Origin of the sequence: Geobacillus sp. FJAT-46040, from assembly GCF_002335725.1 — a bacterium.
Classification (GTDB): Bacteria; Bacillota; Bacilli; order Bacillales; family Anoxybacillaceae; genus Geobacillus; species Geobacillus thermoleovorans.
Window position 1 is genome coordinate 463162 of the sequence record NZ_NISS01000001.1, and the last position, 43063, is coordinate 506224.

General features: G+C 53.8%; 41 protein-coding genes, 1 other RNA gene, 1 pseudogene and 2 other annotated features (1 of these 45 cut by a window edge). Of the genes and pseudogenes, 41 read left to right on the top strand and 2 right to left on the bottom strand.

The window, feature by feature from the left end; genetic code table 11:
* The 10 genes from CD000_RS02415 to CD000_RS02455 form a co-directional block, all read left to right on the top strand.
* Positions 1 to 391 carry the 3' portion of an adenine phosphoribosyltransferase gene (locus CD000_RS02415; RefSeq protein WP_013144641.1) on the top strand. The gene continues 122 nt to the left of window position 1, outside the view, so 391 of the gene's 513 nt are visible here — the last part of the coding sequence; its start codon lies off the left edge, out of view; its stop codon occupies positions 389 to 391.
* A gap of 148 nt (positions 392 to 539) precedes the next feature.
* Entirely contained in the window at positions 540 to 2738 is a 2199-nt protein-coding gene (locus CD000_RS02420) for a RelA/SpoT family protein (RefSeq protein WP_096224800.1), read from the top strand.
* A 23-nt stretch (positions 2739 to 2761) separates the two neighbouring features.
* Complete coding sequence (dtd, locus tag CD000_RS02425) at positions 2762 to 3220, top strand: D-aminoacyl-tRNA deacylase (protein WP_031205947.1); 459 nt, start codon at positions 2762 to 2764, stop codon at positions 3218 to 3220.
* 80 nt (positions 3221 to 3300) lie between these two features.
* Entirely contained in the window at positions 3301 to 3474 is a 174-nt protein-coding gene (locus tag CD000_RS18635) for a hypothetical protein (protein ID WP_020756192.1), read from the top strand.
* A 234-nt stretch (positions 3475 to 3708) separates the two neighbouring features.
* Positions 3709 to 4272, top strand: coding sequence for an alkyl hydroperoxide reductase subunit C (gene ahpC, locus CD000_RS02430; protein WP_011232052.1), 564 nt, complete (start codon positions 3709 to 3711; stop codon positions 4270 to 4272).
* A gap of 14 nt (positions 4273 to 4286) precedes the next feature.
* Positions 4287 to 5816 (top strand): alkyl hydroperoxide reductase subunit F, encoded by a 1530-nt coding sequence (gene ahpF, locus CD000_RS02435; protein ID WP_096224801.1) that lies wholly within the window; start codon positions 4287 to 4289, stop codon positions 5814 to 5816.
* Positions 5817 to 6016: 200 nt separating this feature from the next.
* Positions 6017 to 6248: a binding site (T-box leader), on the top strand.
* Between the two features lie 46 nt (positions 6249 to 6294).
* Positions 6295 to 7575, top strand: coding sequence for a histidine--tRNA ligase (gene hisS / locus CD000_RS02440; protein WP_033006345.1), 1281 nt, complete (start codon positions 6295 to 6297; stop codon positions 7573 to 7575).
* Positions 7576 to 7579: 4 nt separating this feature from the next.
* Entirely contained in the window at positions 7580 to 9352 is a 1773-nt protein-coding gene (gene aspS, locus CD000_RS02445) for an aspartate--tRNA ligase (protein WP_014196407.1), read from the top strand.
* A 75-nt stretch (positions 9353 to 9427) separates the two neighbouring features.
* Positions 9428 to 9614: non-coding RNA, 6S RNA (gene ssrS / locus CD000_RS02450), on the top strand.
* A gap of 152 nt (positions 9615 to 9766) precedes the next feature.
* Positions 9767 to 10531, top strand: a complete 765-nt coding sequence (locus tag CD000_RS02455) for a tRNA threonylcarbamoyladenosine dehydratase (protein WP_014196406.1) — start codon at positions 9767 to 9769, stop codon at positions 10529 to 10531.
* A gap of 546 nt (positions 10532 to 11077) precedes the next feature.
* Here CD000_RS02455 and CD000_RS02465 read toward each other — a convergent pair.
* A complete protein-coding gene (locus CD000_RS02465) occupies positions 11078 to 11728 on the bottom strand; it encodes an RsfA family transcriptional regulator (protein WP_014196405.1) in 651 nt (216 codons plus the stop codon).
* A 181-nt stretch (positions 11729 to 11909) separates the two neighbouring features.
* Between CD000_RS02465 and CD000_RS02470 the strand changes: the two are divergent.
* The 25 genes and pseudogenes from CD000_RS02470 to CD000_RS02605 all read left to right on the top strand — a co-directional run.
* A pseudogene (locus CD000_RS02470) lies at positions 11910 to 12257 on the top strand (efflux RND transporter permease subunit); the annotation flags it as partial.
* Positions 12258 to 13128: 871 nt separating this feature from the next.
* Positions 13129 to 14424, top strand: a complete 1296-nt coding sequence (locus tag CD000_RS02490) for a replication-associated recombination protein A (protein ID WP_011232044.1) — start codon at positions 13129 to 13131, stop codon at positions 14422 to 14424.
* A 40-nt stretch (positions 14425 to 14464) separates the two neighbouring features.
* Positions 14465 to 14689: a hypothetical protein gene (locus CD000_RS02495; protein ID WP_011232043.1), complete on the top strand. Its 225-nt coding sequence runs from the start codon at positions 14465 to 14467 to the stop codon at positions 14687 to 14689.
* Positions 14690 to 14708: 19 nt separating this feature from the next.
* Positions 14709 to 15125, top strand: a complete 417-nt coding sequence (cymR, locus tag CD000_RS02500) for a cysteine metabolism transcriptional regulator CymR (protein WP_011232042.1) — start codon at positions 14709 to 14711, stop codon at positions 15123 to 15125.
* 27 nt (positions 15126 to 15152) lie between these two features.
* Entirely contained in the window at positions 15153 to 16295 is a 1143-nt protein-coding gene (locus tag CD000_RS02505; RefSeq protein ID WP_096224802.1) for a cysteine desulfurase family protein, read from the top strand.
* Between the two features lie 14 nt (positions 16296 to 16309).
* Positions 16310 to 17425: a tRNA 2-thiouridine(34) synthase MnmA gene (gene mnmA / locus CD000_RS02510; protein ID WP_096224803.1), complete on the top strand. Its 1116-nt coding sequence runs from the start codon at positions 16310 to 16312 to the stop codon at positions 17423 to 17425.
* Positions 17426 to 17515: 90 nt separating this feature from the next.
* Positions 17516 to 18178 carry a tetratricopeptide repeat protein gene (locus tag CD000_RS02515; RefSeq protein ID WP_011232039.1) on the top strand — a complete coding sequence of 221 codons (663 nt, stop codon included), beginning with the start codon at positions 17516 to 17518 and terminating at the stop codon, positions 18176 to 18178.
* A 19-nt stretch (positions 18179 to 18197) separates the two neighbouring features.
* Positions 18198 to 20558, top strand: coding sequence for an SF1B family DNA helicase RecD2 (gene recD2, locus CD000_RS02520; RefSeq protein WP_096224804.1), 2361 nt, complete (start codon positions 18198 to 18200; stop codon positions 20556 to 20558).
* Between the two features lie 25 nt (positions 20559 to 20583).
* Complete coding sequence (locus tag CD000_RS02525; RefSeq protein WP_096224805.1) at positions 20584 to 21057, top strand: PRC-barrel domain-containing protein; 474 nt, start codon at positions 20584 to 20586, stop codon at positions 21055 to 21057.
* Positions 21058 to 21072: 15 nt separating this feature from the next.
* Positions 21073 to 21264, top strand: coding sequence for a hypothetical protein (locus CD000_RS02530; RefSeq protein WP_008881018.1), 192 nt, complete (start codon positions 21073 to 21075; stop codon positions 21262 to 21264).
* An 11-nt stretch (positions 21265 to 21275) separates the two neighbouring features.
* Positions 21276 to 21410 carry a YrzQ family protein gene (locus tag CD000_RS02535; RefSeq protein WP_013144658.1) on the top strand — a complete coding sequence of 45 codons (135 nt, stop codon included), beginning with the start codon at positions 21276 to 21278 and terminating at the stop codon, positions 21408 to 21410.
* Positions 21411 to 21528: 118 nt separating this feature from the next.
* Complete coding sequence (locus CD000_RS02540; protein WP_096224806.1) at positions 21529 to 22590, top strand: AI-2E family transporter; 1062 nt, start codon at positions 21529 to 21531, stop codon at positions 22588 to 22590.
* 47 nt (positions 22591 to 22637) lie between these two features.
* Positions 22638 to 22862: a binding site (T-box leader), on the top strand.
* A 46-nt stretch (positions 22863 to 22908) separates the two neighbouring features.
* A complete protein-coding gene (gene alaS, locus CD000_RS02545; protein WP_014196399.1) occupies positions 22909 to 25545 on the top strand; it encodes an alanine--tRNA ligase in 2637 nt (878 codons plus the stop codon).
* 67 nt (positions 25546 to 25612) lie between these two features.
* On the top strand, positions 25613 to 25879 hold the full coding sequence (locus CD000_RS02550; RefSeq protein WP_011232033.1) for an IreB family regulatory phosphoprotein: 267 nt from the start codon (positions 25613 to 25615) through the stop codon (positions 25877 to 25879).
* Between the two features lie 4 nt (positions 25880 to 25883).
* Positions 25884 to 26300, top strand: a complete 417-nt coding sequence (ruvX, locus tag CD000_RS02555; protein ID WP_011232032.1) for a Holliday junction resolvase RuvX — start codon at positions 25884 to 25886, stop codon at positions 26298 to 26300.
* A 15-nt stretch (positions 26301 to 26315) separates the two neighbouring features.
* The gene (locus CD000_RS02560) at positions 26316 to 26615 is read left to right on the top strand and encodes a DUF1292 domain-containing protein (protein ID WP_096224807.1); all 300 of its coding nucleotides are present in this window, start codon (positions 26316 to 26318) and stop codon (positions 26613 to 26615) included.
* Positions 26616 to 26857: 242 nt separating this feature from the next.
* Entirely contained in the window at positions 26858 to 27949 is a 1092-nt protein-coding gene (gene mltG / locus CD000_RS02565) for an endolytic transglycosylase MltG (RefSeq protein ID WP_096224808.1), read from the top strand.
* Positions 27950 to 28474: 525 nt separating this feature from the next.
* A complete protein-coding gene (locus CD000_RS02570; RefSeq protein ID WP_011232029.1) occupies positions 28475 to 29128 on the top strand; it encodes an O-methyltransferase in 654 nt (217 codons plus the stop codon).
* Positions 29125 to 30054 (top strand): peptidase U32 family protein, encoded by a 930-nt coding sequence (locus tag CD000_RS02575; protein ID WP_011232028.1) that lies wholly within the window; start codon positions 29125 to 29127, stop codon positions 30052 to 30054. Before CD000_RS02570 ends, CD000_RS02575 begins: the two co-directional genes overlap by 4 nt.
* 18 nt (positions 30055 to 30072) lie before the next feature.
* On the top strand, positions 30073 to 31341 hold the full coding sequence (locus tag CD000_RS02580; RefSeq protein ID WP_011232027.1) for a peptidase U32 family protein: 1269 nt from the start codon (positions 30073 to 30075) through the stop codon (positions 31339 to 31341).
* Between the two features lies 1 nt (position 31342).
* A complete protein-coding gene (udk, locus tag CD000_RS02585) occupies positions 31343 to 31978 on the top strand; it encodes a uridine kinase (RefSeq protein WP_096224809.1) in 636 nt (211 codons plus the stop codon).
* A 198-nt stretch (positions 31979 to 32176) separates the two neighbouring features.
* Entirely contained in the window at positions 32177 to 33232 is a 1056-nt protein-coding gene (locus CD000_RS02590) for an RNA-guided endonuclease TnpB family protein (RefSeq protein ID WP_096224810.1), read from the top strand.
* A gap of 186 nt (positions 33233 to 33418) precedes the next feature.
* Positions 33419 to 33895 carry a transcription elongation factor GreA gene (gene greA, locus CD000_RS02595; RefSeq protein ID WP_096224811.1) on the top strand — a complete coding sequence of 159 codons (477 nt, stop codon included), beginning with the start codon at positions 33419 to 33421 and terminating at the stop codon, positions 33893 to 33895.
* A gap of 121 nt (positions 33896 to 34016) precedes the next feature.
* Positions 34017 to 35789, top strand: a complete 1773-nt coding sequence (locus tag CD000_RS02600; RefSeq protein ID WP_096224812.1) for a peptidoglycan D,D-transpeptidase FtsI family protein — start codon at positions 34017 to 34019, stop codon at positions 35787 to 35789.
* Positions 35790 to 35855: 66 nt separating this feature from the next.
* Complete coding sequence (locus CD000_RS02605; protein ID WP_020278376.1) at positions 35856 to 36479, top strand: YrrS family protein; 624 nt, start codon at positions 35856 to 35858, stop codon at positions 36477 to 36479.
* 113 nt (positions 36480 to 36592) lie between these two features.
* On the opposite strand, the gene CD000_RS02610 is transcribed toward CD000_RS02605, so the two are convergent.
* Entirely contained in the window at positions 36593 to 36802 is a 210-nt protein-coding gene (locus tag CD000_RS02610) for a YrzA family protein (protein ID WP_096224813.1), read from the bottom strand.
* Between the two features lie 182 nt (positions 36803 to 36984).
* Here CD000_RS02610 and CD000_RS02615 point away from each other — a divergent pair, with 182 nt between their 5' ends.
* The 6 genes from CD000_RS02615 to sigK all read left to right on the top strand — a co-directional run bounded on the left by CD000_RS02615 (position 36985) and on the right by sigK (position 42740).
* Positions 36985 to 37632: a class I SAM-dependent methyltransferase gene (locus CD000_RS02615; protein ID WP_096224814.1), complete on the top strand. Its 648-nt coding sequence runs from the start codon at positions 36985 to 36987 to the stop codon at positions 37630 to 37632.
* 14 nt (positions 37633 to 37646) lie between these two features.
* Complete coding sequence (gene mtnN, locus CD000_RS02620) at positions 37647 to 38354, top strand: 5'-methylthioadenosine/S-adenosylhomocysteine nucleosidase (RefSeq protein WP_096224815.1); 708 nt, start codon at positions 37647 to 37649, stop codon at positions 38352 to 38354.
* A gap of 379 nt (positions 38355 to 38733) precedes the next feature.
* On the top strand, positions 38734 to 39657 hold the full coding sequence (locus CD000_RS02630) for a PLP-dependent cysteine synthase family protein (RefSeq protein WP_096224816.1): 924 nt from the start codon (positions 38734 to 38736) through the stop codon (positions 39655 to 39657).
* Between the two features lie 2 nt (positions 39658 to 39659).
* Complete coding sequence (locus CD000_RS02635; RefSeq protein WP_096224817.1) at positions 39660 to 40793, top strand: bifunctional cystathionine gamma-lyase/homocysteine desulfhydrase; 1134 nt, start codon at positions 39660 to 39662, stop codon at positions 40791 to 40793.
* 62 nt (positions 40794 to 40855) lie between these two features.
* Positions 40856 to 41104, top strand: coding sequence for a YrhC family protein (locus tag CD000_RS02640; protein WP_011232017.1), 249 nt, complete (start codon positions 40856 to 40858; stop codon positions 41102 to 41104).
* 922 nt (positions 41105 to 42026) lie between these two features.
* Positions 42027 to 42740 (top strand): RNA polymerase sporulation sigma factor SigK, encoded by a 714-nt coding sequence (gene sigK / locus CD000_RS02650; RefSeq protein WP_020278372.1) that lies wholly within the window; start codon positions 42027 to 42029, stop codon positions 42738 to 42740.
* The last annotated feature ends 323 nt before the right edge of the window (positions 42741 to 43063 follow it).

Sequence of the window (43063 nt, forward strand, 5' to 3'; positions counted from 1 at the left end):
TCAATATGCGCGCGAAAAACAAATCGATATCGTCGTTGGTCCGGAAGCGCGCGGCTTTATCATCGGATGCCCAGTCGCCTATGCGCTTGGCGTCGGATTTGCGCCGGTGCGCAAGGAAGGGAAGCTGCCGCGCGAAGTCGTCCGTGTGGAGTATGGCCTGGAATATGGAACAGATGTCTTGACGATGCATAAAGATGCCATTAAGCCAGGGCAGCGCGTGTTGATCACCGACGATTTGCTGGCGACGGGCGGGACGATGCGGGCGACGATCGATTTGGTGGAACAGCTCGGCGGAGTGGTGGCCGGATTGGCGTTTTTGATTGAGCTTACCGAGCTTGGCGGCCGCAAAAAATTGGAAGGCTACGATATTTTGACGTTGATGCAGTTTTAAACAGTCGACATTGTTCGCATCTTCGGATACAATAAAGAAAAAAGGGGCACTCACACATGAGTGCTCTTTCTTATTAACCGTATGAACGCAACGGACCTCTGTGCTTTGCAGCTTCAATTTTAATCGATTAAAAAGGTGATTCAACCCTATGGCCAATGAACAAGTGCTGACAGCGGAGCAAGTGTTTGAACGAGCGAGCTGCTATTTGTCGGAACAAGACGTCGCCTTTTTGAAAAAGGCGTATGAGTTTGCCAAGCACGCCCATCGCGACCAATTTCGGAAATCGGGCGAACCATACATCATCCACCCGATTCAAGTCGCGGGCATTTTGGTGGACTTAAAGATGGACGCGACAACGATCGCCGCCGGGTTTTTGCATGATGTCATCGAAGACACTGAGGCGACAAAAGAAGACCTCGAGCGCGAGTTCGGCGCGGAAGTGGCGATGCTTGTCGACGGGGTGACGAAGCTTGGGAAAATTAAATATAAATCGCAGGAAGAACAGCAGGCGGAAAACCACCGGAAAATGTTTTTGGCCATGGCGCAAGATATCCGGGTCATTTTGATCAAGCTCGCCGACCGGCTGCACAATATGCGGACATTGAAACATTTGCCGGCCGAAAAACAGCGGCGCATTGCCAATGAGACGCTCGAAATTTTCGCTCCGCTCGCGCATCGACTCGGCATTTCGAAAATCAAATGGGAGCTTGAGGATACGGCGCTTCGCTATTTAAACCCGCAGCAATATTACCGCATCGTCAATTTAATGAAGAAAAAGCGGGCCGAGCGCGAGCAATATTTGGAAGAAGTCATTCAAGAAGTGCGCGAACGGCTCAACGAAGTGCATATTCCTTGCGAAATTTCCGGGCGTCCGAAACATATTTACAGCATTTATCGAAAAATGGTGATGCAAAATAAGCAGTTCAACGAAATTTACGATTTGCTCGCTGTCCGCATCATCGTCAACAGCATCAAAGACTGCTATGCTGTGCTCGGCATTATTCATACATGTTGGAAACCGATGCCCGGGCGCTTTAAAGACTACATCGCCATGCCGAAGCCGAACATGTACCAATCGCTCCATACGACGGTGATCGGCCCAAAAGGCGAACCGCTTGAGGTGCAAATCCGCACGTTTGAAATGCATCAAATCGCCGAGTTCGGGATTGCCGCCCATTGGGCGTACAAAGAAGGAAAGACGATCAAACCCAACTCATTTGAAGAAAAGCTGTCTTGGTTTCGGGAAATTTTGGAATGGCAAAACGACGCGAGCAATGCCGAAGAGTTCATGGAATCGCTCAAGATGGATTTGTTTTCCGACATGGTGTTCGTCTTCACGCCAAAGGGCGATGTCATCGAGCTGCCGGCCGGATCGGTGCCAATCGATTTCGCTTACCGCATCCATTCGGAAATCGGCAACAAGACGATCGGGGCGAAAGTCAACGGCAAAATGGTGCCGCTTGACTACAAGCTGCAAACGGGCGACATCGTCGAAATTTTAACTTCCAATCATTCGTACGGTCCGAGCCAAGACTGGCTGAAGCTCGCCAAGACGTCGCAGGCGCGCAACAAAATCCGCCAGTTTTTCAAAAAACAGCGGCGTGAAGAAAACATCGAAAAAGGCAAAGAGATGGTCGAAAAAGAGGTGCGCAGCCTCGGCTTTGAGCCGAAAGAAGTGATGACGGCGGACAACGTAAAGCGCGTCGCCGAAAAGTTCAACTTCTCGAACGAAGACGATATGTATGCGGCAGTCGGCTATCATGGCATCACAGCGGCGCAAATCGCCCATCGGTTGACGGAAAAATGGCGGAAGCAGCGCGATCTCGAGGAACAGCAGCGCAAACTGGCCGAAGCGGTCTTCGAAGCCAAGCTGCCAGCTGGCAAAAAGCGCGACTGCGGCATTCGCGTCCAAGGAATGGACAACTTGCTCATCCGTTTGTCGCGCTGCTGCAACCCGGTGCCGGGCGATGAAATTATCGGCTTCATTACCCGCGGCCGCGGCATTTCCGTCCACCGCACCGATTGCCCGAACGTCAAGACCGAAGAAGCGGCCGATCGATTGATTGCCGTTGAATGGGAGAGCGGAGCAAACGGCGAGCGTGAGTACAATGTCGATATTGAAATCACTGGCTTTGACCGTCGCGGCCTGTTGAATGAGGTGCTGCAGGCGGTGAATGAAACGCGCACCGATATTTCCGCCGTCTCGGGACGCTCAGACCACCGACATAAAATTGCGACGATCCATATGACAATCGCCATTCATAATTTGAGCCACTTGCAAAAAGTCGTCGAACGAATCAAACAAATTCCCGACATTTATTCCGTCCAGCGCTTGATGAACAACTAAGGGCGGCGAAAGGAGGGATGCAAGTGAGAGCGGTCATCCAGCGGGCGAAAGAGGCCAAAGTCACCGTCGGCGGCGAAGTCGTTGGTGCCATTGATGCGGGTTTTGTCGTCCTTCTTGGCATCACGCATGAAGATACAGAAGACGATGCTGCCTATTTGGCTGAGAAAATCGCTCATTTGCGCGTTTTTGAAGATGAAGACGGAAAAATGAACCGCTCCTTGCTTGACGTCGGCGGGGCGGTGCTGTCGGTGTCGCAGTTCACCCTTTACGGCGACTGCCGAAAAGGCCGGCGCCCGAACTTTATGGCGGCGGCCAAGCCCGACCATGCCTTGCCGCTGTATGAGGCGTTCAACGCCGCTTTGCGCGAAAGAGGCGTTCATGTAGAAACCGGCGTATTCGGTGCGATGATGGACGTATCGCTCACAAACGACGGGCCAGTCACCTTGATCATCGACAGCAGCGAGAAACCGGGAAACAGATGAAGTTTCCCGGTTTCTTTTTTATTTTCGGCGAAAAATGGGAAAGATGAAAACAAGTGCGGCAATAAGAAAGGAGGAGCGCGATGCGGCAAACCAAAAGAGGCGAGCAGGCGCACCGGACAAACGATGTGCTGTCCGTCGACTTTCACGAATGGGTGCGGCTCGAGGCCCAATATAGAGCGTTTGAGTTGGCATCCGAATTCGGTGTGGCGCCGAAAGACGTACAAATGTTGAAAAAACAGCAGCCCCGTCCGTAAACATGGCGAGTTGGAAGGAGCGCACGGGGCGTGTGGATGTTTCGTGGGCCGAGGCGGTGTGGCTGTTCAGACGAAACAGCTGCGAATGAGCGCTGCGCATCCGCTCAACACTGATCCGGCTCGGTAGAGGAAAAAATCCATTGCATATGTATTGACAAACATATGCCCCTATATGATAATAAGTATTGGTTTAAAATTATTATAAACTAACAGTCACAGGAGGTAGATGAAGCAATGTCTTTGGTTGGGAAAAAAGTACAACCATTCCGTGCCCAAGCGTATCACAACGGCGAATTCATCGAAGTGACAGAGCAAGACTTCATGGGGAAATGGAGCATCGTTTGCTTCTATCCAGCGGACTTTACGTTCGTCTGCCCGACGGAGCTCGAAGATTTGCAAGATCACTACGCGACGTTTAAAGAACTTGGTGTGGAAGTGTACTCGGTTTCGACCGACACTCACTTTACGCATAAAGCATGGCACGATACATCGCCAGCCATCAGCAAAATCGAATACGTGATGATTGGCGATCCTTCGCATCAACTGTCGCGCATGTTTGATGTGCTCGATGAAGAACAAGGATTGGCGCAGCGCGGCACGTTCATCATCGATCCAGACGGCGTCATTCAAGCGGTGGAAATCAATGCGGACGGCATCGGTCGCAACGCCAGCACGCTGATTGATAAAATTAAAGCGGCCCAATATGTGCGCAACCATCCGGGTGAAGTCTGCCCGGCGAAATGGAAAGAAGGAGCGGAAACGCTGAAGCCAAGCCTAGACCTCGTCGGCAAAATTTAAGGGGGGCTTAGGCGATGCTGCTGGATGCTGACATCAAGGCGCAACTAGCCCAGTATTTGCAATTGCTTGAAAATGATATTGTCTTGACGGTAAGCGCGGGAGACGACAACGTTTCCCGCGATATGCTTGCTTTAATCGATGAATTAACGGCGATGTCGCCGAAAATCAAAGTGGAAAAAGCGAAGCTGGAACGAACGCCGAGCTTCAGCGTCAATCGGGTCGGCGAAAACACCGGCATCACCTTCGCCGGCGTGCCGCTCGGCCATGAATTTACGTCCCTCGTTTTGGCGCTGCTTCAAGTGAGCGGGCGGCCGCCGAAAGTCAGCCAAGACGTCGTGGACCGCATTCAACAAATCAGAGGCAAACATCATTTTGAAACGTACGTCAGCCTGACCTGCCACAACTGCCCGGACGTCGTGCAAGCGCTCAACATTATGAGCGTGTTGAACCCAGATATTTCGCATACGATGATCGACGGGGCGGCGTTTAAAGAAGAAGCGGAGCAAAAAGGGATTATGGCCGTACCGACGGTGTTTTTAAACGGCAAACTGTTCGCGAGCGGCCGCATGTCGCTTGAAGATATCCTCGCTAAATTAGGGAGTGCTCCGGACGCTTCTTCCTTCGCCAACAAAGAGCCGTTTGATGTGCTGGTGATCGGCGGCGGCCCTGCAGGTGCGACAGCAGCCATTTACGCAGCGCGCAAAGGCATTCGCACTGGCATTGTCGCGGAGCGCTTCGGCGGACAAATTTTAGATACGCTCGGCATTGAAAACTTTATCAGCGTCAAATATACGGAAGGACCGAAGCTTGCGGCCAGCATTGAAGAACATGTAAAGCAATACAACGTCGACATCATGAGCTCGCAGCGGGCAAAACGGCTCGAGAAAAAAGACTTGATTGAAGTCGAGCTGGAAAACGGCGCTGTGTTGAAAAGCAAAACCGTTGTCATCGCAACGGGCGCCCGTTGGCGCAACCTTGGCGTGCCGGGCGAGGAAGAGTTCAAAAACAAAGGGGTCGCCTATTGCCCGCACTGCGACGGCCCGCTGTTCGAAGGGAAGCACGTGGCGGTCATCGGCGGCGGGAACTCTGGAGTCGAAGCGGCGATTGACCTCGCTGGCATCGCCAGCCATGTGACGCTGCTGGAGTTCGCCCCTGAACTCAAGGCGGATGCTGTTTTGCAAGATCGTTTGTACAGCTTGCCGAACGTAACGGTGATTAAAAACGCGCAAACGACGGAAATCACCGGCACGGACAAAGTCAACGGCTTGACGTACATTGACCGGGAAACAGGAGAAGAACATCATATCGAATTGCAAGGCGTGTTCGTGCAAATCGGCCTTGTTCCGAACACCGAATGGTTGGGAGGAACGGTGGAACGGAATCGCTTCGGTGAAATCATTGTTGATAAACGCGGCGCGACGAACATTGAAGGCGTCTTTGCCGCGGGCGACTGCACGGACAGCGCCTATAAGCAAATCATTATCTCGATGGGCTCGGGTGCAACCGCGGCGTTAAGCGCGTTTGATTACTTGATTCGCCATTAAAGAGAGCCGAAGGTGGACCGCCTCTTCGATCCCATGGAGGGGCGGTTCAACGAATTGGCTCTCTTTTTTTAAACAAGGTGAAAAATGTGATGAGACATCAAAGTTTTTCTCTTTGCGAAAAACCATGGATCACAGCTGCTAGGACAACTTGACAAACGGGCGAGATTGTCCGTAATATAAAATTACATCTTTCTCATACGGAACAACCGATGATGGAGAAAAGTAGTTAAGGTCCACATGGCCAGAGAGGAAGCGCCCAAGGCTGCGAGCGCTTCTCCATGATGGCTTAACGAAAGACACTCCGTAGGTTTCCTTTTGAACGCGCTTTGCGCCAGTAAAGGGGAACGTGTGCCATGCGTTAATGGCGACAAGCGGAAGCCGGATCGGCTTCAATTAGGGTGGCACCGCGGGAATGACGCTCTCGTCCCTATCGATCACAGGGACAAGGGCGTTTTATTTTGGGCAAAGGAGGATGAGCATGGCTTTTCAAATTCCAAGAGGGACACAAGATGTGCTGCCGGGTGACTCGGAAAAATGGCAATATGTCGAGCACATTGCCCGCAGCCTCTGCAGCCGGTATGGGTATCAGGAAATCCGGACGCCGATTTTTGAACATACGGAGCTTTTTTTGCGCGGCGTGGGGGATACAACGGACATTGTGCAAAAAGAAATGTACACGTTCGAAGACAAAGGGGGGCGCGCGCTGACGCTCCGCCCGGAAGGAACGGCGCCGGTTGTCAGAGCGTTTGTCGAGCATAAGCTGTACGGCAGTCCAAACCAGCCGCTGAAATTGTATTACAGCGGGCCGATGTTTCGCTACGAGCGGCCGGAAGCGGGACGGTTCCGCCAGTTCGTCCAGTTCGGCGTCGAGGCGCTCGGCAGCAGCGATCCGGCGATTGACGCCGAGGTGATGGCGCTAGCGATGCATATTTACGAAGCGCTCGGATTAAAACGGATCCGGCTTGTCATTAACAGCTTGGGCGACCTTGACAGCCGCCGGGCGCACCGAGAGGCGCTTGTTCGCCATTTTTCAAACCGCATCCACGAGCTGTGCCCGGACTGCCAGACGAGGCTTCATACGAATCCGCTCCGCATTCTCGACTGCAAAAAAGACCGCGATCATGAGCTGATGGCGACGGCGCCGTCGATTTTAGACTATTTAAATGACGAATCGCGCGCCTATTTTGAGAAAGTGAAACAATACTTGACAGCGCTCGGCATCCCGTTTGTCATCGATGCGCGGCTCGTGCGCGGGCTTGACTATTACAACCACACGACGTTTGAAATTATGAGCGAAGCGGAAGGATTTGGCGCGGCGGCGACGCTGTGCGGCGGCGGGCGTTACAACGGGCTTGTCCAAGAAATCGGCGGTCCGGAGACGCCGGGCATCGGCTTTGCCTTGAGCATCGAGCGGCTGTTGGCCGCCCTTGACGCCGAAGGAGTGGAATTGCCGGTGGAGAGTGGGCTTGACTGCTATGTCGTCGCTGTCGGTGAGCGGGCGAAAGACGAGGCGGTCCGCCTCGTTTATGCATTGCGCCGCTTTGGATTGAGGGTCGATCAAGATTATTTGGGCCGAAAATTGAAGGCGCAGCTGAAGGCCGCCGACCGGCTTGGGGCATCGTTTGTCGCCATTATCGGCGATGAAGAACTCGAGAGACAGGAAGCGGCGGTAAAGCATATGGCGAGCGGCGAGCAAACGAATGTACCGCTCGGCGAGTTGGCGCACTTTTTGCATGAACGGATCGGGAAGGAGGAGTGAGCGAATGGAACGCACATATTATTGCGGAGAAGTGCCGGAAACGGCCGTCGGCGAGCGCGTCGTGCTCAAAGGCTGGGTGCAAAAGCGCCGCGACTTAGGCGGCCTCATTTTCATTGACTTGCGCGACCGAACGGGCATCGTCCAAGTTGTCGCCAGCCCGGACGTGTCGGCTGAAGCGCTGGCGGCAGCGGAGCGCGTGCGGAGCGAATACGTTTTAAGCGTCGAAGGAACGGTCGTCGCCCGCGCGCCCGAGACGGTCAATCCGAACATCGCGACCGGCCGCATTGAAATTCAAGCGGAACGAATCGAGATCATCAACGAGGCAAAAACGCCGCCGTTTTCGATTTCCGATGACACGGATGCGGCGGAAGACGTGCGCTTAAAATATCGGTATTTGGATTTGCGCCGCCCAGTCATGTTTCAAACACTGGCGCTTCGCCACAAAATCACAAAGACGGTGCGCGACTTTTTGGATAGCGAACGCTTTTTGGAAATTGAAACGCCGATGTTGACGAAAAGCACGCCGGAAGGGGCGCGTGACTATTTGGTGCCAAGCCGCGTCCATCCGGGCGAATTTTACGCCTTGCCGCAGTCGCCGCAAATTTTTAAGCAGCTGCTCATGGTCGGCGGCGTGGAACGGTACTACCAAATCGCCCGTTGCTTCCGTGACGAGGATTTGCGCGCTGACCGCCAGCCGGAATTTACGCAAATCGACATCGAAATGTCGTTTATCGAACAAAAGGATATTATGGATTTAACCGAACGGATGATGGCTGCCGTCGTGAAAGCGGCAAAAGGGATCGACATCCCGCGCCCGTTTCCGCGCATCACGTATGACGAGGCGATGAGCCGCTACGGCTCGGACAAGCCGGATATACGCTTTGGCCTCGAGCTCGTCGACGTATCGGAAATCGTCCGTAATTCAGCATTTCAAGTGTTCGCCCGCGCCGTCAAAGAAGGAGGCCAAGTGAAGGCGATCAACGCGAAAGGTGCTGCCCCTCGCTATTCGCGTAAAGATATTGACGCCTTAGGAGAATTTGCCGGCCGCTACGGGGCGAAAGGGCTCGCCTGGCTGAAAGCGGAAGGCGAAGAGCTGAAAGGACCGATCGCCAAGTTTTTCACCGATGAGGAACAGGCGGCGCTGCGTCGAGCGCTTGCTGTCGAAGACGGAGATTTGCTTTTGTTTGTCGCCGACGAAAAAGCGATCGTCGCAGCGGCGCTCGGCGCGTTGCGGCTGAAGCTTGGCAAGGAGCTCGGCTTGATCGACGAAGCGAAGCTCGCGTTTTTGTGGGTGACGGATTGGCCGCTTTTGGAGTATGACGAAGAAGAAGGGCGCTATTACGCCGCCCACCATCCGTTTACGATGCCGGTGCGCGACGACATTCCGCTGTTGGAGACAAACCCAAGCGCCGTCCGCGCGCAGGCGTACGATCTCGTCTTAAATGGCTATGAGCTTGGCGGCGGCTCGCTTCGCATTTTCGAGCGGGACGTGCAAGAAAAAATGTTCCGCGCCTTAGGGTTCAGCGAAGAAGAAGCGCGCCGCCAGTTCGGATTCTTGCTTGAGGCGTTTGAATACGGCACTCCGCCGCACGGCGGCATTGCGCTTGGCCTTGACCGGCTGGTGATGTTGCTCGCTGGGCGCACGAACTTGCGCGATACGATCGCGTTTCCGAAAACAGCGAGCGCGAGCTGCTTGCTTACCGAAGCGCCGGGGCCGGTCAGCGACAAGCAGCTCGAGGAGCTGCACTTGGCGGTTGTGCTTCCGGAAAACGAGTAACAGCGGCATCTGAAAAAGAAACGTTGGCAATAGATGTTCACAAAGGCTGAAAAATGTGTTACAATAAAACTAACAACCGTCCTAATGTGTTCGTCGGATCACTGATCGTTTTGACCGAACAGTTTATGATCCGGGAGCTCGGGGTTTCCAAGCGGCGTGCACGCCCCTTCGTCACAGGGGAAGCATAAACCTTGGAACAGGGCACCCACCTATGGGAGAGCGGGTTCAAAACGAAGGCATCGACGGCACGATTGGGACTGGCAACATTAAGGAATCAACAACATTTCCCCTATGCGGATGGCCGCGTAGGGGTTTTTGTTTTGCCAGCAAAATGCCGTTGCCTCTTTGGCTGTCTTGATGGTAGGATAAAAAGCGGCATAAACATCAATTTTGAAGCAAACGGAGAGGAGAACGATGCTGCACCAATTTTCCCGCAATGAACTCGCGATTGGCCCTGAAGGGTTGGAACGCTTAAAAAACGCCACCGTCGCCGTTCTTGGCGTCGGCGGCGTGGGGTCGTTCGCCGTCGAGGCGCTCGCCCGTTCCGGCATTGGCCGCTTGGTGCTTGTGGATCGTGATAACGTCGATATCACCAACATCAACCGGCAAATCCATGCGCTGCTCTCGACCATCGGGCGTCCGAAAGTGGAGCTCATGAAAGAGCGCATCGCCGACATCAACCCGGCGTGCGAGGTGATCGCTTTGCAAATGTTTTATACGGAAGAGACGTATGAGCAATTTTTCGCCTATGATCTGGATTTTGTCATCGATGCGTCCGACACGATTGTGTACAAAGTGCATTTGATGAAACAATGCCTCAAGCGCGGCATTCCGATCATCTCCAGCATGGGTGCGGCGAACAAAATGGATCCGACCCGGTTCCGCATTGCCGATATTTCGAAAACACACACCGATCCGATCGCGAAAGTCATCCGCGCCAAGTTGCGCAAAGAAGGGATCCGCCGCGGCATTCCGGTCGTCTTTTCCGACGAGAAGCCGGTGAAAATCCGCGAAGATGTCCGCCAGGTCGTCGGCAATGACGCTTCGCCGATCCGCAAGGCGAAAATGCCGCCGTCTTCGAATGCTTTCGTTCCATCAGTTGCCGGGCTTATTATGGCTTCCTACGTGATTCATCGTCTATTAGAGGGAATTCCCATAAGGCGCGTTGGCGACGATTGAACGACTCCACCTTCATCCTATTTCGCGCAGGAGACTCCCACTTCAACGACCAAAGGGAGTAAGTGGGAGAGGAATGCGCGTTCCCCCTTTCTTTTGTGTATGATAGAATAAAGGCATGGAGAAAACCGTTCAATAAAGGCACTCCAATCACGGCTGCTCGATGGATGGAGTTGGTTGCAGGAAACGTTGCAACCGTAAAACATCGAGCGTAGGTCCGTCTGTTGTGTGTGGAAGCCAAGTACTGCCAACAGACACACCGAGAGAATCGGTAACGATGCAGGCATGACCTGCGTCGTTGGGTAGTCGTCAACCTGCCCCCTGATGCAACCCCAAGTCAAGGAAGGAGGACGAAGTCCGTTTGCACTTCTGGGGAGTTGCAAGCCCCCACTTCAAGCGTTCGCGAAGTGGGGGTAGTTGACTTCGAACAAAATGGGAAGGTGGAGATTCCTGTGAACATCGGTGCATTCACCGGTTTGTTAGCGGGCGCTGTCCGTCGTTCCAGCGGTGAAAACGTGCCCCGATGCTTGTTGGGGCACCTTCTTTTTTTTATGAATGGGCGAGCGATTCGTTCGATCCGTTCGCCTCGGCGGCAAACAGCTGGGCAAGAGAGAAGCGGTCGCCTTCTTCGGAAGCGAGCTGGCGGGCGCGGGCCATGATTTTCACGAGCGCTTCATAATCTTCTTGCACGGTGGTCTGCCTCGTTTCAAGGCGTTCGAGTTTTTGAGCAAGCTGTTCGTTCCGCGTCTGCCATTCCGCCCGCTCGCGTTTCAGGCGCTCGTTGTCCTGGCGGATCGCTTCCATCTCCTCGATGCCGCGCCGCAATGTTTGCAAAAATGAAATGCACTGCTCCAGTGTCAATGGGGCCGCCGGGAGAAAAGGCGATGACCCTTCGGCGCCATCCCGTTCTCCAGAAGGACTCCAAGCAGCAACCGTACTGTCTTTTTGCCACTTTTTCATCATTTCGAGCGCCCGTTTCCGTTCTTTCCGCTGCTTTTTTGCCTGTTCGATCGCCTCAAGGTATCGTTTGCGCACCTCGGCGTTCCAACGGAATCCGCATGCTGCCGCTGTGCGGTGCAGTTGTCTCCCAACGACTTCAAAAGCGGCAAGTTGCGTTTTTCCTTCGCGTATATATTGCAGCACCGTTTCAGCCAACAGTACATCTTCTTCATGTGACCAAGCATCCTGTCTTGTTTTCATGTTGTCCACCCCATCAAATGGTAATGTTGATATGGTCATAGTTTTTCCGTTTGATTTCCACTTTAAACTTCGCCCTTTTCATTTTTCCCATTCTCATGTATCATAGAAATAGTTTTGTATGACCGGTCAGTTCAAAACAATTAGACTGATTGGTCAAAATCGTGGGATGAGAGGTGGCATGATGACGTTTTTGATCAGGTTCAGTTTGAAAAATGCGGCAGCTGTGTTTGTATGTTCGTTTTTGCTCATGTTTCTAGGACTGTATTCCTTCTCCTCCTTGAAGGTCGATTTGCTGCCGAACATTGAATTTCCCCAGTTGTCGATTGAAGTGGTCTATCCTGGGGCTTCTCCGCAAGACGTGAATGAGGAGGTCACGGCCAAGCTCGAGGAAAAACTGAAGTCCCTTGACGGGCTTAAGCAAATGCAGAGTTCTTCCTATGAAGGAATGGCCGTTATGAATCTTGAATTTCCGTTTCGGACGGATATAATGACAGCCTTTGCGACTGTGACAGCGCTCATTCCGCTTGCGCTGACGAATGAGGCCGGCACGTTGATTTCGAAAGGGCTGGCCATCACGGTCATCGGCGGCCTGACGTCGTCGACGTTATTGACGCTTGTGTTCATCCTATTTCGCGCAGGAGACTCCCACTTCAACGACCAAAGGGAGTAAGTGGGAGAGGAATGCGCGTTCCCTCTTTCTTTTGTATATGATAGAATAAAGGCGTGGAGAAAACCGTTCAATAAAGGCACTCCAATAGCTGCTACTCGATGTATGGAGTTGGTTGCAGGAAACGTTGCAACGTAAAACATCGAGCGTAGGTCCGTCTGTTGTGTGTGGAAGCCAAGTACTGCCAACAGACACACCGAGAGAATCGGTAACGATGCAGGCATGACCTGCGTCGTTGGGTAGTCGTCAACCTGCCCCCTGATGCAACCCCAAGTCAAGGAAGGAGGACGAAGTCCGTTTGCACTTCTGGGGAGTGGCAAGCCCCCACTTCAAGCGTTAGCTAAGTGGGGGTAGTTGACTCCTGCGATGTATGAGGCGTTTTTCTTCCGGACGGCAAAACGCGAACCGATGGCAAAATGACAGGGCTGGATGGCCGGATAACGGGCCGTCCGGCATTTTTTTTCATGGCAAGATCGACTATAATGGACATGAAGAAGGAGTAAGGAAGGAGAAAACATTGGGACGGAAAGCGGTTTATGGTGGAGGCGCTTCTGCTCTATTTGTCGAAATACTCGCTTCCGCTGTACAATGAGTTGAAGGAGGCCATTGAACGCTATTTTTATTAAAACCACCGATCTTCCCACGGGGAGACGCCCCATTCGCCGAAAATGAATAGGCGGCATCGGAGGATGTCTGTGAACATAGCGTCATCAATCTCAAGGAGGGGGTCGGCATGCCCAAAACGACGGAGCCGCTTGCTTGGCGGATGCGGCCGCGGACGATCGATGAGATCGTTGGGCAACAGCACATCATTGGCCCTAGTACGCCGCTTTATAAAATGGTCAAAAAAGGTCATGTTCCATCGCTTTTGCTTTACGGAGAGCCGGGGACAGGGAAGACGTCGCTCGCTTACGCCATTGCCCGCACCGCCGGGCGCGAATGGGTCGCTATCAATGCGACGGCCGCCGGCAAAAAGGAAATCGAAGAGGCAGTCGAAGCGGCGCGCTGGTCAGGGAATGTCGTGTTGTTTATCGACGAAATCCATCGGCTGAATAAAGCGCAGCAAGACGTTTTGTTGCCGCATCTCGAATCCGGGCTCGTGACCTTGATTGGCGCCACAACGGAAAACCCGTTTCACGAGGTCAATCCCGCCATTCGCAGCCGCTGCGGGCAAATCCAACAACTGAAACCGCTCAAGCCGGATGACCTCATGATCATTCTGAAGCGGGCGCTCGCTGATCCGGAACGAGGGGTCGGCGAGCCGCCGGTTGTCATTGACGAGTCGTTGTTATGGCGCATCGCCGAGGCAGCCGGTGGGGATGCGCGCGTCGCGCTTTCGCTTCTGGAGGCGGCGGTTGCGGCTGCCGATGAGCGCCACGGCCGCTTGTATATTGATGAGGATATCGTGGCTTCATGCACCGCAAACCGTGGTTTTACCCATGACAAATATGGCGATCATTATTATTCGTTGTTGTCCGCGTTTCAAAAAAGCGTGCGCGGCAGCGATGCCGATGCCGCGCTTCATTATTTGGCCCGTCTGCTTGAAGGCGGAGACTTGGCGTCCGTTTGCCGGAGATTGCTTGTGATGGCTTATGAGGACATCGGACTTGCCAATCCGATGATGGGAGTGAAAGTACAGGCAGCGGTCGAAGCGGCGGAACGCCTCGGACTGCCGGAAGCGCGCATTCCGCTCGCGGTTGTGACGATTGAACTCTGTTTAAGCCCGAAATCCAACAGTGCTTACAAGGCGCTGGACGCTGCCATTGCCGATGTCCGTTCCGGCAAGCTTGGCGATATTCCGGATCATTTAAAAGACGCTCATTACAAAGGGGCGGCTGCACTCGGGCGTGGACAAGGCTACTTGTATCCGCACGATTATCCGAACGGCTGGGTGGCGCAAGCGTATTTGCCCTCCGCTCTGGAAGGCGTCCGCTATTATGAACCGAAAGAGCATGGTGAGGAAAAACATTACGCCAAGGTGTACCGGCGGCTTGAGCAGTTGAAACAAGAGGTCAAGGTTCAGCCGTGAAGGGAAAGGGATTTTTATGATATAATAACACAGGCGTTTCATGCTCGCTTTGACCGAGCTGACCGGATGGAACGTGGCGTACATTCGCATCGGGATCGAAGCGTTCGTGCTGTTGGCCGGCTGGTTGCTCGGCGGCCCGGTGTCGTTTGGCACGTTCCTTTTTTGTGTGACGATCGGTTCGATGCCGGCTTGGCGCTGCCGCAATGCCAAAAGGTCGCAAGCCGCCTGCTTGGACCGGCCGCCGGCACTCGGACGCAAGGGTTAAGCGGCTAGGAGGGATATGAATGAAGATTTCGACGAAAGGCCGATATGGCTTGACGATTATGATTGAATTGGCCAAAAAATATGGCGATCGTCCGATCTCGCTTCGTTCGATCGCCAAGGCGAACAATTTATCTGAACATTATTTAGAGCAGCTCGTCACGCCGTTGCGCAACGCCGGGCTCGTCAAAAGCATTCGTGGAGCGTACGGCGGCTATGTGCTCGCTGAGCATCCGGCGAAAATCACCGCCGGCGACATTTTGCGCGTGTTGGAGGGGCCGCTGACCCCGGTCGAGGAGCTCGAGGAGGAAGAGCCGGCGAAGCGCGAGCTATGGATTCGCATCCGCGATGCGGTCGAGGAAGTGCTCGACAGCACAACGCTCGAAGATTTGGCGAAGTATAGCGACGGGGATGAAGGGGCATATATGTTTTATATTTAAGCAACAGAAAGGAAAGGAGAATGACCGTTGGAACGGATTTATTTGGACCATGCGGCAACTTCCCCGGTCCATCCAGACGTAGCTGCCGGTATGGTCCAGTGGATGACGGAACAGTTCGGCAACCCGTCAAGCATCCATCATTTTGGACGGCAGAGCCGCCGCGCGGTCGATGAAGCGAGGGCTGTTGTCGCCCGCTCGATTGGGGCGAAAGAGACGGAGATTGTGTTTACAAGCGGCGGCACGGAAGCGGATAACTTTGCGGTCATCGGAACGGCCATAGCGAACCGCGGCCGCGGCAATCATATCATTACAACCGCCATCGAGCATCATGCGGTGCTGCGCGCTTGTGAATATTTAGAGACGCAAGGGTTTGAGGTCACGTATTTGCCCGTTGACGAACAAGGGACGGTATCGGTCGAGGATGTCAAGGCCGCGCTGCGCGATGAGACCGTTTTGGTGTCGGTCATGTTTGCCAACAACGAAGTCGGCACGATCCAGCCGATTCGCGAAATCGGGGCGCTGCTTCGCGATCATCCGGCTTATTTCCATACGGACGCCGTCCAGGCGTACGGGCTTCTTCCGATCGATGTGAATGAATACGGGATCGATTTGCTGTCGATTTCCGCTCATAAAATCAACGGCCCGAAAGGAAGCGGGGCTTTGTATGTCCGGGAAACGGTCCGCATCACTCCGCTCCTTTTCGGCGGCGAACAGGAACGGAAGCGGCGCGCCGGCACGGAAAACGTCCCCGGCATCATCGGCTTGGCGCAGGCGGCGGAAATCGCTGAGCGAACAAGGGAAGAGAAACGTCGGCAATATGCGGCGTGGCGCGAGGCGATGCTTGCGATTTTCCGCTCCTCAGGGATCGGCTATGCGGTCAACGGCCGCCCGGATGGCCTGCCGCATATTTTGAATGTCGCCTTCCCGGGAACGAATGTCGAATCGCTGCTCGTGAACTTGGATTTAGCCGGCATTGCCGCCTCGAGCGGGTCAGCATGCACCGCCGGGTCAATCGACCCGTCGCACGTGCTTGTCGCGATGTGCGGAAAAGAGTCGGAGCGCATCCGTTCGTCTGTGCGCTTCAGCTTCGGGCTCGGCAATACGATGGAACAAATTGAGCGGGCGGCCGAGGAAACAGTGAAGATCATAAAGCGGCTCACAAACCGCTAAAGGGGGGAAACAGCATGAACAAAGCGCCGCACGAAACGCGCGTCGTCGTCGGCATGTCCGGCGGGGTCGACTCGTCGGTCGCTGCGCTGCTATTGAAAGAACAAGGATATGATGTGATCGGCATTTTTATAAAAAACTGGGATGACACCGATGAAAACGGCGTTTGCACGGCGACTGAGGACTACGAAGACGTCGTGCGCGTTTGCAATCAAATCGGCATCCCGTATTATGCGGTCAATTTTGAAAAACAGTATTGGGACAAAGTGTTTACGTACTTTTTGAATGAATACAAAGCCGGGCGCACGCCGAACCCGGACGTGATGTGCAATAAGGAAATTAAGTTCAAGGCGTTTTTAGAGCACGCCATGTCGATCGGCGCCGATTACATCGCAACCGGCCATTACGCCCGCGTCGAGTTTCGCGATGGCGAATATAAAATGCTGCGTGGAGCCGACCCGAACAAAGACCAAACGTACTTTTTAAACCAGCTCGGCCAAGCTCAGCTGTCGAAAGTGATGTTTCCGATCGGCCATTTGCAGAAAGCGGACGTGCGCCGGATCGCCAAAGAGGCTGGGCTCGCCACCGCTGGAAAAAAAGACAGCACGGGCATTTGCTTTATCGGCGAACGCGATTTCAAAGAATTTTTGAGCCATTATTTGCCGGCTCAGCCGGGAGTGATGAAAACGCTCGATGGCGAAGTGAAAGGGCGGCATGACGGCGTCATGTATTACACGATCGGCCAGCGCCACGGCCTTGGCATCGGCGGCAGCGGCGAACCGTGGTTTGTCGTCGGCAAAGATGTGCGCGAAAATGTGCTGTATGTCGCCCAAGGGTTTGAAAACGAATATTTGTATTCCACCTCGCTAAAGGCGGTCGATGTCAACTGGGTGTCTGACCGCAAGCCGGAAGCGCCGTTCCGTTGCACGGCGAAATTTCGCTATCGTCAGCCTGATGTCGGCGTGACGGTCCACCCGCTTGCGGACGGCGGGGCGGAAGTCGTGTTTGATGCGCCGGCGCGGGCGGTGACGCCGGGGCAGGCGGTTGTTTTTTACAACGGCGAGGAATGCCTCGGCGGCGGTACGATCGATGAGGTGTTCCGCAACGGCGAAAAGCTTTGGTATGTTGGTTGACGGATGTGCCGGTGCGCACGATCTTCAATCAGGCTATTAGGCTGGAGGCCGTTGCTTGAAAATCACGTTGAATCAGGGAGGGGATGGGCGGTGGCCAATTTCAACGAACAAGGCTTGGCGTATATGCGCGAGGGGAAGTATGAGGAAGCCATCCGCTGTTTTTCCGCTGCGGTCGAACAGCATCCGGACGATCCAGCCGGGTACATTAACATTGGCACGGTTCTCGTTGCTGCCGGTGAAGAAGAGAAGGCGCTTGACTGTTTCCGGCAGGCGTTGAAAATTGACAAGAAGGCGGCGGCCGCGTATTACGGCATGGGTACAGTGCATTATAAGCGTGAGCAGTTCGCGAAAGCGAAAGATATGTTTGAGCGCGCGCTAGGGCTTGGTCTTGACGATGCCGATACGCATTTTATGCTCGGCATGTCCTTATGGCGGCTCGAGATGCCGCGGCTGGCGCTGCCGTATTTGCAGCGCGCGGCTGAGCTGAACGAGACGGATGCCGAAGCGCTGTTTCAGCTTGGCCTTTGCCTCGCCACGCTCGATTATGTCGATGAGGCGAAGCGTTATTTCGAAAAAACGTTGGAACTCGATCCGCGCCACGCTGATGCGTACTACAATTTAGGCGTCATTTATGCGTACAAAGATGAGCTCGATGCCGCCCGCAATATGTTTGCCGCTGCCTTGGAAGCCAAGCCCGATCACGTGCTTGCCGGATACGGAAAGAAACTGATGGAAAAGCGGCTTGCGCCGTAAAAAGGCAGGGGGATGGCTGTTGCAAGAGCAACAAATCCTCGCCCTTGACGGACGCACGTTCATTAAAGGAGTGTGCTTGGCGGTCATTTTTCATAATGAGGAAACATTGTACACGGTCGTCCGCGTGCGCGTTGAGGAAACGAACGAAGCGCCCGTTGAGGAGGAAGTCGTCGTCACCGGCTATTTTCCGCGTTTAAACGAAGGGGACGTCTACATCTTTTACGGACAATTCCGCCAACATCCGCGTTTTGGCCGCCAATATGCGGCTAGTCAGTTCCGCAAACAGCTTCCGAACACGAAAGAAGGAGTCATTCATTATTTATCGAGCGGTTTGTTTAAAGGAATCGGCAAAAAAACGGCTGCGGCGATTGTCGAGACGCTCGGCGAAAACGCGATCGCCGCGATTTTGCGCGACCCCAGGGCGCTAGAGCGTGTGCCGAAGCTGACGAAAAAAAAGGCGAAGCAGCTGTACGATGCGCTTCGCGCCCACGAAGGGCTTGAGCAAACGATGATCGCCCTCGCCCAGCTCGGTTTTGGCCCGCAGCTGGCCATGAAAATTTACCAAGCGTATGGCGAAGAAGCGGTTGACATCATCCACGAGAACCCGTACCAGCTCGTTGAGGATATCGAAGGGATCGGCTTTGGCCGCGCTGATGAAATCGGGCGCCAGCTCGGCATTTCCGGCAGCCATCCGGCCCGGCTGCGCGCCGCCTCGTTGTTTGTTCTTGAACAGGCGTGCTTGCAGGAAGGGCACGTTTATTTGCGCGAGGAAGAGCTGATGGAGCGCATCGGGGAGCTGCTTGACGGAAGGCTGAGCGGTGCGGTGGATGGACGAGCGATCAGCCAAACGCTTCTGATGTTAAGCGAAGAAGGGAAGCTGATCGTCGAGCAAGGGCGTTATTATCTCCCTTCCCTTTACTTCGCCGAGAAAGGGATCGTCTCCAACATTAAGCGGCTGCTCGGGCAGACGCCGCCGTCGGCGTTTGCCGAGTCGGAGTTTTTGCTGGCGCTTGGGGCGCTTGAAGAACGGCTTGGCATGCAATATGCCCCCCAGCAAAGGGAAGCGATCCAACAAGCGCTTTCTTCGCCGCTGTTTATTTTGACCGGCGGTCCGGGAACGGGGAAAACGACGGTCATCAAAGGCATCGTCGAGCTGTTTGCCGCCCTAAACGGCCTGTCTCTTGACCCGGCTGACTACAAACAAGGCGAGCCGTTTCCGGTGTTGCTGGCCGCACCGACCGGCCGAGCGGCGAAGCGGATGAGCGAGGCGACCGGGCTGCCGGCGGCGACGATCCACCGCTTGCTTGGCTGGAATGGGGCGGAAGGGTTCAGCCGCGACGAGAACGAACCGATTTCCGGCAAGCTGCTTGTCATCGATGAGATGTCGATGGTCGACACGTGGCTCGCCAACCAGCTGTTAAAAGCCGTGCCAAACGGCATGCAAGTCATTTTTGTCGGCGATGAGGATCAATTGCCATCCGTCGGGCCAGGGCAAGTGCTGAAAGACTTGCTCTCTTCAGGCGTCATTCCGTTCGCTCGGTTGACCGAGGTGTATCGCCAGGCGGAAGGATCATCGATCATCGAGCTTGCTCATGAGATGAAGCGCGGCGTCGTGCCGGACGATTTGACCGCTCCGAAGGCAGACCGTTCATTCATCCGCTGCCGTGCGGGCCAGGTCGTCGATGTCGTGCGGCAAATCGCGGACAACGCGCGCAAAAAAGGGTTTTCCGTCAAAGATATTCAAGTGCTCGCCCCGATGTACCGTGGTCCAGCGGGCATTGACCAATTGAACAAAGCGCTTCAAGAGCTGTTCAACCCGCCGGCTGAGGGGAAGCGGGAGCTGTCGGTCGGTGAGGTCGTCTACCGCGTCGGCGATAAGGTGCTGCAGCTCGTCAATCAACCGGAAGACAATGTGTTTAACGGCGACATCGGCGAAATCGTTGCCATTTTTTACGCCAAAGAAAATATCGAAAAGCAAGACTTGCTCGTCGTCTCGTTTGATGGCATTGAAGTGACGTACACACGGCAAGATTTAGGACAAATCACCCATGCGTACTGCTGTTCGGTTCATAAGGCGCAAGGAAGCGAGTTTCCAATCGTCATTTTGCCCGTCGTCAAAAGCTATTACCGGATGTTGAAACGGAATTTGTTGTATACTGCGGTGACAAGAAGCAAGCAGTTTCTCGTTTTATGCGGGGAAGAGGAAGCGTTTCGATTCGGCGTCGCAAAACAAAGCGACGGAGCGCGCCAGACGGCGCTCGCTGAGAAGCTGGCGGGGGCGGCGGCGCCGTTTGTCGAGGTCGAACTGCCGTTTGAAGAGGCGAACATGGGGATGGAAAACGTTACGCCGTATGACTTTATGGGCGATGAGCCAAGCTAAAGGTGGCTGGAAAGGTGGGAGAACGATGCGGACGTTTTCCGACATCAAGGGCCTTCCCATTTATGAACAAACGACGGGAAAAATGGTCGGAACGATCGTTGACATTTGGTTTACCAGCCACGGCGCGGTCAAAGGACTTGTCGCGGAACAGGGCGGTTTGTTCGGCCGCCGCCGCTATTTGCCGCTTTCAGCCGTGCAGTCGTTCGAAAACGACCGAGTCATCATCTGTGATGCCGATAGCTTCCAGCCGTTTCCTTCTTCTGACAGCGGCCACTCTCTTTACGGCGAACGCGGCCTCGCCGGCAGCATGGTTGTCGCCGCAGACGGAACAACGATCGGACTGTTGGATGACGTATATTTTGACGGGCAATTGGGCAAAATTGACGGATACGAGATCAGCGAGGGATTTTTTTCCGATTTGACCGAAGGAAAGAAACGAATGGAGCTCGCTCCGTTCACCGCCAGAGAAGGCGTGATCACCGTGGAAACAACGATGTAAGGAGAGTGGCTGTCCATGCTCATTTGCCCGAATTGCAAACGAAAAAATTTAGGGAAAATCGGCGTCAACCAGTACTACTGCTGGGATTGCTTTATTGAGCTGTCCGTCTCGAAAGGGATGATCCACGCCCATCAAGTGGAAGAAGACGGAACGTTGAGTTCTCTTGACGACTTGTTTGACGACCACGAACGCACGATCCAATTTTAGGGGGGACACGCATGAACCGGATGATGACGTCGCTGTTAGCAGTCGGATTAGGCGTCGCCGCTTATCAGCTCGCCCAACGAAACGATTGGATGAACGGTCGCACGATGCGGAGGATGCGCCGCCGCTTGATGCAAGCGATCCGCTGACGGCGCTCGCCCTCGCCTTTGCGCGGGGGCGTCGCCTTGTGGCTGTCAAATAGTGCTAAAAGCGGTGAAGGCATATTTCCCGCCGCATCTCCTACACTAAACGGTAGGAGGTGTGGCGATGGGCGAGCAACAATGGCTGTCGTTCTTTCGCATCGGAAAATGGCTGCTCATGACGGCAATCATCTATTTGATCGTTCGGATGAAAGACGTTTGGCGGCCGGTCATTGATTTTATCGCAACGGTGTTGACGCCGTTTTTGCTGGCGTCGTTTATTACGTATTTGCTCTATCCGCTTGTGGAATCCATCCATCGCAAAGGAATGCCGCGCGCCCTTGCCATTTTGTTGATTTATTTGTTGTTTTTCGGTTTGGTCGGCTACGGCTTGTACTGCGGCGTGCCGCTATTCATCGCCCAGTTGCGTGAACTGGATGAACAGCTGCCGTCTTTGATGAATACATACCGCCAATGGGTGCGCCACATTCACGACGAGACGTCGAATTGGCCGCTTGAGGTGCACACACGCATCGAGGCGATGTTTGCTGAGATCGAGCAGGCAGCGGCGGCCGCCGTCGCGATGGCGATCAACGCCGCCAAATCGTTCATCGGTTCGGCGGCGACGCTGTTGATCATTCCGTTTATCGTCTTCAATATGTTAAAAGACATCGATGTGTTGAAAAAAGCGATTTGGTACATGACACCGAAGCGGTGGCGTGGGCCGGGGATGACGTTTTTGAAGGATGTCGATGAATCGCTCGGCGGCTACATTCGCGGCCAGCTGTTCGTCTGTGCGGCGATCGGTCTGGCAGCGGCGCTCGGCTTGTGGCTTGCGGGCATGGATTATCCGCTGTTGCTCGGCTTTGTCATTGGCGTGACGAACATCATCCCGTATTTTGGCCCGCTGATCGGCGCCGTTCCAGCGGTCATTTTGGCTGCCACCGTCTCGCTGAAAATGGTCGTGATCGTGCTTGTCATCATTTTTACCTTGCAGTTTTTAGAAGGGAACATCTTGTCGCCGTTGATCGTCGGCAAAAGCGTGCATATGCATCCGCTTGTCATTATGCTCGCCCTCTTTGCCGGCGCCGAGCTCGCCGGCGTGCTCGGCCTCATTCTCGCCGTTCCGACGGCGGCGGTGCTGAAAGTGGCCATCGCCCATTGGAAAGAGCATTATGCTTCGCATTGACAAATGCTCTCTGCTTGTCTATAATCTTTCAATGAAAAAAGCGAATACATAACGCGATGACGGATCGAGTATGTTGCAGTCCATCTTAACGCGCGAGCTCGCGCACAGAGAGGAATTTCCGCGGCTGAAAGAAATTCCAGATGAAGGGCAACAGAAGGCTAATCCGGAGCGCAGGCAAAACCTGACGCAAGGCTGCGTTACGGCCAAAGAGGTGATGGGCGTTTTTTGCCCATAAACAGGGTGGTACCGCGAGCATAACTCTCGTCCCTGCAGGGGATGGGAGTTTTTTTATATAAAAGGCGAAAGGGGAGGATCATCATGAAAAAGCTGACATCCGCCCAAGTGCGGCGCATGTTTTTAGAGTTTTTCCAAGAAAAAGGCCATGCGGTTGAGCCGAGCGCATCGCTCATTCCGGTCGACGACCCGTCGCTGTTGTGGATCAACAGCGGCGTCGCGACGTTGAAAAAATACTTTGACGGGCGCATCGTTCCGGAAAACCCGCGCATTTGCAACGCGCAAAAATCGATCCGCACCAACGACATCGAAAACGTCGGGAAAACGGCGCGCCACCATACGTTTTTTGAAATGCTCGGCAACTTTTCGATCGGCGATTACTTCAAGCGGGAAGCGATCCATTGGGCATGGGAGTTTTTGACGAGCGACAAATGGATCGGTTTTGATCCGGAACGGTTGTCCGTCACCGTCCATCCGGAAGACGAGGAAGCGTACAACATTTGGCGCAACGAAATCGGCTTGCCGGAAGAGCGGATCATTCGCCTTGAAGGCAACTTCTGGGACATCGGCGAAGGCCCGAGCGGTCCGAACACGGAAATCTTTTACGACCGCGGCGAAGCGTTCGGCAACGACCCGAACGATCCGGAGCTGTACCCAGGCGGGGAAAATGACCGCTATTTAGAAGTATGGAACCTTGTCTTTTCGCAGTTTAACCATAACCCGGACGGCACGTACACGCCGCTGCCGAAGAAAAACATCGACACCGGCATGGGCTTGGAGCGGATGTGCTCGATTTTGCAAGACGTGCCGACGAACTTTGAAACCGACTTGTTCCTGCCGATCATCCGCGCGACCGAGCAGATCGCCGGCGAGCGGTATGGCGAAGATCCGGACAAAGACGTCGCCTTTAAGGTGATCGCCGACCATATTCGAGCCGTGACGTTCGCGATCGGCGACGGGGCGCTGCCGTCAAATGAGGGCCGCGGTTATGTGCTGCGCCGCCTGCTCCGCCGCGCGGTGCGCTATGCGAAACATATCGGCATTGACCGTCCGTTTATGTACGAACTCGTCCCGGTCGTCGGCGAGATTATGCACGACTACTATCCGGAGGTGAAAGAAAAAGCCGATTTCATCGCCCGCGTCATCCGGACGGAAGAAGAACGGTTCCATGAAACGCTCCATGAAGGGCTCGCCATATTGGCGGAGGTGATCGAAAAGGCGAAAGAGCAAGGAAGCGACGTCATTCCGGGCGAGGAAGCGTTCCGCCTGTATGATACGTACGGCTTTCCGATCGAGCTGACGGAAGAGTACGCCGCTGAAGCGGGCATGACGGTCGATCATGCCGGATTTGAGCGCGAGATGGAGCGGCAACGCGAACGGGCGCGCGCGGCCCGGCAAGATGTCGATTCGATGCAAGTCCAAGGCGGAGTGCTCGGTGACATTAAAGATGAAAGCCGGTTTGTCGGCTACGATGAGCTTGTTGCCGCATCGACGGTCATCGCCATCGTCAAAGACGGGCGGCTTGTCGAGGAAGTGAAAGCCGGCGAAGAGGCGCAAATCATCGTCGATGTGACGCCATTTTACGCCGAAAGCGGCGGACAAATCGCTGACCAAGGCGTGTTTGAAAGCGAAACAGGAACAGCGGTCGTCAAAGATGTGCAAAAAGCGCCGAACGGCCAACATCTTCATGCGATCATCGTCGAACGCGGAACGGTGAAAAAAGGATCCCGCTATACAGCGCGCGTCGATGAAGCAAAGCGGATGCGCATCGTAAAAAACCATACGGCGACCCATTTGCTCCATCAAGCGCTAAAAGACGTGCTCGGCCGCCATGTCAACCAAGCGGGGTCGCTTGTCGCCCCGGACCGGCTTCGTTTTGACTTCACCCATTTTGGGCAAGTGAAGCCAGAGGAGCTCGAGCGCATCGAAGCCATCGTCAACGAACAAATTTGGAAAAGCCTCCCGGTTGACATTTTTTATAAACCGCTCGAGGAAGCGAAAGCGATGGGCGCGATGGCGCTGTTTGGCGAAAAATACGGCGACATCGTCCGCGTCGTCAAAGTCGGCGACTACAGCCTCGAGCTGTGCGGCGGCTGCCATGTGCCCAACACATCAGCCATCGGGTTGTTTAAAATCGTCTCCGAGTCCGGCATCGGCGCCGGCACGCGCCGGATTGAAGCGGTGACCGGAGAAGCGGCATACCGCTTTATGAGCGAACAGCTTGCTATTTTGCAAGAGGCGGCGCAAAAACTGAAAACAAGCCCGAAAGAATTAAATGCGCGTCTTGACGGACTGTTTGCCGAGCTGAAAGAGCTCGAGCGCGAAAATGAATCGCTTGCTGCCCGCCTCGCCCATATGGAAGCTGAGCACCTCACCCGTCAAGTGAAAGATGTAAACGGCGTGCCGGTGTTGGCGGCAAAAGTGCAGGCCAATGACATGAATCAACTGCGGGCCATGGCTGATGATTTGAAACAAAAGCTCGGCACGGCGGTCATCGTGTTGGCGTCCGCCCAGGGCGGAAAAGTGCAACTGATTGCTGCAGTAACGGACGATTTGGTGAAAAAAGGATTCCATGCCGGCAAGCTGGTGAAAGAAGTAGCGTCGCGTTGCGGTGGGGGCGGCGGCGGGCGCCCGGATTTGGCGCAAGCTGGCGGCAAGGACCCAAGCAAGGTCGGCGAAGCGCTCGGTTATGTCGAAACATGGGTGAAATCCGTTTCCTAATTGGCGCGGATCGTGTACAATGGATGTAAAAGGACGGGGTGCCTGAATAAGGAGCGAGGTGGAAACGGTGAGCTCGTTTGACCAAACGATGCAGTTTCATTTTTCCGAGGAGCCGGCCGAAACGAACGTTCGCGAAGTGTTGTTGACGGTGTATGGCGCCTTGCAGGAAAAAGGCTACAATCCGATCAACCAAATTGTCGGCTACTTGTTGTCCGGCGACCCAGCTTACATTCCGCGCCATAAAGATGCGCGTGCGCTCATCCGCAAAATTGAACGCGACGAATTAATCGAGGAATTGGTGAAATTCTATTTACAGGGGCAACGAAAGGATTAACCTGATGCGGACGCTAGGATTAGATTTGGGAACGAAAACGCTCGGCGTTGCCGTTAGCGACGAACTCGGCCTTACAGCGCAAGGATTGGAGACGATCGCCATTGATACGGAGCGCGGCGACTACGGCTTAAAGCGGCTGCGCGCCATCATCGATGAGTACGGCGTCGATACGATTGTCGTCGGGTGGCCGAAAAACATGAACGGCACGCTCGGGCCGCGCGCTGAGGCAAGCGAGCGGTTCGCCGCCAAATTGCGAGAGGAGTTTTCTTTGCCCGTTGTGCTTTGGGATGAACGGCTGTCGACGATGGCCGCCGAACGGATGTTGATCGCTGCCGACGTCAGCCGGAAAAAGCGGCGGAAAGTGATCGACAAAATGGCGGCGGCCGTCATTTTGCAGTCATATTTGGACAGTAAACGATAAATTGGAGGAGAAAACATGGAACACGGAGACCGTCATATTACCGTTGTCGACGAACATGGCAACGAGCAGCTGTGCGAAATTTTGTTTACGTTTGAATCAGATGATTTCGGCAAATCGTATGTGTTTTACTATCCGGTCGGCGTCGAGGCGGAAGATGAGAACGGCGAGACGGAAGTGCACGTTTCCGCCTTCATCCCTGGGAATGAGAACAAAGAAGGCGAACTGCTCCCAATCGAGACGGAAGAAGAGTGGGACATGATCGAAGAAGTATGGAATACGTTTTGCGCTGAACAGGAAGAGGAAGACGACGAATAACGGACAGCAGAGGGGGGGCCAAAAGGTCGGGGCCCCTTTTCTTATTGCCGTATTATGCGCTGAGAAACGATAAGTTATGTTCCATGCAATGGTTCAGACATCTTCTTGTTTGTCCGACAAATGTTGCGAAGGGCTTCGATTGACCGGCGCGTTTCCTCCCCTGGCTTTGCATTTTTTGACCGTCAAGGGCGAAAAATGCGGAACTTTGTAGTATAATATGGCCGGGTGAAAGGAGGACAAAGATGAAACAGAACGATTTTAGGGCGCCAGAGGCGCGGCTTGTGCGGAAAATCGTCTTGATTGTCTGTGCTGTTCTGCTGGCGGCGTTTGTCATTGCCGGCGCCAGCAGTTTCTTATACATCCGTTCAGCGCTTAAGCCCGTCGACCCGAATGACCGCACCCCGGTCCATGTCTCGATTCCGATCGGTTCATCGGCGGCGGCGATTGCCGAGCAGCTCGAACAAAAGCGGCTCATTAAAAGCGCGGCCGTGTTTCGCTTATATGTCCGCTGGAAAAATGAATCCGGCTTCCAGGCTGGGGAGTATGAGTTGACGCGGGCGATGCCAATGGCGCGCATCATTGAGCTGTTAAAAACGGGGAAATCGCTAAAAATCGGATTGAAGCTGACCGTTCCGGAAGGGTCGCAATTGGTGCAAATCGCTGACCTCATTGCTGCGAAAACAGGGTACAAACAAGAACAAATTATGAAATTGCTTAACGATCGCGCGTATATCGAACGGCTGATGAAAATGCACCCGGATTTGTTGACTGATGATATTTTTCGGAAAGGCATCCGCTATCCGCTGGAAGGCTACTTGTTCCCGGCGACGTATGTGTTTGCTGACGAAAAGCCGCCGCTCTCAGAGATCATTGAGGCGATGGTGGCGAAAACGGCAGCTGTGCTTGACACATATAAGGCAGCGATGAAAGAAAAGAACATGTCGCCGCATCAGCTGTTGACGATGTCGTCGCTCATTGAGGAAGAGGCGACGGAAAAAGCTGACCGCCAAAAAATCGCCAGCGTGTTTTACAATCGGCTGCACCGCGGCATGCCGCTTCAAACCGATCCGACCGTTTTGTACGCCCTTGGCGAACATAAAGAGCGTGTGTTGTATAAAGATTTGCAGGTCAATTCGCCGTACAACACGTACATTCATAAAGGGCTGCCGCCGGGGCCGATCGCCAACGCCGGCGTAATGTCGATCGAAGCGGCGCTTGAACCGGCGGCGACCGACTATTTATACTTTTTGGCGACACCGGACGGCGAGGTCATTTTTACGAAAACGTTGGCCGAGCATAACCGGGAAAAGGCGAAGCATATTGGAAAACAATAGGTCAAAACGGAAGGTAATGGCCGGTGGGGTGAAACGGCTTCGCTTTTCCGCTGTTTTATGGTAGTATAGTTGAACAGACCAACGATAAGAGTCCTTTGCGGCTCTTATTTTTCATGACGACAAAGCGCAAATGCCGGGTTGTATATAGATGCAATTTGAAGCTTTACCATTTGCAGCTTTTACCGAGTATTTGATCGACTGTCGGGCGACCGAACAACGCCGCTTCCAGACCCATATATGGGTCTGTGAAGCGAGTCGTTGTTCGGTCTTCCGTCACGCCAAGGCGTGACGGAGGCAAGCCACAGGCTTGCCTCCGTCAGTCGAAAATGGGCAAACCGCTTTTCCGTCAAGGATATATTATCTATCCTGAAAATACCCGAACTTCAAAATGTGCAAGGTTTCAGAGTTCGACATAGCGGCATTTTCATCCCTTCGATGGTGACGAAATCTTTTTGTCATGGGAGTCTATATAGTTCAACTTTGGCGAGCGCTTTTCAGTTTGCTGACGGCAGGGAGGAATTCCTCTTGCTTTCCAATGACATTGTTTCGTACTTGCAAAAGCTGCGTCCGGCGCCGGATGAGGACATTGAGGAGATGGAGCAGTACGCCTATCGGCACCGCATACCGATCATGGATCCGGTGAGCGTTGAAGTGCTGTTATTCATCTTGAAGCTGATCAGGCCGCGCCGCATTTTGGAAATCGGCACGGCGATCGGCTATTCGGCGATCCGGATGGCAAAGGCGCTGCCGGATGCGCGCATTGTGACGATCGAAAAAGACCGGGAGCGGTATGAGCGCGCCCGTTTTTACATCGAAAAGACGAACACCAAGCGGCAAATCGAGGCGGTGTTGGGCGATGCGCTCGCGGTCGAGGCCGGTGTGGCGGCCGCCGCGCCGTTTGATGTGCTGTTTATTGATGCCGCCAAAGGGCAATATGAGCGCTTTTTTACGCTCTATGAGCCGTTTGTGGCTGCAGACGGCCTCATCATCAGCGACAACGTCTTGTTTAAGGGGCTCGTCGCCGCCGAAGCGCCGGCGGACAATCGACGGCTTTGGAACATCGCCCGAAAAATTCGCCGCTACAATGAGTGGCTCATGAGTCGAAGCGGTTATGATACGGTCATCATTCCGGTCGGCGATGGGCTCGCCATATCGAAAAAACGAGGTGAAGAACAGTGAAAAAACCCGAATTGCTCGTGACGCCGACGAGCGTTGCCCATATCGACGAGCTGGCTGAAGCCGGAGCGGACGCGGTCATCATTGGCGAGCAGCGCTACGGTTTGCGGCTTGCCGGCGAATTTTCCCGCCATGATGTCGCTGCCGCCGTCAAAGCCGCCCACCGGCGCGGCATGAACGTGTATGTGGCGATGAACGCCATTTTCCATAACGATAAAGTGGACGAGCTTGGCGACTACGTCGCGTTTTTGGCTGATGTCGGCGCCGATGCCATCGTCTTCGGCGATCCCGCGGTGCTCTTGACTGTCCGAGAAACGGCGCCGCACATGAAGCTCCACTGGAGCACGGAGACGACAGCGACGAACTGGTATGCGTGCAACTATTGGGGCCGGAAAGGGGCGAAGCGCGCCGTCTTGGCCCGCGAGTTGAACATGGACGCCATTTTGGAAATCAAAGCCCATGCCGAAGTGGAAATCGAGGTGCAAGTGCACGGCGCGATGTGCATGTACCAATCGAAGCGCTCGCTGATCGGCAGCTATTTTGAATATCAAGGGAAAGTGATGGAAGTTGAACGGAAGAAGTACGAAAAAGGGATGTTTCTTTACGACAAAGAGCGCGACAACAAATATCCGATTTTTGAAGACGAAAACGGCACGCATATTATGAGCCCGAACGATGTTTGCATGATCGATGAGCTCGGCGACATGGTCGAGGCCGGCATCGACAGCTTTAAAATTGACGGGATTTTGCACGAGCCGCGCTACATTACCGAAGTGACGAAGCTGTACCGCCGCGCCATCGATTTATGCGCGGATGACCGCGAGCGGTACGAACGGGAAAAAGAGGAGCTGCTTGCGGCCGTTGAAGCGCTTCAGCCGCCGCATCGCCGCATCGACACCGGATTTTTCTTCAAAGAGACCATTTATTGAGAAAAGGAGGGAAGCAGCATGCTTTTAAAAAATGATCGCATCTCCGAAATCATTGACGGCAAGCGCGTCATTGTGAAAAAGCCAGAGCTGCTCGCCCCGGCCGGCAACTTGGAAAAACTGAAAATCGCCGTTCATTACGGTGCAGACGCCGTCTTTATCGGAGGCCAAGAGTACAGCTTGCGCGCCAACGCCGACAACTTTACGATCGAGGAAATTCGCGAAGGGGTCGAATTTGCCAATCGATACGGAGCCAAAGTATACGTAACGGCCAATATTTACGCCCATAACGAAAACATCCCTGGCCTTGATGACTATTTGCGGGCGCTTGAAGATGCCGGTGTTTGCGGCATCATCGTCGCCGACCCGCTCATCATCGAAACGGCGCGCCGGGTGGCGCCGAAGCTTGAAGTGCATTTAAGCACGCAGCAATCGCTTACCAACTGGAAAGCGGTCCAATTTTGGAAAGAGGAAGGGCTCGAGCGGGTTGTGCTCGCTCGTGAAGTGGGCGCAGAAGAAATCCGGCAGATCAAAGAGAAAGTCGATATTGAAATCGAGGCGTTCATCCATGGGGCGATGTGTTCCGCCTACTCCGGCCGCTGTGTATTGAGCAACCATATGACGGCGCGCGACTCAAACCGCGGCGGATGCTGCCAGTCGTGCCGCTGGGATTACGATTTGTATCAGCTCTCGGACGGCCGGGAAATTCCGTTGTTTGAAAAAGGGGACGCTCCGTTTGCGATGAGCGCGAAAGATTTGAACTTAATCCGCGCCATTCCGGTGATGATCGAATTGGGTGTGGATAGCTTGAAAATTGAAGGGCGGATGAAATCGATCCATTACGTGGCGACGGTTGTCAGTGTCTACCGGAAAGTCATTGATGCCTACTGCGCTGACCCAGACCATTTCACGATCCGCGAAGAGTGGGTGCGGGAGCTGGAGAAATGCGCCAACCGCGAGACGGCGCCGTCGTTCTTTGACGGCTTCCCGGATTATACGAACCATATGTACGGGACGCACAGCCGGAAAACGACGCATGAATTCGCCGGTTTGGTGCTTGGCTATGACCCGGAGACGGGCATCGCCACCGTCCAGCAGCGCAACCATTTCCGCCCGGGCGATGAAGTCGAATTTTTCGGTCCGGAAATTGAAAACTTCACCCAAGTGATTGAGAAAATTTGGGACGAAGACGGCAACGAGCTTGATGCGGCGCGCCATCCGCTGCAAATCGTGAAGTTTAAGGTCAAGCGCCCTCTCTTCCCGTACAACATGATGAGAAAGGAGAATTAAGATGGGGAAGAAGCCCGTTGTCATCGGCGTCGCCGGCGGCTCCGGCTCGGGGAAGACGAGCGTCGCCCGCGCGATTTACGACCATTTCGGCGACCGCTCGATCCTTGTTTTGGAGCAAGACTTTTACTATAAAGATCAAAGCCATCTTCCGTTTGAAGAGCGGCTGAAGACGAACTATGACCATCCGCTGGCGTTTGACAACGATTTGTTGATTGAGCATATTCATAAGCTGCTTCGCTATGAGCCGATTGACAAGCCGGTGTACGATTATACGCTGCACACTCGCTCAAGCGACGTCATTCGCGTGGAGCCAAAGGATGTCATCATCGTGGAGGGCATTCTTGTCTTGGAGGATGAGCGACTCCGCAATTTAATGGACATTAAAGTATATGTCGACACCGACCCGGACATCCGCATCATCCGCCGTCTCATCCGCGATATTAAAGAGCGCGGCCGCACGTTCGATTCGGTCATCGAGCAATATTTGTCCGTCGTCCGGCCGATGCACAACCAGTTTGTCGAACCGACGAAGCGCTACGCGGATGTGATCATTCCGGAAGGCGGACAGAACGTCGTCGCCATCGATTTAATAGTGGCAAAAATTCGCACAGTTCTTGAACAAAAAGCGGTTTTGTAATAACATAACAGAGACAAAACAATATATTATATAACAAGTAAGCGTACGAACAGCCGTTTTTGCTGTTCGTACGTTTTACAGACCCGCGAGCGAGAAAGCCCACTCCTTTAGGGGTGAGATGAAAGCGAGCCGTTTTCTTATATTGAATGATTATGAAAAAAAAACGGTATCATGTAATCGTCGCAAGGAGGTGAATCCATGCCCACGATCACACTAAGGCTGGAGCTGCACAAGCCGACGAAAGCCAAACAAGACATGTACGAGCGGATGACAGAAGTGAATACCGCGTTTGCGAATTGGGTGTTGAATCATCCCGAGCTGAATCAAGCAACGAGCAAACTATTTAAAGAGTTTTCGTCGCAGCGGTTTCCTTCTGCCGTCGTGAATCAGACGATTCGAGAAGTGAAGTCCCAAAAGAAAAACCAGAAAACAAAGAAGTTTCGAACATTATGGTGTTGCTTTAACAATCAAAACGTGAAGGTGGAAAAGAAAGGATCGTTCTACACGGTTTCCTTCCCTACACTGGAGAAGCGAATTGGCGTGCCGGTCGTCACGCGCCCCTATCAAGAAGCATGGCTGAATCGGCTGATCAATGGAACCGCCAAACAAGGGGCAGCCAAGCTCTACAAAAAGCGAAAGAAATGGTACTTGGCGATCGCGATCACCTTTGAAGTCAAGCCGCGGCACGAAACAAAGGTGATGGGGGTTGACCTTGGGCTTCGCTATATCGCTGTGGCCAACGTGGGAACGAAATCGTTGTTTTTCAAAGGGAACCAATGCGCCTTTGTGCGCCGACGCTATGCGGCTTTGCGGCGAACGTTGGGCCAAGCGAAGAAGCTCCATATGATTCGCAAAATCGGCCGCAAAGAGTCCCGCTGGATGAAGGAGCAAAATCACAAAATCAGCCGTCAAATCGTGAATGTTGCGCTCGCCAACGGTGTTGGCGTGATTCGGATGGAAGCGTTGACGGGGATTCGCAAGCGGGCAAAATCGGCCAAAGAAGCGGGGCGAAGCCTTCATGCTTGGGCGTTCCACCAACTGCAAACGATGATTGCCTATAAAGCCGAAATGGCAGGCATTCGGGTCGAGTGGGTGAAGCCGACCTACACGAGCCAAACGTGTAAATGCGGACATCGGGAAAAGGGAAATCGCAATGGCATCCACTTTCAGTGTAAACAATGCGGATACACCCTCCACGCCGACTTGAATGGCGCCATCAACATCGCCAAAGCGATTTCGGGCTTCGCCGCCTAGCGCACTGGTCACAGGTGCGCCGCCCATTGGGGTACATCGTAACCCGATGGGACGGGGTGATGACACACCCCTGAACTTGGGCGTGGTCCGAACCAGAAATGGATGAGGACGCAAACGACCCAAGAATCCCACGCCCTTTAGGCGTGTGGAGTGTCAAATAATGCAGAATATAGAGGAGTGAGATGAATGGCGAACGAAAAGCAGTATCCGATGACGAAAGAGGGAAAAGAGAAACTGGAACAAGAGCTTGAGTACTTAAAAACGGTCAAGCGGAAAGAAGTGGTGGAGCGCATTAAGATTGCGCGCGGGTTCGGGGATTTGTCGGAAAACTCGGAGTACGATGCTGCCAAAGATGAGCAGGCGTTTGTCGAATCGCGCATCCAAATGCTTGAAAACATGATCCGCAACGCCGTCATCATTGAAGAAGACAAAGAAAACCCGGACGTCGTCTCGCTCGGCAAGTCGGTCACGTTCATTGAACTGCCGGACGGCGAGGAAGAGACGTATACGATCGTCGGCAGCGCTGAAGCCGATCCGTTTGAAGGGAAAATTTCCAACGACTCGCCGATTGCGAAATCGCTTCTCGGCCGCCGCATCGGCGATGAGGTGACGGTGCAAACGCCGGGCGGGGAAATGCTTGTGAAAATCGTGGCTGTGAAATAAGAAGCAGGAGGCGGCCGACCTGAACAAGCGGCGGTGTGCGAAGCGAAGCGAAGAAAATTGCCGCCGCTTGACGTTTCAAACGGAAACACCTCGTCAACACTGATGATGAGGTGTTTTCTTTATGTGGAAAAAACGAACGCTTGCCATGCTCGCCCTCATTCAACTGGGCTTGTTGTTGCTTGTCGGGCGATTGGCGCAGATCCAGCTGATTGACGCCGAGTCGTTCGCCAATCATAATTTAATTGCCGAAAGCGTCGCCCAGCGGACACAAGAACTGATCATTGACGACGGGCGCGGCTCATTCGTCGACCGAAATGGCGCGCCGCTCACGAAGCGATACGTGCCGTCGCTTGTCTTATTCCCGTTTTTAACGACGATGAAATGGCCGATGGAACAAGTCGCCCGCATCACCGGCGTCTCTAAAGAAGAGATCCGCCGCCAGCTTGAGCAGGCGGACGGTCCGTTCGTCTTAGAGAAGGATGGAGAGCCGCTCGCCTTGAGCGCCCAGCAAATGAAGCAAATTAACGATTTGCGCATTCCGGGCGTCTTAGCTGTCAATAAACAATACTCTCTTGAGGTGGTGTACGCTCCGCATTTGCTTGGCTTCACCCGCCCAGATCAGGAGCTCATCAAGAAGCGTTATCCAAAACGGCCGCTGCCGCCAAAGACCGAAGTGGGCATTCAAGGACTTGAGAAGGCGTTTGATGAGTTTTTGCTTGCCGACGGCGAAACGAAGCTGCTTTATCACGTTGACGCCGAAGGGCGGCCGCTGTTTGGGCTCGATGTCAAATACAGCGATACGGGCAACCCGTTTTATCCCGTCACCGTGCAAACGACGCTTGACCGTGACTTGCAGCAAGAGATGGAGCAGATCGTTGACCGATACGGGTTGAAAAAAGGCGGTCTTGTTTTGCTGGATATTGACACAAACAGTGTGCTCGCCATGGTCAGCCGCCCAAACATGGACCCGCGTGATCCGTACAAAAACCGCGGGGCGGAAAACCAAATAGTGTTGCCGCAAATCCCTGGCTCGATTTTTAAAACAGTCATTGCGGCCGCGGCGCTTGATGAGGGGCTCGCCTCGCTTGAGACAACGTTTGACTGCAGCCGAAAAATTGACGGCAAAACCCGCGATGAGGAGCATGATTACGGCATGCTTGATTTAGCGGACAGCTTTGCCGTCAGTTGCAACAATGCTTTCGCCACGCTCGGCAAGCAGTTGATCGAGCACGATCCCGATGCGTTTGAAACGTATGCGAGAAAGCTTGGGCTGTATCCGACGGCCGGCTGGGAAGGGGCGGTGTACCATGAAGAGCATTTCCGTCAGTTCCCGGAGGAGCAGAAAGGAACGATTTGGCATGATCCGCGCGACAAGAGGGTGCCGCTTGCGGTGGCGCAAACGGCGATCGGGCAAAAAAATGTACGCGTCTCGCCGCTTGGCGTCGCCAACATGATGGCGACCATCGCCCGCGGCGGCGAAGCGCTTCAGGTGCGGGCCGTTGACAAAGTGCTGTATAAAAACGGTGCGACCCTCTTTTCGTTTCCGCCTCAACCGGCTTCAGACATGGCGCCGATCGCGCCGCAGACGGCCGAAGAGCTGCAGCGGCTTTTGCGCAGCGTTGTCACCAAAGAGGATGGCACCGGCCGCCGTTTCCGTTCGCTGCCGTATCCGGTCGCCGGCAAATCCGGGACGGCGGAGACAGGAAAAATGGACGGCGGTGCTGAATTCATTAATAAATGGTTTGCTGGCTATTTTCCAGCCGACCGCCCGAAATACGCCCTCGCTGTCGTTGAGCTCGACGGCCCGAGCGGGCGGGCCTCGACGAATGATGTGTTCGCCGCCGCAGTCGAGGCGCTTTATGCTTATGACCACGCCAAAAATGAAGTGAAGTGACGAACCAAATGTAAGGGGAATCCATGTTTCCAGCACGAACATCATCCAAAGAAGGGAGAGGAGACGGTGGCGCAAATGGGGACACGCTTTGCCGCCCGCGCCAAGCGGCGGAGAATCAACCGTTGGCTCAATGGAGCCATTGCCGTTGTCGTGCTGCTCATTTTGATTGTCGGCGGGAACTTGCTGTTTGGCGATCAACCGAGCGAGAAGGCGGTTGATCGCGAAGCCAAAACAGAAGCGGCCAATGCGAAGCGGGTGGAAGTGGAAACAGGCGAAGCGGCGGCGCCGGCGGAAGCCGAAACGCCCGCCGAGGAAGAAGATGCTGCTTCCACCGATGAAACGAGCGAAGCGGGCATGACAGAAACGCCGGGCCCGCCGGGGTCCAACGTTGAAAAAGAAATCGTCAACCCGGCATGGCAGCCGATCGGTACGACGCAAACGGAGCCGCATGAAACGGTGTTTAAGAAAGATTCGGTCGACTGGAAGGAAATGCTCGATGCCGTCAGCTATGCGACCGGCATCGCCCCGGAGGAGATGATCGTTTGGTTCATCGGCAACAACGGGCCGAACAAAGCAGTCGCGACGATTTCGACGAAAGATCAAATCGCCCATTACAAAGTGTACATTGAATGGGTGACGAACGAAGGCTGGAAGCCGACGAAAGTGCAAAAGTTGAAGCAAAAGCCATAAGCGGCATGATGAGGGGAAGCGGAGATATTCGAAACTTTGGCGGCATCAGTGAAACGATGGCGGTTCATTAGCGGCGGAAAAATACACAGGCGCCCAAAAACGAAGGGCGCCTGTTATTTTTTCGCTTTGAAATGAACGACTGCGCTGTACCACCGCTTTCCGTTTTCCATGACGTGCATTTGATGGGATACATGATGGACGGAAAGCAAGAGCGCCTTGTTATGTTCAATTTGTTCGTTGATTTTTTTCTCGAGCGTCCGCAAGTCGTCCGCTTCAAAAAATTCGATTTTGTCGTCGATCAAATCAAGAGAAATGTTCGGCATCGTTCTTCCTCCTTTCCATTGTCAGTGTAGCAAATTTTCCCGCCCTCATCCACCGGAGTACAAGGGGGAACAATACGAACGAACATGATCGTTGAACAAGGGAAAAACATATGCTACAGTAGCAATACGAAAAAAACATACTATATTTATAGGAATTATAAACTTTTTTGGGGTGTGACCATATGGGCAGAGAGTTTCTTGACTTGTTTGAGCAATGGGCGGAATCGTATGACCGATCGGTCGAAGGATACGATGAGCAATATCGAGACGTGTTTGCCGGTTATGACCGCATTTTAAGCACGGTCGCCGACAAAGCCGGCCAAGTCGTGCTCGAGTTTGGCGTCGGCACAGGCAACTTGACGAAAAAGCTGCTTGAGCGCGGCAAGCAGGTGTACGGGATCGAGCCATCGGCGCCGATGAGGAAAAAAGCGGCGGAAAAGCTCAGCGGGCGAGCGGTCATTCTGGACGGCGATTTTTTGCAATTTCCGACACCGCCGGAGCCGATCGACACGATCGCCAGCACGTATGCGTTTCATCATTTGACGGATGCGGAAAAAGACGAAGCGCTGGCCAAATATAGTCAATTGCTCTATCCGGGTGGTAAAATAGTGTTTGCCGATACGGCGTTTCGCAACAAAGAGGCGTTCCGCCAGGCGATTGAGGAAGCCCGGGCGCGCGGCTTCTACGATTTGGCCGACGATTTGGAACGCGAATATTATACGACGCTTGACGTATTGGCATCACTGTTTTCCAAGCATGGCTTTTCCGCCTCCTTTGCGCAGCAAAACGCGTTCGTCTGGGTGATGGAGGCGGTGAAACAAACGACATAGAAAGAGGGAGAACGATGAAAGCAGCCATTATTGGAGCCATGGAAGAGGAAGTGGCGATTTTACGTTCGCGCATGGAAGGGCGCGAGGAAACGGTCATCGCCGGGTGCGAATTTTCCAAAGGGCGCCTTGACGGCGTGGAGGCGGTGTTGTTGAAATCCGGGATCGGCAAAGTGAACGCCGCCATGGGAACGACGCTTCTGCTTGATCACTTTCGCCCTGATTTCGTGATCAATACCGGTTCGGCCGGCGGATTTTTGCCTTCGCTTCGTGTCGGAGATCTTGTCATTTCCGAGGAAGTCGTTCATCATGACGTCGATGTGACCGCGTTCGGCTACGCTTACGGGCAAGTGCCTGGCCTGCCGGCGCGCTACCGGGCGGATGAGGCGCTTGTTGAGGCGGCCAAGCAGGCGGCGGCGCGGCTTGATGGCCTGCAGGCAGTGACCGGCTTGATCGCCACCGGCGATTCGTTTATGAACGATCCAAAGCGAGTCGAATTTGTGCGCGGTCAGTTTCCGGAATTGTGCGCCGTCGAAATGGAAGCGGCGGCGATCGCCCAAGTGTGCGTGCAATTTGGAACGCCGTTTGTCATCATCCGGGCGTTGTCTGATATTGCTGGTGAGGAGTCGGACGTGTCGTTTGAACAGTTTTTGGAGACGGCGGCGAAACATTCGGCTGAACTTGTCTTGTCGATGCTTTCCGTTATGAATCAGAAGCGCTATTAAGATGCAGCGAAAAAGCAGCTTGTCTATTTTCTCGACTGTCGAAGGCAAGCCTATGGCTTGCCTTCGTCACGCTAAGGCGTGACGAAAGACCGAACAACGACTCGCTTAAAGACCCATGAATGGGTCTTTAAGCGGTGTTGTTCGGTCACTCGACAGTCGGATGAAATGATCGGCAAAAACGAAAAATGTTAAAGCTTTAAATTGCATCTATCCTGAAAATACCCGAACTTCAAAATGTGCAAGGTTTCAGAGTTCGACATAGCGGCATTTTCATCCCTTCGATGGTGACGAAATCTTTTTGTCATGGGAGTCTATATATAGACAACAGAACACCGCCGTTTTGCTGCTAAACTGAGCGTGAAGAAACGGAGTGACTTGTATGCGCGTAGCAAAAAGCATCCATGAGTTGATCGGCCATACGCCGGTTGTCGAAATTACGCGCTTCCCCCTCCCGGAAGGCGTTCGGCTGTTCGCCAAGCTTGAATACTTCAATCCTGGCGGAAGCATTAAAGACCGGCTCGGACAAGAGCTGTTGCGCGAGGCGTTTGCATCAGGAAAACTGAAAGAGGGGGGCACGATCATCGAGCCGACGGCCGGCAACACCGGCATCGGTCTGGCGCTGGCGGCGATCGGCAAAAACGTGAACATCATTTTTTGTGTGCCGGAAAAATTCAGCATCGAAAAACAACAGCTGATGAAGGCGCTCGGGGCGCAAATCGTTCATACACCGACTGAAGAGGGAATGGAAGGAGCAATCCGTAAAGCGGAGGAGCTCGCCCGCACGATTCCAGGCGCCTATTGCCCCCAGCAGTTCCAAAACCCGGCCAATCCAAGGACGTATTACAAGACGCTCGGTCCGGAGCTGTGGGACGATTTGGACGGACAGATCGACATTTTTGTCGCCGGCTCCGGCTCCGGCGGCACGTTTATGGGGACAGCGACGTTTTTAAAAGAAAAAAACCCGGCCATTAAAACGGTCATCGTGGAACCGGAAGGCTCGATTTTAGGCGGCGGCAAGCCGGGTCCGCATCGGACGGAAGGGATCGGCATGGAGTTTTTGCCGCCGTTTATGGATCCGGATTATTTTGATGCCATCTACACGATCGCGGACGATGACGCGTTCCGGCGCGTCAGCGAACTCGCGAGACAGGAGGGGCTTTTGGTCGGCAGTTCGTCCGGCGCCGCGTTTCATGCCGCCTTGATGGAAGCAGAGAAGGCAAAGCCAGGGACGAATATCGTCGTCATTTTTCCGGACGGGAGCGAACGCTATTTAAGCAAACACATTTATGAAGGTGGGAGGTAACGATGAGGCGGAAAACGATGCTCATTCATGGCGGCATTCCGGGGGATCCGCATACTGGAGCGGTGTCGGTCCCGATTTATCAAGTGAGTACGTATAAGCAAGAAGAAGTTGGAAAGCATAAAGGGTTTGAATACTCGCGCACCGGCAACCCGACGCGCGCGGCGCTTGAGAAGCTGATCGCTGATCTCGAGGGCGGCGAAGCCGGCTTTGCGTTCGCTTCCGGTATGGCGGCAATTACGGCCGTCATGATGTTGTTTCAAAGCGGCGACCATCTAGTGCTCACTGACGATGTGTACGGCGGCACGTATCGCGTCATGACGAACGTGCTGAATCGGTTCGGGCTTGAGGCGACGTTCGTCGATACGAGCGATGTCGCCAACATCGAGGCGCACATCCGGCCGAATACGAAAGCCATCTATATTGAAACGCCGACGAACCCGCTGTTGAAAATCACTGACTTGCAAGCCGCCGCCGCCATTGCCCGTGCGCATGGGCTGCTATTGATCGTCGATAACACGTTTTCCACTCCGTACTTTCAGACGCCGCTTGAGCTTGGCGCCGATATCGTCATCCATAGTGCGACGAAATATTTAGGCGGCCATAGCGACGTCGTCGCTGGGTTGGCGGTTGTCCGCACGCCGGAGCTTGCCGAGCGGCTCCATTACGTGCAAAATTCAACCGGCGGCGTGCTCGGGCCGCAAGATTCATGGCTATTGATGCGCGGGATGAAAACGCTCGCCGTGCGGATGGAGGAACATGAAGAAAATGCGCGCCAAATCGCTGTTTTTTTGGCTGAACACAAGGCGGTCAAGCGCGTCCATTATCCAGGTCTTCCGGATCATCCGAACCACGAGTTGGCGAAAAAGCAAATGCGCGGATTTGGCGGCATGATTTCGTTTGATGTCGGCAGCTTGGAGCTTGCCGAGAAAGTGCTGTCGCGCGTGCGCTACTTTACGCTTGCCGAAAGCTTAGGGGCGGTCGAAAGTTTAATTTCGTTGCCAGGGAAAATGACGCACGCCTCGATCCCGAAGGAACGGCGCGAACAGCTCGGCATTACCGATGGCCTGATCCGTTTGTCGGTCGGGCTTGAAGATGTCAACGATCTGCTTGACGATTTGGCGAAGGCGCTTGGCTGAAATTGCCGCTCCCCCCTTCTGTCCATGTATGATACAGTGAAAGGGGAGAGGAGGGATCGGGCTTGAACGAGCAGCAACGAAACGAGCTGCGGGCCAAGGCGGGCGACTTTAAAACATACAGCCTCGTCTTGTTCGCGTTTGGAGCGTTTCTCTATTTCGGAACGATCATCCCAGGAGCGGTTGAGACAGCGAAAAAGCCGTTCGCCCTATTGGCAGTCGCCGTCTGTTTTACCGCGTCGCTTTCCTGTTTGCGCCAAGCCGCCCGCTATGCCCGCCGTCTTGAGGAAGAAGAAAAGCGGTTCGAACCGTAAACCTGCCTTTTGGCCGAAAGGCGGGTTTTTGTTTAGCCACCATGCTGGCGTTCAAGGGAAAGCAAGCTTTTTGCCTATTTTGCAAAAAAACGGTTTACAATGGAAATAATTTTGGATATAATTTCCTACGTAGCATCATTTCCAAAGGGAGGTCGAAGACAATGACAATGATGATGTGGACAACAGTAACGCATCCATTCTATCAAACGGCTATTCGACCTTCCGCCGACCGGGAATGAACGTGTACCGATGACGAAAAACAGCGATCAGGCCGCAGAAGGGGAGTAGTCTCGCTTTCTGCGGCCTTTTTGTACGCTTAGCCGCAGAAACGCCTTCCTTCTGCAGTTTTTTTGCATGGAAAGGAGGTGAGGGGGTATGACGATCCATTTGTTTTTTATAACAATGGAGATGAAAGGGGAGAAGATTCATGTCAATTGTACCAGTATGGCTTGTGATGTGGATGAAACAGACGGGAGACTCGACTTGACTCAGGCTAAAGGGGGATATCGGTGCTCCGCGTGCTGTTGTTGACGGTCGAATTTCACGAATTGTTCAAAATGTAGCGGAAGCGCTCCTTGTCTTCTTTGGTAAAATAAAATCTAGAAGAGAAGGTCAAGGAGGGAACGGGGATGTTCGCCATTGTCATGTCGATCATCATTACCGCGTCGATTGCGCTTGTTGTCGCCGCGGAAGTCAGCGTTGAGGCAAGAGCGTAAGCACGGCGGTTCTTCTGCATCGGGAGGGGGATAAGCAGGCGGACCGCATCAGCAGAACGTTGGCATCAATCGTTTTTGATTGGTCAGGTCATTGCCGGCTCATTTCGGGCCGGTCTATTTTTGTCGTAAAGACACGGACAACATCGCCCCTGCATATACATAACGATAGGCGGTTTCCGCCGATGACAGCAGGCGGGGGTGAGAGCATGTCCGGCATTTTCACGGCGTTTACGTTTCTGTTGAAAGAGCTGACGTTTCTTGTCTCGTATATTAAAAACAATGCGTTTCCCCAGCCGTTAAGCGCTCAAGAAGAGGAAAAGTATTTGGCGCTGATGGCAAAAGGCGACGAGCAAGCCCGCAACCGGCTCATCGAACACAACTTGCGCCTTGTTGCCCACATTGTGAAAAAGTTTGAAAATACGGGAGAAGAGGTCGAGGATTTAATCTCCATTGGCACGATCGGCTTGATCAAGGCGATTGAAAGCTATTCGCCGGGCAAAGGAACGAAGCTGGCAACGTATGCGGCTCGATGTATCGAGAACGAAATCCTGATGCACCTGCGTTCATTAAAAAAAACGCGCAAAGACGTCTCGTTGCATGAGCCAATCGGCCAGGACAAAGAAGGAAACGAAATCAGCCTGCTTGATATTTTAAAAGCCGAAGGCGAAGACATCGTCGATGAAATCCACTTGAACATGGAGCTCGAACAAGTCAAACAATATATCAGCGTGCTTGATGAGCGGGAAAAAGAGGTGATCATCAATCGCTTTGGCCTCGGTCGGCAGCGGGAAAAAACGCAGCGTGAAATCGCCAAAGAGCTCGGCATCTCGAGAAGCTATGTCTCGCGCATTGAAAAACGGGCATTAATGAAAATGTTTCACGAGTTTTATCGGCAGGAAAAAGAAAAACGGCGGTCATAACAAAAGCGGGTTGCTGGTGCAGCGACCCGCTTTTTCAGTAGTGGAAGAATAGAAATTATTTTAAAAAACTGAATTCTCTTAATTAGGCGAGAAGACTCCCACTTCAACGAAGCGAAGCGGAGTAAGTGGGAGATGAATCGCCTTAACTATATTTTGCTGAAAATAGGATAGATTCAGTAAAATATGGTATAATATAGTTAGATGGGAGGTGAAAAAATGTATTTTTGTATCAAACAACAGCTAAATGGTTTGACCAAAGAAGAATACTTGACTCTTCGAGAACTGTGCCATATTGCCAAGAACATGTACAACGTCGGATTGTA

Excerpts from the sequence above, each read along its gene's own strand:
- CD000_RS02525 (WP_096224805.1), top strand. The coding sequence starts at position 20,584 with ATGCGGACGTTTTCCGACATCAAGGGCCTTCCCATTTATGAACAAACG.
- CD000_RS02465 (WP_014196405.1), bottom strand. The coding sequence starts at position 11,728 with ATGAAAACAAGACAGGATGCTTGGTCACATGAAGAAGATGTACTGTTG.
- CD000_RS02495 (WP_011232043.1), top strand. The coding sequence starts at position 14,465 with ATGCTCGCTTTGACCGAGCTGACCGGATGGAACGTGGCGTACATTCGC.
- ahpF (WP_096224801.1), top strand. The coding sequence starts at position 4,287 with ATGCTGCTGGATGCTGACATCAAGGCGCAACTAGCCCAGTATTTGCAA.
- sigK (WP_020278372.1), top strand. The coding sequence starts at position 42,027 with ATGTCCGGCATTTTCACGGCGTTTACGTTTCTGTTGAAAGAGCTGACG.
- CD000_RS02635 (WP_096224817.1), top strand. The coding sequence starts at position 39,660 with ATGAGGCGGAAAACGATGCTCATTCATGGCGGCATTCCGGGGGATCCG.
- CD000_RS02455 (WP_014196406.1), top strand. The coding sequence starts at position 9,767 with ATGCTGCACCAATTTTCCCGCAATGAACTCGCGATTGGCCCTGAAGGG.
- cymR (WP_011232042.1), top strand. The coding sequence starts at position 14,709 with ATGAAGATTTCGACGAAAGGCCGATATGGCTTGACGATTATGATTGAA.
- CD000_RS02530 (WP_008881018.1), top strand. The coding sequence starts at position 21,073 with ATGCTCATTTGCCCGAATTGCAAACGAAAAAATTTAGGGAAAATCGGC.
- CD000_RS02600 (WP_096224812.1), top strand. The coding sequence starts at position 34,017 with ATGTGGAAAAAACGAACGCTTGCCATGCTCGCCCTCATTCAACTGGGC.
- mltG (WP_096224808.1), top strand. The coding sequence starts at position 26,858 with ATGAAACAGAACGATTTTAGGGCGCCAGAGGCGCGGCTTGTGCGGAAA.
- aspS (WP_014196407.1), top strand. The coding sequence starts at position 7,580 with ATGGAACGCACATATTATTGCGGAGAAGTGCCGGAAACGGCCGTCGGC.
- CD000_RS02615 (WP_096224814.1), top strand. The coding sequence starts at position 36,985 with ATGGGCAGAGAGTTTCTTGACTTGTTTGAGCAATGGGCGGAATCGTAT.
- alaS (WP_014196399.1), top strand. The coding sequence starts at position 22,909 with ATGAAAAAGCTGACATCCGCCCAAGTGCGGCGCATGTTTTTAGAGTTT.
- CD000_RS02535 (WP_013144658.1), top strand. The coding sequence starts at position 21,276 with ATGAACCGGATGATGACGTCGCTGTTAGCAGTCGGATTAGGCGTCGCC.
- ahpC (WP_011232052.1), top strand. The coding sequence starts at position 3,709 with ATGTCTTTGGTTGGGAAAAAAGTACAACCATTCCGTGCCCAAGCGTAT.
- CD000_RS02590 (WP_096224810.1), top strand. The coding sequence starts at position 32,177 with ATGCCCACGATCACACTAAGGCTGGAGCTGCACAAGCCGACGAAAGCC.
- mnmA (WP_096224803.1), top strand. The coding sequence starts at position 16,310 with ATGAACAAAGCGCCGCACGAAACGCGCGTCGTCGTCGGCATGTCCGGC.
- mtnN (WP_096224815.1), top strand. The coding sequence starts at position 37,647 with ATGAAAGCAGCCATTATTGGAGCCATGGAAGAGGAAGTGGCGATTTTA.
- greA (WP_096224811.1), top strand. The coding sequence starts at position 33,419 with ATGGCGAACGAAAAGCAGTATCCGATGACGAAAGAGGGAAAAGAGAAA.
- ruvX (WP_011232032.1), top strand. The coding sequence starts at position 25,884 with ATGCGGACGCTAGGATTAGATTTGGGAACGAAAACGCTCGGCGTTGCC.
- CD000_RS02540 (WP_096224806.1), top strand. The coding sequence starts at position 21,529 with ATGGGCGAGCAACAATGGCTGTCGTTCTTTCGCATCGGAAAATGGCTG.
- hisS (WP_033006345.1), top strand. The coding sequence starts at position 6,295 with ATGGCTTTTCAAATTCCAAGAGGGACACAAGATGTGCTGCCGGGTGAC.
- CD000_RS02630 (WP_096224816.1), top strand. The coding sequence starts at position 38,734 with ATGCGCGTAGCAAAAAGCATCCATGAGTTGATCGGCCATACGCCGGTT.
- CD000_RS02560 (WP_096224807.1), top strand. The coding sequence starts at position 26,316 with ATGGAACACGGAGACCGTCATATTACCGTTGTCGACGAACATGGCAAC.
- CD000_RS02580 (WP_011232027.1), top strand. The coding sequence starts at position 30,073 with ATGCTTTTAAAAAATGATCGCATCTCCGAAATCATTGACGGCAAGCGC.
- CD000_RS02610 (WP_096224813.1), bottom strand. The coding sequence starts at position 36,802 with ATGCCGAACATTTCTCTTGATTTGATCGACGACAAAATCGAATTTTTT.
- CD000_RS18635 (WP_020756192.1), top strand. The coding sequence starts at position 3,301 with ATGCGGCAAACCAAAAGAGGCGAGCAGGCGCACCGGACAAACGATGTG.
- CD000_RS02490 (WP_011232044.1), top strand. The coding sequence starts at position 13,129 with ATGCCCAAAACGACGGAGCCGCTTGCTTGGCGGATGCGGCCGCGGACG.
- CD000_RS02420 (WP_096224800.1), top strand. The coding sequence starts at position 540 with ATGGCCAATGAACAAGTGCTGACAGCGGAGCAAGTGTTTGAACGAGCG.
- udk (WP_096224809.1), top strand. The coding sequence starts at position 31,343 with ATGGGGAAGAAGCCCGTTGTCATCGGCGTCGCCGGCGGCTCCGGCTCG.